Origin of the sequence: Hufsiella arboris, assembly GCF_009834875.1 — a bacterium.
GTDB lineage: Bacteria > Bacteroidota > Bacteroidia > Sphingobacteriales > Sphingobacteriaceae > Hufsiella_A > Hufsiella_A arboris.
Genome location: NZ_WVHT01000009.1, coordinates 57672 through 115342, shown reverse-complemented (window position 1 = coordinate 115342; position 57671 = coordinate 57672). Strand labels below are relative to the sequence as shown.

The following is a 57671-nucleotide window of genomic DNA, read 5'->3' as shown; positions in this document are numbered from 1 at the left end:
CAGAGCCTGAAGCTGAGAAGCCTGCAAAAACGAAGGCGAAAGCTAAATAAGTAGCTGAAAACAGGAATAACAGAAGCGGTGAGAGATCATCGCTTTTTTTATGAATATATAAACGCTTTTATAGCTGGAGCAAGAGCTTTTTAATCTTATAGCTTTCTGTAGAGTTGAAGCTAAATTATTTGGAAAGCAAGGCTCTTCGATTTTCGGTTGCGATAGTCCCGCCAATGTTTCAAGCTTGAACTGAATGGTATTGCTTTAATTGTCATTACTTCAACTTCAAGACTTTCCACTTATGTCGGGTTTAAAACCGTTGATTCATTGCTGCTATGATGGGATTGCACCGGCGTCGATATCCGATGGGAAACGGGTTTTCGTTCAATAAACCCGATGGAAATGAAAGGCTTTTTTGTCGCCGATGCTTTCAGTATTTTGCAAACGTTAGCAAAAAACTTGAAATGAACAGCGGGACTAAAGTATCCAAGAGCTACCGCCGTTCATTTCAATATTTACAAAATTACTTTTAACTTATTTATTTCAGCGTTATCGGTGGGACTTTAACCACCAAAAAGTATTAGTAAACCTTTCTGTGTAGTTAAAACACGAACATAATGATCGCCGCGATGGCTAATCCGACCACAACCCATATCCAAAAATTCTTTTGCTCTTTATCAGGGTTCACTCCCTTATATCTGTAATTTCTCTTTGCGTTTAACATATAATTATAACGGTTTTATCAGTTCGTTGTTTATTCGTGATGGTAAGGTTCGCCCTTCAGAATAGTGAGAGCACGGTAAACTTGTTCGATAAAAAACAGCCTAACCATTTGGTGCGAAAAAGTCATTTTTGAAAGCGACAGTTTGTTGTTAGCCCGTTGATGCAGTGTGACATCGAAACCATACGGGCCGCCAATTACAAAAACAAGTTGCTGCACACTGGCAATCATTTTTTTGTTTAAAAATCCGGAAAACTGTACCGACGAATATTCTTCTCCGCGCTCATCTAACAGTATTAAATGGTCAGTGTTGTTAAGGTGTTTAAAAATCAATTCAGCCTCCTTAGCTTTTTGCTGGTCTTCTGACAGATTTTTAGTTTGCTTGAGTTCCGGGAGTTCAACCAGTTTAAAGTTGATATAATGCTTCAGTCTTTTGATATATTTCTCCATGCCCTCAACCAGGTACTTATCTTCCGTTTTACCAACAGTTAGCAATGTTATTTTCATTACTCAAAAGTAAGATTCCATTCTAACGAAAATTCCATAAAGAATTTATTCACGGATCAGCTGATCCACGTTGCTTTTTCCTGCTCGATGAATTTTTTAAGGGTAAGCGGTGCTTCGGCGGTTAATTGAGTAAAATCGTTGGTAACCGGTGGTGCTTTTTGAAATCGGGGGAGGTAGTGCAATACGATCATCACTATTATAAACGAGGTTTTTATGCCCTCTTTACGCTTCGTTAAAAAGAAATTTATCAAATTCGGGCTTTGATAGCTTATATTCATTCCCGTTGTTCGCGAAAGTAAATCAGCGACTTCTTGAAAGCTTTTAAGATCATTTCCGGTAATGGTGTAAGCTTTAAACTGATGTTGTTTTGGATGTTGAATTACTTTTGAAATTGCTTTTCCGATGTCGTTCACGTCAACCCATAAAAACTTTGCTTTTCCTGCCGGAATAAAAATTCTGTGCTTATTACGGATATCCTGCAAAAACATCGTAGTTAAATTCTGCATGAAATAACTCGGGCGTATAAAAGTATACGGAATTTCGCTTTCAACGATCAGCTTCTCAATTTTGGCGTGCGGAATGTACGGTGTGTTTTCGGCGCCCTGAACAGAAAGAAAAATTATGTGGCTGACACCTACTTCAATGCAGTTTTCTATAAGCGGTTTAAAATATTTTGGCACATCGGCAAGCTGCGGCGGACGCAATAAAAATAAAATATCGATCTGTTTTAACGTGTGCTTACTTCCTTCAATATCGTCGAAATTAAAATATAACTGGTCGGCTTTAGATTCTTTGATTCGTGTTGCACTGAATACCTGCAAGTCGGCCTCATTATGAGCGATGTTTGATAAAATTGCCCTGCCAACATTGCCGGTAGCACCTGTTATTAAAATTCGACGCATAGTAAATTCATTCTATGATCCATAAAGTTCACACTTATTTCATTATTAAAATATTGGAAATTTTTTAATGGCAGACCGCATTAGGCTAAACGGGTTTTTTAACCCATGCCGATTGCTTATTTTTGCAGCATTAATTGCTTTTAATGGAATCCGAAATTATCAAATCGTTAACTGGTCGTTACTGTAATTCGTTAAGCGGATATTCCCGCTGGCTTACGCGCGAAGTTGCTATCGGGGATATTCCTATGGGTGGTGTTAATCCAATCAGGATTCAAAGTATGACGACCACAGATACGATGGATACTATCGGTACGGTCGAGCAGACCATCAGGATGGTGAATGCTGGTTGTGAATATGTACGCATTACGGCTCCAAGTATTAAAGAGGCTCAAAATCTGGCTAACATAAAAGCGGAATTGTTAAAGCGGGGTTGTAAGGTTCCGCTTGTCGCAGATATTCACTTTACACCGAATGCCGCGGAAGTTGCCGCCAGAATTGTTGAAAAAGTTCGGGTGAATCCCGGCAATTACGCTGATAAAAAGAAATTCGATCAGCTTGATTATACCGATGCGGAGTACCAGGGCGAGCTCGACCGGATATTTCAGAAGTTTAGTCCGCTCGTAAAAATTTGTAAGGACTACGGAACTGCCATGCGTATCGGAACCAACCACGGTTCGCTTTCTGATCGTATTATGAGCCGTTACGGCGACACGCCAAAAGGCATGGTAGAATCGGCTATGGAATTTATCCGTATGTGCGAAGCCCTGAATTACTACAGCTTGGTGATTTCAATGAAATCAAGCAATCCGCAGGTAATGGTTCAGGCTTATCGTTTGCTGGTTGAAACCATGGTTGCAGAAGGAATGAATTACCCGCTTCATTTAGGAGTTACCGAAGCTGGTGATGGGGAAGACGGGCGTATTAAATCCGCAGTTGGAATTGGTACTTTATTGGAAGATGGCTTGGGCGATACTGTCCGTGTTTCATTAACCGAAGAGCCTGAAGCCGAAGCGCCAGTGGCAAAAGCGCTGGCAAACCGCTACGAACGGCGTGCCGTCAGCGTAGTCGAAACAACAACCCAAATTACTGTTCCCGAAATATTCAATCCTTACGAGTACAGAAAGCGTGAAACCTATGAGGCAAATACATTTATCGGCGGGCACATGGTTCCGCGAATTGTGCTTGACTTGTCGAAAGCCAATTTGAAAGATCAAGCCATTTTAGCCGATGCAGGCTACTTGTATTCACCCATCCTGGATAAATATAATATGGCCGATCGTTCTGTCGATTTTGTTTACCTGGCCGATCAATTGCCCTCGTTTAATTTTCCGGGTAACCTGAAACAAATTTATAATCAGGCTACTTGGCAAAAGCTGGAAAATAAAGCAAACTGCCATCCGCTTTTTACTTTGAATGAATACGCCGATGCATCCGGAAAGTGTACTTCTTTAAATCTTGTTTCTCTGAAGCCAGTAGATTTATCAGGCGAATTATTTTCCCGGATTCCATTTGATGAAACATTAGTTTTCGTCCTGGAAACTTCGGCTGAAAACGGCATGGCCGACCAGCGAAGTTTCTTCTTTCAATTAGAACAGTTTGATCTAAAAGTGCCGGTAATTATCAAACGTTCCTATGAATTTGCCGATCAGCCTGATGTAACCGCGCTTGAACAATTACAGCTTTACGCCGCAACAGATCTTGGTGGTTTGCTGATCGATGGCTTTGGCGACGGAATTTGGATCGATGCTCCTTCAATAAAAGCTGCAGATGTTACTTCAACTTCTTTTGGGATTTTACAGGCCACACGCTCACGTATTTCGAAAACAGAATATATATCGTGCCCAAGCTGCGGACGGACTCTTTTCGATTTACAGGAAACTACCCAGATGATTCGCAGTAGAACTTCGCATCTCAAGGGATTGAAAATCGCTATTATGGGTTGCATTGTAAACGGGCCTGGCGAAATGGCTGACGCCAATTATGGCTATGTAGGGGCTGGACCGGGAAAAATCACTCTATACCGCGGAAAAGAAGTGGTTAAGAAAAACGTTAACACAGATCAGGCTTTGGATGAATTGATCGGAATAATTTCAACAGACGGAAACTGGATTGAACCTTAATTTTCTGATTTTCGACCGGCGTTGATTTTCTCAAGTTCTTCAACGTCCAGTTTATCTTTCGTCCGGCCTGTTGCTCTTTTGTTTTCCAGCAAGTGATTATAGTGAAGGAAGCGAACTTCGTAATAATCAATTCTATCTACGGTAGACTTCGCATGATATTCATTGAATTTCTCCTTTGTCAGGCCTGGAATATCGGTCATCAGATCGGCGTACATCCCATCATCCATTAATATTTCGCAGTACCCGTATCAAACTGCCCGTATTGCATATCTGCTAAAGCGTCAATGAGATTTTTTCTGTTCTCTTTAGTGTCTTCAAGGTAGATGTCGAGATCCCCTGTACCGGTTTACCGCAAAACCACCAACAATCAAATAACGGACATTTCGCCCGGCAAAGTTTTTCAGCAGAAATAAAGAGTCGGAATTTTCCTTGTCGAAAGACATATCAGGAATTATTTCTTCGAATAATCACACCTTTGCCCTGAGGTGATTTGATTGGTTTATCGCCATTAAGCCTGACTGACATGCGGTTTAATGCAATTCCATCTTTGATGATTTGCTCTGCTGAACGACTTAAATAATGAGAATCGCATTCGCGGAGTATCTGCTCGCGAGGCGTTGCTAGGTCGTAAAGCTTCAATTTACTCATTTACCTAAAGATAATAAATAATTGCAAGGAGCAGATAAATGGTACTGGCGGCGCCCCAAAGTTCCTGACTTTTAGCCTTCCAAATTCCGATCTTGCCGTCTGGCGAATTCCCCGACTGCCGCTCCCGAAACCTTTCTGACAGCATCTCCGTACAAAACTGACCTTTCGTCGCTAAGCTGATATTAACCCGATGCCTTCCGGAGCTCTCCGTTTTAGCGCCACACTTTAATCAATGCAGGAGGGAGTTAACTGCTCTCTTAAATCATTTATTAATCCTGAACATTTAAAACAAGAACACCAATTATGGCTGTAAATTCAACGTTACACAACGCCCAGAACCCGGAGTAGCCGGCGGCGGAAACAAAAAGTATTATGCGACAACCGTCACCAGCGGAGAGAAAGACATCGTTGGCCTGACTAAATCGATTGAAAAGATCAGCACTGTAAGCGGAGCCGATATTCGCGCCGTGCTTTATGCATTGGTGGATGTAATTTTGGATGACCTTGCAAACGGTCAGATTGTCCGGATAGGCGAGTTCGGCAACTTTCGCATCAGCCTGAGCAGCGACGGTTTCGACACCGAAAAAGAGGTTGGAGCCTCGGCGGTTCGCGGTGCGAAGATCATCTTTTACCCCGGCCAAAAGCTCAAAGACACCATCAGCTTATTGAAATTTGAAAAGGCCTGAGAAACGCCTTTAAAGGCCGTTTTTTAGATCCGCGAAAAACGAAGCTTCGAAATAAAAAAACGAAGCTTCGTTTTGCTCAATTATTAGCTTCGTTTTCCGGAAAACGAAGCTTTGTTTTTTGGGAGGTTAGGGTTTTTAAAAAATTTTCCTTTTTGTGAGGAGATTGAATGACCTTGTATTTAAAGCAACATGTTACTTAAGTCGGGCCTATGAGTAATTATTATGCCCCATGACTAGTTAAATAATCGTCTTATCATGTCTTTTCAAACGGAACGACCCTTCTATATCATATAGTTTTTTATCTGTGTCTTGATATACAAGTTTAAATGTTCGGCCGAAGAAGCTTCCTTCGACAATATCAGAGTTGCTCTTTGTGATATGAATAGTTATCGACGCACCGGGCGTGTCAGGTCCTACCCAGTAAACGATCTGTGATTCAACACCGCTCTTTTCAGTGTGTAAAAAAAAGTACCAACTACGTTCATCCACAGTATAATCTCCGGGAGTAATACTATTCATTAGAAATTGAGACCAGGCTAAACCGTGCGTAGTACGATCAGCAAAACTAACTCCAGCCACGCTAATATCTGCTTGTGAAATATAAAACCAATTGGGGTAATTAATAGCGGAATCCTGTTGCCATAAAACAACAGAGTCTCGTTTTTCGAGACGGTATTTAAAGAAATAAGTTTTAGTTGGTTGCGGATCATACAATTTTTTGCGAGGCTGATCCTTATTGTCTTTTTTGCAGGCTGTTAATGCAAATACGAAAAATAGAAAAACTAGCAACCGCCCTATCGTTTTGATCATCATTATAATTGTTTTTAAAGTATTCTTAACTACCAACAATGTAAATTAAAAAAAATTATTTTTCGTAGACAACCACTACACGTTTTAGTCAACATAAGTAATTCAAAGTAAAAAAACCAATGTTAGAAAAGGGAAGTTCAGTCATGAGTAATGATGAGGGAAAGCCCCCTTGCTAGCGCACGCGTGTGAAGGCTAAATACCAATAGATCAGCATCCGCCCCGTTTCCATCCTTAACTACCTTTCTTCAAACTCCTTCTTCCGCCGAACAATCCCAAACGCAACTTGTTAGAACTACTCAAAGCAATTACCCATGGCAAAAACAGTAGCTGAGCACCTGGTTGATACACTGGTTGACGCAGGAATTAAACGAATATACGCCGTTACCGGCGACAGCTTAAATGAGATAAATGATGCCGTAAGGCGAAATGGGAAAATCCAGTGGGTGCATGTTCGCCATGAAGAAGTTGGAGCGTACGCCGCAGGTGCCGAAGCTCAGTTAAACGGACTGGCTTGCTGCGCAGGAAGCAGCGGGCCCGGGCATGTTCATCTTGTCAACGGATTGTATGATGCGCATAAATCCGGCGCCGCAGTTTTAGCTATAGCGTCAACCGTAGCAAGCCAGGAGTTTGGTACGGATTATTTCCAGGAAACCAATACCATCAAATTATTTGACGATTGCAGCGGATACAACCAGATAGCGTCGAATGCCAAACAGTTTCCGAGGATGCTCCAGGCCGCACTGCAGCATGCAAAGGCAAATGGCGAGGTAGCCGTTATCGGCATTCCCGGAGATTTAACAAGCATGGCGGTAGAGGATAATCTAAGTGCCGATCGTTTATTTGTTTCAAAGCCGCTCAGCCGGCCGGCAGACAACGAACTCGGACAGCTGGCCGATTTAATCAATTCACATAAACGAATTACAATTTTTTGTGGAATCGGGAGCAAGGACGCTCATGATGAAGTGGTGGAGCTCTCAAAAAAAATTAAGGCTCCGGTGGCATATTCGTTTAAGTCGAAAATGGATATTCAATATGATAATCCTTATGAAATTGGGATGACGGGGCTATTGGGATTACCGGCTGCCTTTCATAGCATGCACGAATCAGATTTGATTTTATTACTTGGAACGGATTTCCCTTACAACAACTTCATTCCTACGGATTGTGAGATTGTGCAACTGGATATTGATCCTTCGGTAATTGGTCGCCGTGCAAAAGTTGACCTGGGCTTGTGCGGATCAGTTAAAAATACTTTGAACGTTTTAATGCCTTTATTAAACGAAAAAACCGATGATTCATTTTTGAAAGCGCAGTTGGAAGTTTATGAAAAAGTAAAGGAAAATCAGCAAACCTATGTAGATGATCACGGAGAAAAAGACATTATCCATCCTGAATATGTGGCTGCGATGATTGACAAATACGCAACTAATGATGCGATTTTTACTGTAGATACCGGAATGTGCTGTGTTTGGGGCGCCAGGCATTTAAATGCGACAGGTAAACGTGTTATGCTTGGTTCGTTTAATCATGGCTCAATGGCCAACGCAATGCCACAAGCTATCGGTGCATGTTTGGCACGACCGCAGCAACAGGTAATTGCATTATGCGGTGACGGTGGGTTATCGATGCTTTTAGGAGACTTGTCGACCATTAAACAATATAATCTTCCGATAAAGCTGGTTGTATTTAATAACCGTGCTCTAGGTATGGTTAAGCTGGAAATGGAGGTAGCAGGATTACCTGACTGGCAAACCGATATGGTCAACCCCGACTATGCTGCGGTTGCCGAAGCCATGGGAATTAAAGGTGTCGCTGTACACGATCCTGGTAATGTAGAACAAGCAATAAAAGATGCATTCGATTTTCAAGGGCCGGTGTTAGTGGAAGTTTTTACCGATCCCAACGCTTTGGCCATGCCGCCGAAAATTGAATTAAGCCAAATGAAAGGGATGGCGTTGTCAATGACAAAGCTTATTCTAAATGGGAAAATGGATGAAGTGCTCGAGACCGTCAAATCAAATTACAAGCATTTAAAAGAGGTTTTTTAGTTAGTGGAATTGTGACGGATGATGAACTTGCGGAGTAGGATGAACATTCTGATGGTGAATAATTTATTTTGAAACGAACGGTAGTGACTCGTGGCAATTGAAGTCCTGCTGTTCGTTACAAGTTTTTTGTCAACGTTTTTTGCTAATGAAACCTATCGACTACAAAAAAGCTTCTCACTGCCATCAGGTTTATTGAACTAAAGACAATGCTATTACCGAACTTTTTTGAACGCCATATTTTGTACAGAGTCGTTCATTCTAAACCCGATTGAGCCGGATACCGGCCCTGTGGCTAATGACGGTGGAGTATGAGGCGAAAGCGGGGCAGTAGATTGATAGCAGCAAAGCCTTTCGTTTTCAAATATTAAAATAAAATTAATCAGAGGTCTTCGAGTCCGATTATTGGTTAACCCTTTTGAAAAACTCTATCGTTGCATCACAAACTTTTTGTAAATCTTGCGGAAGCTGTGTTCCCTTAAAAGGATGACTGGCGCCAAAAACGTGATCTCCGTTTTCTACCACAAGGAGTTCTGAATTACTGTGCTCATGCAACATTTTCGCGTGATTTATATTAACCGTTGGGTCAGCGTCACCGTGAACAATGAGCCATGGAACAGATATTTTCTTTGAATTTTCATTCACATTTAAACCATCGGCATTTTGTTCGTAGTCGTCGAGAAGCGTGCTGTACAGGGGCATTTGCTGTTTGGTGCGTGAATTTTCAATCGTTATTACGCCTGTTTTGCGCCATTCCTCAATATCATTATGCAGAAAAAGCGTATTAAAGTAAGCAACTGATGCCCATGTGACGAGTTTGTCTACCCGGCTGTCTCTTGATGTTAGAAGAATGGAAATTCCGCCACCCCGGCTATGGCCAAGCAGGTAAAGCTTCCTGGGAGCGGTAAATTCTTTATTGCTGAAGGTAAAATCAAGAATGGCATTCAGGTCAGATAACTCTTTCGAAAAGGTATTTCGTCCAAATGCTTCGAGGTCCGCGAAGTTGGTTGGGTCATCAATCGTTGTGCCATTATGTGAAAAATTGAATTTCAAATAGGCCAAACCATGGCTGGCAAAGTAATCGGCTACCAGGTTGTGTGTTCCCCAATCTTTAAAACCTTTAAAACCGTGAACAAAAATCACGAGTTCTTCCGTATAGCCATTAAGTGGCGTTGTTAAATCACAAAGGATTTTGTTACCTTCAGCGCTATCAATTATAAAACTATTTTTCATTTCCACTAAGTAAAGATAGTCCTTCTTTTGTGCTTTAATTTATAGCCATTCTAAATAAAGCTGTTTTACAAAGGAGTGACAGAGGGGGGAGTGCTTATTTTTTACTTTTGTTCGGTCAAAAAATTGGAACCTGTAAAGCGTTGAAGCAGTTAAAAGTTATAGCATTCACACACAAGAACATTGAGCTAAAGGATTTAGGACACTTTGTCATCTGTAACGAAACGCTCGAAGACAGGTTAAGTAATCTTAAGGCTAAATTCAATATTCCGGAAATATTTTACATAGGAACATGTAACCGTGTTGAGTTCATCTTCAGCCTGGAGCGTGATCTGGATCATACTTTTGTTAAGGATTTTATCCTGTCGCTTAATTTTTGCGTTCCTGATGAAAAGCTTGCTTGTCTTGCAGACCAGGTTTCGATATATGAAGATCAGGAAGCATTGAATCATTTGCTTCGCATTTCCTGTTCGCTTGAGAGCTTGGTAGTTGGAGAAAAAGAAATTCTTGCCCAGGTTCGTAAAGCATATGAGCATTGCCGCGAAGCAGGTTTTACAGGCGACTATTTACGCATGGTGATGAATCTTGTAGTGAAAACTGCAAAGGAGGTTTATACTCATACCAATATTTCACGTAAGCCAATTTCGGTTGTCTCACTGGCTTATCGCAAGCTTCGTGATTTGAAAATGTGTTCAAATGCCCGCATCCTGATTATCGGGGCCGGCGAAACGAACCGTAATTTTTCTAAATACCTTCAGAAACATAAGTATTCCAATTTCGCAGTGTTTAACCGAACATTGTCAAAAGCGGAAGAAATGGCTGCTGATTTACAGGGAAAAGCGTACAGTCTTGATGAACTGGCCTCGTATAATGAAGGTTTCGACGTGATTATCACCTGCACGGGATCGACAGAGCCGGTTATTACAAATGAAATTTATCAATCGCTGCTTAATGGCGAAACAGATAAAAAGGTAATTGTCGACCTGGCTATTCCAAATGATACCGCTGCTGAGGTAGTTGAGAACAACTCTCTCTATTATATCGAGGTAAGCAGTTTGCAGGAAGTTGCTAACCATAATATCCAGGAACGATATAAAGAGCTAATCCACGCCGAGCGGATCATCGAGCAGAATATAGCGGAATTTCAACCGGCTTTAAAACAACGACGCGTTGAACTGGCCATGCGTGATGTTCCTGAAAAAATTAAGCAGATTCGCAAAACAGCTATAGATTCTGTATTTGCTTCTGAGATCGAAGGCCTTGATCCAAACTCAAGAGAAGTGCTCGAAAAAGTTATCAATTACATGGAGAAAAAATATATCAGTGTTCCCATGGTGATAGCTAAACAAATCCTTGTAAATCACAATTAATTTTTCCCCGATTGCATTGCTTTCAGGCAATTTGATATTTTTACGGGCGTAAATTCTATACTTTGAACAGAACGATTATTATTGGAACACGGGGAAGCGATCTGGCTCTGTGGCAGGCGAATTTTGTAAAGTCTAAACTGGAAGAATCAGGTGTAAATGCTGAGTTAAAGATCATTAAAACGCAGGGCGATAGCATCTTAAACCTTCGTTTGGATAAACTGGAAGGGAAAGGTTTTTTTACCAAAGAGCTTGAAGAAGAATTGCTTCTGGGTAAAATTGACATTGCTGTTCATTCTCATAAGGATTTACCCACTGCACATCCAGCAGGGCTTGTTATAGCTGCCGTTTCAGATCGTGAAGATCCGGCAGAGTTACTGCTTATTCTTAAAGATTGTGTTGAAGTGAAACATAAGCTTTCGGTCAAATACGGCGGTATGGTTGGTACCTCCTCCAATCGCAGAAAGGCACAGCTGCTGGCAATGAGGCCCGATTTAGAAATTGAAGATTTACGGGGAAACGTTCCTACACGTATTCAGAAACTTCGTAATGAAGATTACGATGCCATTATGATAGCTAAAGCCGGAGTTGAACGTTTAGGTATTGATTTGAGCGAATTCCATGTCGAAGAAATCGAGCCTATGGAATTTGTCCCGGCACCTGCTCAGGGTGTTCTGGCTATCCAGATCCGTGAAAACGATAAAGAACTTGCTGAAGCTTTAAAACCTTTAAATAACCCGTCGGTTGCCGAAGAAATTGCTGTCGAGCGTAAAGTTTTAAATCTTTTTGAGGGCGGTTGCCATATGCCGCTGGGTTGTTATTGCCGAAAGGAAGACGGTAAGTTCCAGGTGTGGACTTCAAAGGCGGATGACGGCGACTCGTTTCCTGACCGTTTATTCCTGGAATCTGAAAGTTCTGAAGGTCTTGCCGAAAAAATTGTCGCAAAGTTTTCCGTGGAAGCTAAACGCCCTAAAAGCGTTTTCATAACCCGTAACCTTGGGGAAAGCAGTTATCTGAGAAAATTTCTGACAAAACATACTATTGAAATAGATGATCGTTCGCTTATCCGAACACTTCCAATGATTCATAAGCTGGATTCATTTATTTTCAGAAACATCGACTGGATATTTTTCAGCAGTAAAAATGCGATTGAGTATTTTTTTATGCTTAATCCACAGCTGGCGAAAAAGACAAAGTTTGGTGTGATAGGAAGAGCTTCCGAAGATATGCTGCGAAGCTACGGCCATATGCCTGATTTTAACGGGGAAGAAGAAGGAATCGATACGATAGAAATCGCCGCCGAATTTGCCAAAATAGCGGACGGTGAAACGATTCTGTTTCCTGGCGCTAAAGAGTCGTTGAGAACCATCCAGGGTGCTATGTCGGCCGAAACAAAAATCATTGACCTTCCGGTTTACGAAACGGTGCTCGAAGATAAAGTTTCGCCTTCTTTTGCTGAAGTGTTAATATTTACCAGCCCATCCAATGTTGACGCTTATTTTGCCAACAATTTGCTTGAGCCCGGACAAAAAGTTATTTGCATTGGTAAGTCAACCGGTAAAAAATTCGATGAAATGGGTGTTAAATATAAACTTCCGTATTCGCCGGATGAAATGGGCCTTGCAGAAGTTGTTTTTGCTCTTTAAAATCTCAAATCAAGTTATATGAATTCGCATCAGTATCAGCAGATCATTGAAAATTATATCACCGCGTATAATCAGTTTGACACGAATGGAATGCTGAAGGATATGGACGACGACATTCTATTCGAAAACAGTTTAAATGATGAGGTCAATCTTCGGATAATCGGAAAATCTGGTTTAAAACAACAAATTATTAACGCGTCGGAGTTGTTTAGTCAACGAACGCAGACAATCCAACGCATTACAATCGATGGCGATAGCGCCACAGTAGACGTCCATTACACGGGAGTGCTTGCAGTTGATTTCAATGACACACTTAAAACCGGCAGTAAACTGGAACTGACCGGTAAATCAATCTTTACATTTAAAGACGATAAGATTTCTGAATTGAGAGATATCAGTTAAATCTGGTTCGCTAATTTATTCTTTCCTTATGCCTTGTGGATAGCGAGCTAGTTAGCCGCTAACCAATCTATCTGATCACTTGACTTATACCTGACAGCCAACGTCCGAAAGAATGATAGATTTGTGCCTGATTTTAAACGCTTGATTCATGTTAGTTCGCCCGAGAAGATTAAGAAAGTCCCAGGTAGTTCGTGAAATGGTTGCCGAAACCAGGTTATCGAAAGATATGTTCATTTATCCCTATTTCGTAGTTCCGGGAAAAGGCATAACCAAGGAAATAATTTCTATGCCGGGAATCAATCACTTTTCAGCCGATAAACTTGTTGAAGATGTAGAAAAAGGGCTGAATCTTGGCCTGAATAAAATAATGCTTTTTGGCGTAGGCGAGGAGAAATCAGAAGACGCTCACACTGCCTACCATGAACATTCTCTCGTGGCCGATACCGTACGGTTGTTAAAATCCCGGTTCGGAGACGACCTGTATATTGTAACAGATGTTTGTGTTTGCTCATACACTACTCACGGCCATTGCGGAATTCTGAAAGATGACTACGTCCAAAATGATGAAACCGTTGAATTAATTTCCAAAATGGCACTTAGTCACGCTCAGGCCGGAGCTGATATGCTGGCGCCGTCAGACATGATGGACGGACGAATCGAAGCAATACGTAATAAGCTTGACAACAGCGGATTGGTAAATACAGCGATCATGTCGCATGCTACAAAATTTGCCTCGGCTTATTATGGCCCGTTTCGCGATGCTGCCGATTGTGCTCCCGGTAAAGGCGACCGTAAAGCTTATCAAATGGATTTTCGTAATGGAAATGAAGCTGTCCGCGAAGCATTGCTGGATGAAGAACAAGGCGCTGATGTGCTTATGGTTAAACCTGCATTGGCTTACATGGATATTATCCATAAACTGAAATTAAATACCGATCTGCCCATTGCATGTTATAATGTTTCGGGCGAGTATTCTATGATAAAGGCCGCCGCTAAAAATGGCTGGATAGATGAACAGAAAGTTGTTATGGAAACAATGCATGCATTCGCAAGAGCAGGTGCAAGTATCATCACTACTTATCACATTCGTGATATTTTGCAGAATAAATGGCTTTAATACACTAACAAGACTGATTTTTATAAGATAATGTTGGATTCCATAAAAAAAATATTTTCGGGACAGGAAGAGGAAACTGGAGTAACGGGTACAACTGGTAAGCCTGATATTGCACGGGAAAAATCCGGGGAGCTATATGAAAAGGCAAAGAAATATTTTCCGGGCGGTGTCAACTCACCGGTTCGGGCGTTTAAATCTGTTCATGGAACACCGTTGTTTATTGAAAAAGGTGATGGCTGTTTTTTATGGGATGCCGATGGAAATAAGTTTATTGACTTTTGCTGCTCCTGGGGGCCATTGATTTTAGGGCATAACAATGCTAAAATTCGTGAGAAGGTTACGGAAGTTATGCAGAATGGCATGAGCTTCGGCGCACCGACCGCTTTAGAAAATGAGTTAGCAGAGCTGATCCTTTCAAACAATAAATTAATTCAGAAAATACGTTTCGTCAGTTCAGGAACGGAAGCCGTCATGTCGGCGATAAGGTTGGCCCGCGGATATACGAAACGTGACAAAATTTTAAAATTCGAGGGATGCTATCATGGTCACGTAGATTCTTTGCTGGTTAAAGCAGGTTCAGGCCTGGTTACTTTCGGCGAGACATCATCGGCCGGTGTTCCGAAGTCATTTGCCGACGAAACTATCGTTGTTTCACTGAATGATCGTAAGGCGGTAGAAGAAGCATTTGAGCAGTTTAAAGACCAGATTGCTGCAATTATTATAGAAGGTGTGCCAGCAAATAATGGCCTGCTGATCCAGGACAAAGAATTCGTGCATTTCCTTCGCGACGTAAGCGCCAAAAATAATTCACTCTTGATATTTGACGAGGTAATTACAGGTTTCCGTTTAGGTTTTGAAGGTGCAGCTCGTTATTACGATGTCAAACCGGATATTATTACTTACGGTAAAATTATTGGCGGAGGCTTGCCGGTTGGAGCTTACGGCGCTTCGGTGGAAATTATGTCCAGTATATCTCCGGAAGGCCCGGTTTATCAGGCAGGCACCTTGTCCGGTAATCCGGTTGCAATGGCTGCAGGAATTGCGCAACTCACTGAATTGGCTAAATCCGGTTTTTATAAAGATTTAAATAAAAAAGCTGAAGAATTCACCGATTCGATCAGGCGCTTTACTACAGCTAAAAATTATAAGTTTAAAGTATTCAATATCGGGTCAATTTTTTGGTTCGCTTTTTCTGAAAAGGATATAAAAACTGCCGAAGAGATCGATCCGGCAAGCATGGAAAAGTTCAAGATATTTCACCGGGAACTGTTAAATCGCGGAATTTATCTTGGTCCTTCAGGATATGAAGTAGGATTCATTTCGGCAGCTCACTCGAAAATAGAGCTGGAAAAAACAAAACGTGCTATATTTGATAGTCTGGATATAGTTTTTAGAACGGCCAGATGATAAACTTCATGAAGAAATCACTGCTTATATTCTACTTCCTGACAATTTATGCGTTGGCAGAATTGTTCTGGTGGGGATATCTGCTAATCAAGATACAGCCTGAACGCAAGGCAATGATTCTCGGTGAAGGCTCTGTATTCGTTTTCATTTTCGTGGTGGGAGCCATCCAGTTATTTAAATCGCTTAAAAAGGAGCGTCGCCTAAATGAAGTTCAACGAAATTTTCTATTGTCGGTTACTCATGAGTTAAAGTCGCCGCTTGCATCAATAAAGCTTTATCTTCAAACAATTTTGAAACGTGAATTAGATCCGCAGCAGCAAAAAGGATTTATAAAAAATTCATTGAAAGATATCGAGCGATTGGACGATCTTGTTGAGAACATGCTCATCGCTACGAAGATTGATAACAAGGCCTACAGCTTTCCAAAGGAGGAATTTAACTTTTCTGAACTTGTTGAGCGTGTTGCCGACAGGCTGCAGGTACATACTTGCAGTTCGCAAACAATCAAAGCTGAAATAGAACCAGGGCTAAGTTTAACGGGTGATAGGTTTGCATTGACATCGGTTGTTACAAACCTGATCGAAAATGCCGTAAAGTATTCTCCGCCGTGTTCTGAGATAAAGGCGAAGGCTTTTAGAAACAACGGCAACATCGTTCTACAGGTCGCTGATAACGGCATAGGTATTAATGACGAAGAAAAACTTCGCATATTTGATAAATTTTATCGTGTAGGCAGTGAAGATACCCGTAAAACTAAAGGAACGGGTTTGGGTTTGTTTATTGTTAAACAGGTTTTAAATCATCACGATGCGCAAATCAAAGTGAAGAACAATAAGCCTAATGGAAGTATTTTTGAAGTAACATTTAACTCACATGTCAGCTAAACAAAGAATCTTACTGGTTGAGGACGAAGACCATCTGCTCGAAGCCATTAAATTGAACCTGGAATTGGAAGGATTCAAGGTGTCAACCGCAACAGATGGAAAAAAGGCTCTTAAAGTTTTTAAGGAAGAACGCTTCAATCTGGTCATCCTGGATGTAATGATTCCGGAAATTGACGGATTTCAGGTCGCGGAAACTATTCGACTGGAAAATTCGGAAGTTCCGATCATGTTTTTAACCGCTAAAAACACTAGCGAAGACCGTGTAACCGGATTGAAAAAAGGTGCGGACGATTATCTCACCAAACCGTTTAACCTGGAAGAATTGATTCTCCGTGTTCATAACCTGGTGAAACGCAGTTTGAAAGGCGATGAACTGAAAGAGCTTAATTCATACAAAATCGGCGACAAAACTATTTATTTCAACTCCTTTGAGCTGAAGAATGACGATGGAAGCATCACGCCGCTAACAAAGAAGGAAACAATGCTGCTCAAACTTCTGATCGAAAGACGCAATGAGGCAGTATCACGAGAGCAAATTCTTGAAACCGTTTGGAATTACGATGTTTACCCGTCGACCAGAACCATCGATAATTTTATCCTGACGTTCCGTAAATATTTCGAGCCAGATCAAAAAAATCCAATCTATTTCCATTCAATCCGTGGGGTAGGTTATAAGTTTACCGATATGCAGGGGCATGACTAAACAATACCGTTTCGCGATTTTAGGGCTGGCGATTTTTGTGTTGTTGTGGACGATTTATCGCGAAACATATGAGCTTACGGCCGTTGTCGTACTTGGAATTTTACTCCTTATATGGAGTCATTTTAAGCAAGGGACGGTTTTGGCAGCCTCAAAAGCATACCAATTAAAGGATTACAAAAGGGCCGAAAGCCTCCTTAATGAAATCGTGAATCCTGACAGACTGGCTAAAAACCGTCGCGGATTTTACGAATTTATGATGGGAAATATTGCGCTTCAAAAAGAGAACTTTAAGGCCGCCGAACGTCATTTTCAAATAGCAAGCCGCTTTCCTCTTCGTAATCAAAATGATAAAGGAATTATTTTAGTTCAGCTGGCAAATTTAAGCCTGAAGAAAAAAGAGCTGGACAGAACACGTGCTTACATCGAAGCGGCTAAAGCACTCAAGGTTAGTGCGCGTGTTCAAAATATTATAGAAAAAATAGAAAAAGAAATACCTGTTGTAACGTGAGCACTGATCAGAGAATTATTAGTAATACAATCGAAATTCAACCAGACATACAAAACTCGCTTTTTATTAAAGCGGCATTTTCGCAAAAAACAGAACGACCTCCGGTTTGGATGATGCGCCAGGCGGGCCGTTTTATGCCGCAATATTGGGAGATCAAGAACAAATATTCGTTTCTTGAAATGTGCAAAACGCCTGAAATTGCCGCAGATGTAACGATGCTTCCGGTTGATTTACTTGACATCGATGCAGCGATCCTGTTTTCTGATATTCTGGTTACCGCAGAAGCGATGGGTGGCGATCTGAGTTTCACAAACGGCATTGGCCCGCGATTTTCAAATCCGGTTCGCAGCTTAAATGATGTGAATAGCCTCGCAACGGATGTAAACGACAAATTGCAGTATGTTGCAGATGCTATAAAAGTAATTCAACAACGTTTGAATGGAAAAATTCCATTAATCGGTTTTGCCGGCGCACCGTTCACTGTTATGAGTTATCTTGTCGAGGGTGGCTCATCAAAAGACTTTAAGCTCACTAAGCTGATGCTTCATAACGAACCTGAGCTGGCACATAAGTTACTTTCTAAAATCGCTAAAGTCACTGCCGACTATCTGAATCTGCAGATAGACGCTGGTGTAAATGCAGTGCAGATATTCGATAGCTGGGCACAGGCATTAAGCTGGGACGATTATACAGAGTTTTCGCACCGTTATATTTCTGAAATTATCTCGAATTTAAATCGCAAGGACATTCCTGTGATTTCCTTTTGTAAAGGGAGCTCTGTGTTTGCTCCTTTGATGGCGGAAGCGAAGCCAGATGTTGTTTCAATTGATTGGAACGTCGATTTATTGGACATTAAAAAACGCTTGCCTCAAAATATCGCGGTGCAGGGAAACCTGGATCCGCACATTTTATACGCAGATAAGAAGGTGATCAAGGAACGCATTTATAAGCTGTTTGAACGCATGCGTGGTGAAAACGGATTTATCTTTAATCTCGGTCATGGTATTATGCCGGATATCCCTTTTGATAACGTGAAATACGCGGTTGAAGTGATTAAGGAGTTTAAGTATTGATTTCTGTTAATCATGGCAGAAATGAACCAAATTAAACCCGATTGAAGCGGTTACCACGCAACGAAGGCAGTGGATTGTGGGGATGAGTGAGGAGTAAAGCGTAAAGCGGGACTAACGGAAGCGATGAAAAAGAAGCCTGCTTTTTAAATATGTTTTATTTCTAGAAACCGGGGGTAATAGAAGTATAATTAGTTTATAATATTTTACTAAATACTTAGAGTAGGCTTAAGAAAAGCAGATGAAGTGTTTCAGTTATCGGCAGCCCCGTGTTTTGCTCATACTGTGCAGGTATTAGCCACATGGCCGGTATCCGCTTCACCCGGGTTTACAAATGTTCAGTCCCGTTATAAACTTGTTAACTTGTAAATATTTGATCTTAGCCCAAAATATATAATTCCAGCATGGCCTATCTTTACCTCAAATCCCTCCACATAATTTTTGTAGTAAGCTGGATGGCAGGACTTTTTTACATTGTTCGCCTTTTTATTTACCACACAGAGGCGAACGACAAGCCGGAACAGGAAAGGCTAATTCTTCAAAAACAGTTCGAAGTGATGGAATCCAAACTTTGGAACATCATTACAACTCCCGCCATGATTTTGGCCGTTTTAGCCGGCATCGGAATGGTCTATATCAATCCTGGATTGTTAAAGATGCCCTGGCTTCATGTAAAACTGGCTTTTGTTCTAGGATTGCTTGTTTATCATTTTATTTGTCAGCGCATAATTAAACAGCTGAAAGATGGCAACTCGACCTGGACTTCCACACAACTTCGTTTATGGAATGAACTGGCGACGATTTTCCTGGTTGCTATTGTTTTCACTGTCATCCTGAAGAGCGCGATTGACTGGATCTACGGATTAATTGGCTTGGTTTTATTTGCGATGATCATCATGTCGGCCGTGAAAATATACAAGTATTACCGAATGAAAAATAAGGGCTGACCAAATGAAGAAGATAGAAAAATTTATCGCGGAAAACCCTGATAGAACTTTCTTTTTACTCATTATCCTTGCCCTGCCGGCATTCTTTTATAATCTTGGATTGCAGCCTTTATTTGCCGACGAGCCTACGCGAGCGAACGTAGCGCTGGAAATGATACTTTCAAAAAGATTTTCAGTTCCAACGGTAGGCGGTGAATACTATTATAACAAGCCGCCGGTTTATAACTGGATATTAGCGAGTTTGTATTTACTTACAGGCAGTTTTTCGGAGTTCGTTACACGACTTCCTGCCGTAGTTCCGATGTTCTTATTCGCGGTTACTATTTACTACTCAACAGCTCATTTTTTAAAGAATAACACTACAGCATTACTTGCCGGAATATTTTTTCTTGTTAACGGCCGCATGCTTTTCTACGATTCAATGCTCGGGCATATTGATATCTTTTATTCATGGCTAACTTATATTTCATTTATGCTGATGTTTTATTTTTCGCAGCGGAATGAATGGTTTAAGCTATTTTTTTTTACCTACCTGATAACTGCCATAACTTTCTTATCAAAGGGACTGCCTTCCGTTGTTTTCCAGGGATTGTCGCTGATTGCCCTCACGACTTATACCGGAAATTTTAAAAAGCTATTTAGCTGGCAGCATATTATCGGAGGATCTGTTTTCGTACTAATTGTCGGAGGGTATTTTTACAATTACTGGCTGCACAATCCTAATGTTGTTGGATACCTGGATACCATGTGGCACCAAAGCAGCCAGAGAACAGCCACTAAATTTAGCTTTTGGAATAACGTAATGTATGTGCTTAAATTTCCGTTTGAGCACCTCGTCCATTTGTTGCCGGTAACCTTATTGATAGTCTATTGCTTTAACAGGGAATTTATAAAGCGGCTTTTTGAAACTCCATTTTTAAAATTCGTTGTGATTCTGCTTTTAGCTAATATCTGGATTTACTGGCTTTCGCCGATGACAAGGCCTCGGTATTTGCTAATGCTTTATCCACTAATTTTTGTTGTGATAAGCGATGCCTATGTTACATTTCAGGGTCGTTTGCCACGATTTAATACTATTCTGTTTTATTTCGTAGCTACAGCGTGCTCGATTGTGACTATTATTCTGCCAATAATCTTAATGCTGGAGACGCCGCAAAACGTTGATTATTTAGTTTTAAAAGCTTGCATTGTTTTTCTTTTAATGGCGGCTTTGTGTTTACTGATCTGGCAGATTCCTTCCCAAAAGATCGTTCTTTTTTTCGCCTTTCTTGTGATACTTAGGCTGGGATTCAGTTTTTTTGTCATTCCCGAACGGAACCAGGACGCGAAAAAATATCGTGCAATCGCTATCGAAATGGGAGCAATTTCCAAAGGGAAGCCTTTTTATTTCTATAGTTATCATCCCCATGTTGAAGATATTCCTTTTTATGACCGCTTGATTTTTTATATCGAACGAAGCAGAATGCAAATGCTTAAAATCGTTGATCAGGATAACATGAGCGGTTATTATCTTACCTTTGACAAAAATTTAGAAAACCCTTCGGCCGCCCTGGTTAAGGAATATGAAGACGGCTTGAAATTATTTTTTGTGAAATGAGGGAACTTTCTGTTGTAATAACTGTGTTGAACGAGCGGGAAAATATTAGTCCGCTTGTCGCTGCAATTCGTCAGGCTCTGACAGGTATCGATTACGAAGTGATCTTTGTTGATGACGGATCAAATGACGGAACACAAAATGAAATCAAAGCTAATGCCGACGAGCATATAAAACTTGTTGAACTACGCAAAAATTACGGACAAAGTACCGCTATGACTGCCGGCATCGACCATGCCGAAGGTGAATATATTGCGTTGCTTGACGGCGATCTCCAAAATGATCCTTCCGACATTCCTTTTATGCTTCAAAAGCTTAAAGATGAAGACTGGGATGTTGTTGCCGGAAACCGTGCTAACCGCAAGGATGGAATGTTTTTACGTAAAATTCCTTCTAAAATAGCCAATTCAATAATTCGCCGGATGACCGGGGTTTATATAAAAGACTATGGCTGTACGTTGAAGATTTTCAAGCGCGAAATCGCCGAAGACCTCGGAATTTATGGAGAAATGCATCGTTTTATTCCAGTACTTGCTAAGTTGCAGGGAGCCAATATCACCCAGGTTGATGTGAAGCACCACGCCCGGCAATTTGGCCATTCAAAATATGGTTTGAACCGCACTTTCAAAGTAATGGCTGATTTGATCACCATGGTCTTCTTTCGTAAATACATTCAGAAACCGATGCACCTTTTTGGTACCATGGGCTTTATATCCCTGGCATTAGGGATCCTGATCAATGCGTATTTGCTGATATTAAAGATATTGGGACATGATATCGGCGGAAAGCCATTATTGATTCTTGGATTAATATTTCTCCTCGGTGGGATTCAGCTTATTACGATTGGGATCATCGCCGAAATTAACGTAAGAACATATTTCGAGGGAACTAACCGCAAAACTTATCAGGTAAGACGAATTTTTAATGGACAAGCAGAAACTGTGGGGCATTCTTAAAGTTGTCCTTAAAATTGGTTTTACCGCGGCCCTGCTTTACCTGGTGTCGCTTAAAATCGACTTTAAAGTAGTTAAGGAATTATTCCTTAAAAGTAATCTCGGTTATATTTTTCTCGCCTTTGCGATCTACTATTTATCTCAAATTGTTTCTTCCTGGCGAAGCTTAAGTCTTCTGAAGGCAATCGGTTTGGATTTGAAATTCGGATTTAATTTCCGGCTTTACCTGCTTGGAATGTTTTACAATATCACACTTCCCGGTGGTGTTGGTGGCGACGGCTACAAAATTTATATTTTACGGAAAAAATTTAAGCTGCCCACCAAACGAATTTTCCTGGCAATGCTTTTTGACCGGATGAGCGGCCTTTGGGCAATTGGAATGATAGCCGTTTCGCTGATTATTTTTATTCCCAAAATTGATATTCCAAAAACCTGGCCTTTCATCGCTTTAGTTGCTGGTACATTGGTGTATTACCTGTTAATGAGACGCTTTTTTCCGGATTATTCAAAAAAGTTTTTTACCGTACACGCTAAAGCCGCGCTGGTTCAATCATTGCAGGTACTTGTTGTTATCATGATTTTGTTGTCGCAAAATTTTGATGGTAAATTTTCTCCTTACCTGTTCAGCTTTTTATTGTCAACTCTGGCTGCTAATGTGCCTGTAAGTTTTGCCGGAGTGGGAGCGCGGGAGTATGTTATGACCCATGCCTCAACTTATTTCGGCATGGATCAGAATTTGGCCGTCTTTCTTTCGGTGGCGTTTTTCCTGTTGTCAACACTTGCTGCTTTAAGTGGAGTTTGGTTTGTGTATTTTTCCAGGGAGTTCGAAGCAGCGCCTTCTTCAAAGGAAGCTCATGACTTCGAGGAAAAAGCAGATGAAGCAGCGGTCGGGCGATGAAAGCGCTTTTTAGAATCGGCTTAATCACGCTAATAGCACTTAAATTGCTGGAACCGAAACCGTTGTTTGCACAACTTCAGGGCAGCTACGGCGATCCGGTGATCAATATAACCTTTGGTGCAGGACCTGGTTTCGGTCAGCCTTTTGCCAACCTGTCCGGGTATACCTTCGACAATGCTGATTGTCCAAATGACGGACATTATACCATTGCGCCGTCTACCTATAATTGTTTTGGAAGTAGCTGGCATACCTTAAATAGAGACCATACCGGCGATCCGAATGGGCGGATGCTTATTGTAAACGCATCATATAGTCCAGGGATTTTTTATAAGGAAACGGTTGCCGCGCTTTGCCCAAACACTACCTATTCCTTTACTGCATGGTGTCTCAACCTGATAACAACGATGAACACTATCGAGCCGAATATCACCTTCAGTATTCAGGATACGGAGGGTAATATTCTTCGTTCGCAGGATTCTGGCAACATCCCTGTTACCGCGACGCCTCAGTGGAAGCAATACGGATTTGTTTTCAGTACGCCTGCAAATGTCTCCAACCTGGTTTTAGTAATAACAAATAACGCGCCCGGGGGGATTGGAAATGATATTGCTGTGGATGATATTGTGTTCAGGCCATGGTCGCCGGAAATCAACGTAAACTCTGCTGCAAACGATCCAAACCTTGTTGCTTGTGAAGGGCAAACCAAAACAGTACAACTGAGTGCGACGCTATCGCCAGGATTCGTTGATCCGATGTATCAGTGGCAGAATTTTGAAAATGGTGCCTGGAAAGACATACCCGGATTCACAGGTATTAGTGAAGAAGCTAAAATAACCGGCATAGCAGGCCAGGAGTATAAATACAGGTTGGCTGTTACCCAGCATGGCGCTAATTCGGCGTCATGCAGGGTTTACTCGGATTCAGTTGTAGTTCCGGTAAGCCTAATGATTAAAGCTGATGCAGGTAAGGATCGTACGGTTTTTCAGGGAACATCTTTTGAACTCGAGAGTAAAGTTTCCGGCGCAACATCTTACAATATGCATTGGGAACCGCAGCAATATCTGGCCGATGTGAACGGCAAAACTATCTGTACACCTTTGGAGGATATTACTTATACATTGATTGCAGAGTCAACAGACGGGTGCAATACTTACGCGGAAGACCAGGTTCATATCCATGTAAATAAAAAGCTGGTTGTACCAAATACCTTTACGCCTAATGGTGATGGAATCAATGACAAATGGGAAGTAGCCGGCTTAAATACTTATCTGAACTGCTCGGTTGTGGTTTTTAACCGCTACGGTCAGGCTATATTTAAAAGTAAGGGTTATGAGCATCCCTGGGACGGTAATTATAATGGCAAGCCAATTGAAACTGGAAGCTACATGTATGTTATTGATCCGGGAAATGGCGATGCTAAATTTTCAGGCTGGTTGTTTGTCGCTAAGTAAAAACATAAGCCCGGTTGTCCTGGTACCATTGATAGAACTTTTTTAAACCTGTTTTAAGATCAGTTTGCGGTTTATATCCTAGTAATTTTTCAGCTTTAGAAATGTCGGCAAAAGTTTGCGGTACGTCGCCTGGTTGTTCTGGCCGGCGATCGATAATGGCTTTTTTGCCGCAGGTATTTTCGATCTCGTCAATTAGTGTCGATAATGTAACAGTATTGTGGTTGCCGAGATTGATGATTTCAAAATCACTTTCCTGATAATTAATCGCGGCTTCAATTCCCTTCACGGTATCGTCAACAAACGTATAATCACGGCTTGTAGAACCGTCGCCAAAAACAGGTATCGGCAAATTATTCTCAATCGATTTAAAGAATTTGTGGATCGCTAAATCCGGACGCTGACCAGGGCCGTAAACTGTAAAAAACCTTAAGGCCAGAAAGCGAATTCCATAGAGGTGACTGTATACGTGTCCAAGCATTTCGGCTGATAGTTTTGACGAAGCGTAAGGACTTATCGGAAAAAGCTTTTCTTCTTCATCCCATGGAACGTTTGGATTAACGCCATAAACACTACTTGACGAAGCAAAAACAAATTGTTTGATTTCACGTCTTTTTGCAAATTCTAGCAGATTTTGAGTACCGGCAACATTAACGTCGTTATATAAAACAGGGTCTTTAATACTTGGCCGCACTCCGGCTTTCGCTGCTAAGTGAACTATTGCATCAATAGCGCCAACTTTTTCAAGATCACTCGAATTCCTGATGTCCCCTTGAATAAACTGAAAATTCTGATGAAAGGGCGCTATATTGCGTTCCTTTTGCGTTCTTGAATAGAAAGGATCAAAGTTATCTATAGAGGTTACATGATAACGGCCGCTTTTGAGCAGTTTAGCTGTAAGGTTACTGCCAATAAAACCTGCCCCACCTGTAACTAAAATCCTTTTCATAACTTTTATTTCAGAGTGCAAAATTAGAAGTTGAAGGTTTGTAATGCTACATAATTAAGTCAAAATTTGATTGAACAACACAACAACACGTTTTGAACAAATTTGTTAACCAATTTTTAACCATAACATATATAAAAATGAATTTTGTAATTACCGGAGCAAGTAGTGGAGTAGGATTTGAAGCAGTGTTAGAACTCATTTTAGATAGCAGCAATCAAGTAGTAGCTTTGGCTCGTTCGGAGGATAAATTACAGCGACTTTCAGAAATCGCACGAAGTCTTAATCCTGATTGCAGCCTATATCCGGCAAAGTTCGACATTGTTCATGATGATTATAACGACGGCTTAATCCCTTTTATTAAACAATTTCTTGGGAAGGTGGATGTCCTGATCAATAACGCCGGGCAGTTGATCAATAAACCGTTTATCGACACATCCGCTTTGGATTTTGCCGAAATGCTGCAAAGCAATTTGTTAGGGCATGTTAAGATGATTCAACAATTGCTTCCTCTCATCAATTCCGGCGGTCATATAGTTAACATTGGAAGCATGGGCGGGTTTACCGGGAGTATCAAATTTCCTGGCTTGGCCGCCTATTCAGCCAGTAAGGCTGCTTTACATACATTAACCGAATGTTTAGCTATGGAGTTGTCTGATCAGAATATTAAGGTTAACTGCTTAGCGCTAGGGTCTGCACAAACAGAAATGCTTGAGCAAGCTTTCCCGGACTATGAATCACCTATTATGGCGTTTGAAATGGGTAAGTACATCGCTGATTTTGCAAAAACCGGCGGCAAGTTTTTCAATGGAAAAATATTGCCTGTGGCAGTTACAACACCATAACTATCAAATCTGCCGCGTGGTTATGAAGCGGCAGATTTGATGTTCTAAAGATTATTAAGCAACCTGTGCTGTATCCTTCCTGTTTTTCTCCAATACAGAAATTTCATTGACTACTATTTCTGTCAGATAATGCTTATTACCTTTCTTATCTGTATAACTTCTGCTTACTAAACGCCCCTCTATACTTACCTCGGTTCCTTTGGATAAGCGTTTGTGATCAATAGCGTCGATTTTATTCCATATAACAATGTTGTGCCAATGTGTATCCTTCATCCATTCGCCTTTTAAATTTTTATACGAATGATTTGTTGCCATCGAGAATCGAACTAATTGTGATTTGCCGATTTCTTTTACCTCAGGATCTTTTCCGATAAAGCCTGTTAAACGTACGCTGTTGTTTGTTTGAGTTTCCATTTTTAAAAATTTTAAGTTTTGAGTGATTAACGACCAGCAGCCATTCTCCGGCTACCGACAGAACAAAGATGAGATGGTGGCAGAAGCTTAGTCGTATAATAAACAGGTAGATCCGTTTTTAAACGTTTATAAACGGATAGTGATAGTTAACATGTTGATTATCAACGGTTATAAAATGTTGATCAAATGTCTTTTTGTTTCGTTATGAAAATATTATGTAAATTAAAGCAGCCAATTCCTTAGCATCTTTCTGTATTGTAATCCTAATTTGAAGTTCATCAAGTTTTGTAAATCAATATTGAAATGATTCGGATTCTCATTTTTATTGCCTTCCTGGTTATTTACGTCTTATATCTTGGGATATCTTACGTGTTACTAATGAAGTATGTATCCGGATCGAACAAAGACCGGTTTATTCAAAATGAGCTGCTTGTCATTATTCCGAATCTGTTTTTGTTCGCATTAATATTTACTGTCGGACGATTCTTTAACTCCTACATGATCATAGCGAGTATCGCATTTTCTAATATTGGTTTATTTCTGTCGTTTATAATCTGGAGCCTTTTAGGAAGCCCGAAGGTGCCATATAAAAGTGTTGGCGGTTGGGCCGGATACAATTTTGGTGTTAAAAATCCGCTGTTCAATTTATTCACCCAGGGTATTTCAATTATAATTCTGCTGGCATATCCGATAGTGATTGGATTGTACTTTTTCAGAAATACGCTTGATATAGAGCAGTTCAGAACGTTTTCACTGCAATGCACAATCGTTCTTATTTTGAGCAGTTATCTTTTATTAATCCCTACAAATCTTAATATTTTGAGCGCTGATTTCATCGACGAGGATTCCCGCGCAAGATATCTTACCGCACAATTGTCCGGGTTGATACCCAACGCCCTTTTCATCAGTTTTTTCTTTTGGACGTTAAAATGGACGGGATCCGCAAATGAAATATCGGTCGGTAGTCTGAGGATCAATTTCGATCCATTAATTTTTACGGTCTTGCTCGCGTTCTTTGTCTTCTTTTTTATTTTACCTTATTTTATAGGTATCCAGAAGTCCAGGCAGCTTAAAAAGGAACACTTCGAAAATAAGACTTCCATACTCGATCATTTAATTGACGCCCTGGATTTAGCGACTCTTAATAATGTAATAGCACGAATTGATGAAAGCGGGCAATTTTTGAATGCGAAGTACAGTGAACTGGTAAATGATGATAAGGTAGTGGAAATGGGATTACGATTCGACGATCCGGCTGTTGCCGGCAATCTGAATGAAAATGAGACACTCATCTATAACTTTTACAAACATGCACGCCCGTTCGACAAGCGTTTTGTTTACTATGATTTTTTGAAGTCGACTTACCAAAGTACACTCGATTTAAGAAGCAGCTTGTTAGCCGAAACCGACCCTGCCGTAAACAAAGAGACATTGAAAAATTATGCAGTGCATTTTAAGGATTTAAAAAAAGAGATCAGCGACATTAATGATAAAAAGAGTAACACTAATCCTGCACTATGGATAGCGATCATTGGCATAGCATCGCCATTCATAAGCCAGCTGTTAACAGAAGGAGGGAAGTACCTGATCGACTATTTTAAGAAATTTATCGCTTAATTCATTTGCCATAACAGCTATTATTGACCCAGCATCATATTTGCTTTTCCGAAAATTTCCTATCTTAATAGAACCTAAATTTTGTTTAATGGAAAAGCTCTGTCTTGACTGCTCAATGCCTGTAAAGGGACGTTCGGATAAAAAGTTCTGCGATGATCAATGCCGGACAAGTTATAACAATCGTTTAAAACAGGAAGATCACAGATTGATTAAAGTTGTTAACCAGATTTTGAAGAAGAATCGCTCAATTATGGAGCAGCTTAACCCTGAAGGGAAAAGTAAAGCGGGAAAAGAGAAAATGATCAACATGGGCTTCGATTTCAATTATTTTACCAGCATTTACGAAACCCAAAAAGGAAGCAGGTACTTTTTCTGTTATGAATATGGCTACCTGCTTCTTGAAAATAATGCCGTTTTACTAGTTAAAAAGGAAGAGAATACGATTGTTTGAGATTATAAATTAAATGATCGGCGTATTCCCAGCTCCAGTCCGCGTAGTTCCGCCAGGCCGCGTAACCTTCCAATTGCAGAATAGCCAGGATTGGTTTTCTTATGGAGATCGTCCAGCATTTTATGGCCATGATCCGGGCGGAACGGCATGCGCACGTCTTCCCTGCCCGATAATTTGCGTTTTTGTTGTTCTTCAATAATCGCTTTCATAACAGCATACATGTCCACATCGCCGGCAAGATGGTCCGCTTCGTGGAAATTGCCTTCTTCATCCCGTAAGGTGCTCCGTAGATGGATGAAATGTATACGCTCGCCCAGGCGTTTAACCATTTCGGGTAAGTTGTTGTCTGGTCTAACTCCGAATGATCCTGTACAAAATGTTAATCCGTTATGGCGGCTTTCCACTGCATTGTAAATGTCCAGAATGTCTTGTTCTGTACTGACTACCCGTGGTAAACCAAGAATATGATATGGAGGATCGTCAGGGTGAATACACATCAATATTCCAGCCTGCTCGGCAACCGGAATAACCTGTTGTAAAAAGTAAAAGAGGTTTGCTTTTAACTCGGCCGGGCCGATGTTGTTGTAAGTAGCCAGCACTTGTAAAAACTCATCCAATGTATAGCCTTCTTCCGCACCGGGTAAGCCTGCTATAATGTTTTTTACAAGTTTGGTTTGCTCCTCAGACGAAAGGTCGTCAAGGTATTTGCGAGCCTTTTGTTTTATCAGGTCGGTATAACCATCTTCAGCGCCGGGTCGTTTTAATAGGTATAATTCAAACGCTGCAAAGGCAACTACGTCAAACTTCAAGGCAGTTGATCCATCAGGCATTGGATAGTCAAGGTCGGTTCTCGTCCAATCGAGCACCGGCATAAAATTATAACAAACAATGTCTATGTTACATGAACCAAGGTTTCGTAAAGTTTGCTGATAATTTTCAATATGCTGCTGATAATTTCCGCTTTTCGTTTTGATATCTTCATGAACAGGCACGCTTTCAACTACCGACCATTTCAATCCGGCATGCTCAATCAGTGTTTTTCTTTTTAAAATTTCTTCAACCGTCCATACTTCGCCATTTGCTACATGGTGTAGTGCAGTTACGATTCCCGTAGCACCTGCTTGTTTTATATCGGAAAGGGTCACCGGATCATTCGGTCCGTACCATCTCCATGTTTGTTCTAAACTCATTAATTTTTAGCTTATGGCAAAAGTAATTGCTCTAGTGAAAAAAGTGCAATTATTTTAATGTAACAGGTTGCCCGTTTTTCAGGCGATTCTTGCGCAACAAAGCCTCAAGGTAGTAATAATCAGCGTAACTGATCGGTACGTCAATTTCGCTTTTTGCAGGCTTATGACCTGTACTATGTAATAATAAAAAGCCTTTGCTGCCGCCCGGCGCCGCCTGGTAATGATTTTCCAGGCTTGTGAGAATTTTGTCAGCTGCATGTTTGTATGACTTGCCGTTTTTACTGTAAGTGCCAAGTTCAAATAATGCTGAGGCTGTAATCGCAGCAGCGGAAGCATCACGGAGTTCGCCGGGCTTATTAGCGACGTTATAATCCCAAAAAGGAACCATATCCGCGGGTAATGCTGGATTCTTTAAGATATAGGCCGCAATTTTTTCCGCCTCTTCAAGGTATTTTTTATCGCCGGTTTCGCGGTAACACATCGTATAACCATAAAGCCCCCAGGCCTGGCCCCGCGCCCACGACGACTCATCTGAAAATCCCTGGTGTGTTTGTTTGTGAAGTACTTTTCCGGTTTCCGGATCGTAGTCGATTACGTGATAAGAGCTGTTATCTGCGCGGAAATGATTTTTAAGGGTTGTGTTCGCATGGGTTACCGCAATCTTGTAGAAACTCGAATCGCCAGTAAGATTAGTCGCGGCGAACAGCAGTTCGAGGTTCATCATGTTATCTATAATTACAGGAAACTGCCATTCTTTGCGTCGGTCCCACGACTTAATGCAGCCAACAGCCGGATTAAAACGGGTGGATAATGTCTTCGCAGACTCGATAATGACCTCTTTGTAATGCTCGTCCCTTGTAAGACGATAACCATTTCCAACGCTGCAATAAATTTTAAACCCCATATCGTGAGTGCCACCATTCGTTTTTTCGCCTTCAATGTTGGTGGTGAATTTTTTCGCCTGATCAAGCCATTTCCGATCTTTGCTGTACTCGTACAGAAACCATAACTCGCCGGGAAAAAAACCACTGCACCAGTCGTTTGGAGATACGAGTATCAATTCCCCCTCAGAATTTAATGATCTTGGCGAAACCAGGCCAGGTTTTGAAGCCGATGTTTTGCTTTTTGCGACTTCCTGAAACATAAGCTCGGTTTGTTTTTCAGAGAATGAAAAGGCTTTTTTGACATCTGCCTGCGAAAAACATTTTAACGCGAACGTACTGCAAAACGACAGGATGAGGATTTTTTTCAGTTTCATTATTCTGCCACTTTTATCTTGATAACAAGTTTTTTAACAACATCAAAGCCATCTACCTTGATGCTTGGCCGGTGCGCATTTTGCGGGAAAAATAAAAAGAATGCAGCCGCGGACGCTTCGTAATACGTTCCGCCATCAGAGCTGTAATTTGCAACATCCTTGGTCTCGTCATACGGCTTTTCGACAGACGCTTTATCGACGTCAAGAACTCCGATACTTTCTTTGCCTTTAATTACATATTGCAAATCGATATACTTTTTGTGCGACTCCCATTTAGCTTGTGAGGGCTCTTTCGACGGGCCTTCTGTGATACTTGCATAAGTGTTTGTGCTGTCAACAGGATATTTACCAGCCGGAAGGCTATCAAGATTGTGGTCTTTAATAAAAGTAAAAACCTTGTCCCACACCGCTTTATTGGCGTGATATTGATAATAGAACTCGGAAGCGTTTACTGATTGGTGTGGGTTTAACTTACAACCATTGCTCCATTTACGGCTTTTTACCCATTTTTTTGCGTCGCTGACCGGAGTTTTATTGCGCATAGTTTGAGCCGAGGTTATTAAAGATGGTAGTAATAATAACAGCATATAAAGCTGAAAATGTAGTGATCTGCCTTTCATTTGAATGAGTTACTTTAATCGGTTGCTCAATATTACGAGCAATTAGAATCATATTAAAAAAGGAAACGGCTTTATTTACGCAAACGTTTTAGTTGTACGATCAATCCGAGCGGCTTAACAGACGAAATACAAACGCTTTTGTTAATTTGTCCAACATTTAATTTATATGAATTTTGAAGCGATCACGATAAGAGACATTGCGAAGGAACTGAAATTATCGGTGTCGACCGTTTCAAAAGCGTTAAGAGATAGCTACGAAATTAGTGGAAAGACAAAGGAACTTGTCACGAATTATGCCCGTGAACATAACTACCGACCTAATCCAATAGCACAAAGCTTAAAGCAAGGACGCAGTAAATCAATCGGAATAGTTGTTTCAACAATAGATAATCATTTTTTTTCGCAAGTAATTGATGGCATAGAGTCGGTTGCGCATAACAATGGGTACAATGTGATTATCACACAAACCCATGAATCGTTTGATTTGGAGGTTCAAAACGTTGAGCATTTGACATACCGGTCGATTGACGGCTTACTTATATCCTTGTCAACAGAGACTAAAAACATTGATCATTTGAAACGTCTGCATTCCCAGGGATTACCGATCGTTTTTTTTGACAGGGTGAGCAGTGAGATTGATACACACAAAGTTATTGCTGATAATTATAAAGGCGCCTATGACGCAACTGATCATCTGTTACAGTCGGGATTCAAAAATATAGCGACCATCACCAGCTCGGCTAACGTCTCTATAACTTCCGAACGGTTGGAAGGATATAAAAAGGCGCTTACAGATTCAGGCATAACAATTAACGACGATTATATTAAGTATTGTCCTCACGGTGGTAAAACTACGGAGGAAATTGAAAAGGCTTTGAACGAACTGCTTTCCTTGGATATCTGGCCCGATGCGATTTTAACGGCGTCCGACAGAATTACTACTACTACACTTGCTTTATTGCACAAATTACATATAAAAATTCCTGAAGATATCGCTTTACTCGGTTTTACAAACACCAATCTGGCCGACGTGTTATTTCCTCCGCTGAGTTCGGTTTACCAGCCAGGCTTTGATATCGGCAAAAATGCCGTTGAAATGCTGTTAAGCCTGATTCAAGCCAAGCGGCCTGTTGAAGAATTTGAAACGCGAATTTTACCTACGAAATTATATAAGAGACAATCGACAGCCAGTTCAAATTCGCGACTTGTCGATGATGCTAACAGCATAAAACCGGACGGACGAAAAAAAGATTTAAAGTAAAAAAGCTTCAAAAAATGAAGCTTTTGTTAGTGGAGAATATCGGAGTCGAACCGATGACCTTTTGCATGCCATGCTTGAAAATCGACTATTTTTGCATTTTGAGGTTTGTAAAAATATTCATAACTTGCTTATATACAACTGATTGAATAGCTTTTATTAAGTTTCGTTAATTTTAGTTAGACAAGGATTTGTTGTACCTATGTTGTACCTACGTCGGCCACTTGCATTAGCACTTGCACTATGTCAGTTTCAAACAAGATAATTTTAAGAAAAACTAAACAACTAAGCAACGGCGAATGTCCGATCATGCTTCGCATTACTATCAACCGGCAAAGCCAGTTTATTAGCGTTAAAAAGTCGGCTATCCCAGAACAATGGAATGAAAAAGCACAACAGGTATCTAAGAGCCATCCGGAGCATCACACTATTAATCCTCTGCTTCGTAACATTTCTTCAAAAGTGGATCTATACCTGCTCAACGCCGGGGAAAACGATACGGTGGTCAATTTTGACGATATCAAAAAAATAGTGCTGAAACTCACCAATACTAATAAGGAGATAAAATGCTTTTCCCTGTACTCCTATTTCGAGCGGGAAATCGAACGACTCAAGGAGGCAGACCGTTTGGGGTACGCCGCAACCTATCGGGCTACATTGCAAAGTCTACAAAGGTTCACCGACAAGAAAGATTATCCATTTGTCAATATTGGCCTCGATTTTTTAAAGAAATATGAAGCGTATCTAATCAAGCGCGGAAATGCGGTTACAACCAGGAGTGTTTTCTTTCGAACCTTTCGAACAGTTTGGAAAGGTGCCATGACTGATAAAGTCTGTCCGGAAAACCATTATCCTTTTAAGAACTTCGCTTTTTCTAAATACAACAATCCCAGGACGAAGAAAAGGGCTATAACCAAGGCGCAGATTACACAAATTACAGAGGTGCAGATTGATAAAAAAGATGATGCTAAAATCAATTCGCGGAATTATTTTTTGTTTATGTTCTACTGCCAGGGTCTTAATTTTACAGATTTGGCCAGCTTAAAATGGGAAAACATCATTGATGGTGAGTTACATTATACACGCGCAAAAACAAAAGAGGATTTTCGATTCAAAATGCACCCGGCAGCTGTTGAGATCCTGAACCATTACAGCAAACTAGATGGCAATAGTGACGCTGGCTATATCTTTCCTATCCTTTACAAACGGCATAATACCGCGAAGGCAATACGATACAGAAAGCAGAAAGTATTGAAAATGGTCAATGATAATATTAGAGCGCTAGCTTCATCAGTAGGTATCGAAAAAACAGTAACTACTTATGTGGCCAGGCACTCTTATGCGACCATCTTGCGGGTGAGCGGAGTATCCAAAGAAATTATCGGGCAGTCATTGGGACATGATAGTTTGAAAACGACACAAATTTATTTAGATGATATTGGCGATCCTGTTGTTGACGAAATGATAAACGCTGCCATTTGAGTAATATTCAGATAATGTTTATTATCCTCAATTAAAATATTTCACTGAAATATTGCAACAGAAAAATTTAAGCTTGGCACTATACGGAGTATAGCGACAATAATTTTCGCACTTATCGCAATACTATGAAAGATTAAAAATTACACGGATCTCGCGAGATATTTATAAATCGGTACAATGTTTCGGGCAATAGGCGTATTATTAAGGCATGCAATTACGGCTAAAGGACAACGCTTAACAGCCAACTCGTAATTCTTCTTAACGGCGAATCATCACCTTCCTTTCAATTCCTATAAGCAGCAGGATCACATTGCGATTTGGCATTAATTATTAATGCGATAAAAGAAAATTCGCAAATTAATTACTTCGTACTAACCTTTAATTTAACTGTCATTTTCTTTTTGTGTTATTTCCATGTTTCGGCAATAATTCAATTTAGCATCATCGTATCTTTTTAAGATCAATAAAATCAATTCCTAAGTCTTTTAGATTCTGTTGCGTTAGTTTATAAATTGGTGCTGTTTTTAACCAGTCTAGAATTCCATCGGATGTAAGCCAAATTTTGGCAGAATTGTCATCTGAAGCTGTAACAATTTTTTTTCCATCGGACGAAAAAATAGCGCTGTTAACAGCATCCGTATGTCCTGTAAGGTTAGCCATCATTTTCCCGGTAGCGGCGTCCCATATCTTAGCAGTGTTGTCAATTGAAGCCGTGATAATTTTTTTTCCATTAGGTGAAAAAGCCGCACTCCAGACAGAGCCAGTATGTCCGGTTAGGTCAGCCCTCAGTTTACTTGAAGCAACTTCCCAGATTTTAGCAGTTTTGTCAGATGAAGCCGTTACTATCTCTTTTCCATCGGGCGAGAAAGCAGCGCTACGAACAGCATCGGTATGTCCCGTAAAGTTAGCCACCAGTTTGCCGGAAGCGACGTCCCAGATTTTGGCAGTCTTGTCATTTGAAGCTGTGACGATTTTTTTTCCATCTGGTGAAAAAAAAGCGGTCAAAACAGAGCCAGTATGTCCCTTTAGGTCAGCCATTAATTTACCGGAAGACGCATCCCAAATTTTGGCTGAGTTATCCAATGAAGCCGTCACAATTTTCTTTCCGTCCGGTGAGAAAATAGCACTATGAACATCGCCAATTCCCGTTAGGTCAGCCATCAGTTTACCTGAAGCAACGTCCCAGATTTTGGCAGAATTGTCATTTGAAGCTGTAACAATTTTTTTACCATCGGGCGAGAAAACAGCACTAATAACTCCGCGCTTATGTCCTTTTAGGTTAGTCAGAAGTCTGCCAGAAGCAACATTCCAGATCTTAGCAGTTTTGTCCAATGAAGCAGTTACAATCTCTTTTCCATCGGGCGAGAAAACAGCGCTACTAACAATGTCAGTATGTCCAATAAGATCAGCTATTAGTTCACCCGAAGTAACGTTCCAGATTTTGGCACTTTTATCGTTTGAGGCCGTGACAATTTCTTTTCCACTAGGTGAGAAAACTGCACTGTTAACTTTGCGACTATGTCCAGTAATATCAGTAATCAGTTTACCGGAATTAATATCCCATATTTTCGCTGTGTTGTCCCCAGAAGTCGTGACTATTTTTCCATCAGCCGAAAAAACGGCGCTAAAAACGGCGTCAGTATGCCCTATAAGTTCTGTCATTAGTTTACCCGAAGCAGAATCCCAGATTTTGGCAGTTTTGTCAGAAGAAGTCGTCACTATCTCTTTCCCATTGGGCGAGAAAACAGCGCTAATAACAACGTCAGTATGTCCAATAAGATCAGCCACCAGTTTACCTGAAGCAACATCCCAGATTTTGGCAATTTTGTCATATGAAGCCGTCACAATTTTTTTACCATCGGGCGAGAAATCGACACTGTTAATGTAGCTGGCGTGACCTATAAGACTAACTATAATTTTACCCGAGGCAGCATCCCAAATTTTTATAGTCTTGTCAAATGAAACTGTTACAATCTCTTTCCCATCGGGCGAGAAAACGGCATTACTAACATTGCTAGTGTGTCCTTTCAGGTCAGCCATTAGTTTACCTGAACCAGCATCCCAGATTTTGGCTGTTCTGTCCCATGAAGCCGTTACAATTTGTTTTCCATTAGGCGAGAAAACAGCGCTATGAACAGATTCAGTATGACCTTTAAGGTCGGCCAACAGCTTGCCGGAAGCCGAATCCCAGATCTTCGCAGTTTTATCCGCAGATGCCGTGACAACTAGTTTTCCGTTTGGCGAAAAAACGGCACTATTAACATAATCTTTATGCCCGATTAAGTTGACAATTAGTTTAGCGGTACTAGCATCCCAAATTTTGGCAGTGCTGTCCTTTGAAGCCGTGACAATTTTTTTTCCGTCGGATGAGAAAACACCGCTATTAATACCGTTGTTATGTCCATTAAGATAAGCCTTTAATTTACCGGAATCATTCCAGATTATGGCACTTTTGCCATCTGAAGTCGTGACAATTTCTTTTCCACTAGGCGAGAAAACTGCACTATTAACAGGGCTATCGTGAGGAAGACTATTTAGGTAAAACGCCCTCATTTTTTTAGCCTGTAGATAACGTCCGTTAAAGATTAAAGTTTGGGCTAAAAATTTATCAGCGCTGCCAGAAGATGCTTTCCAGGCCAGTTCTGCAAGCCGTAAAGCGAATGTTGGATTTTTGTCCAATTGTTCATTAGCTATTGCAGTAAATGTAAGGCTCTGCGCTTTTTGCTTTTCTAAAATTGCATCCTCCCTTAATTTATCAATTTTTCGAAAAATCTGTACAATTTTTTCTTGCGTGAACTTCGCGTTATCGGCACAGGCGATCATCGCTGCAGAATAGCTTTTAACAGCTAATTCGTAGTTATTTTCGACGGCAAATTTGTCACCTGCTTTAATCAACTTTTTAAAGTTAACAACATCACATTGCGCATTGACATTTCCTGTCAAAATGAAAAAAAGAAATGCAAAAATTAAGTATTTCATACCCACCCGTTCTTTATTACCTTTTTATTGGTATTTGCTTTTTAATTTTTGTAAATATGTGTTTACGTCGACATTTTTTGAATCTATCTTCAGCGCTTCTTCCAGAGTAGTTATTGCCAGTTTTTTTTCATCTAGTGATTCATAGCTTTTTGCTTTTTGCAGCAAGCTATTTATTTGTATTGCTTTACGATTTTTGTCTGCTTCTTCAAATTTCATGTTTGCTACCGAAACCGAGTCTAAAGCTTTATGTAGCTTTTGGGTTTGCAATTTCGCCTTTGCAGCCTCCAGTATTGCCCTTTCAGCCTCCACTTGAGCCTTTTGCCACATAAATAAACCAAATAAAGCAAAGACCACTGCTACAACTGCTGCGACTGAAACAATACTAATAATTGCACGTTGTCTCTTTCTTTCTTTATCCCTTTTCTTTTTTATCATATCAATACTTTCGTCTATCCTTTTCTGTAAGTCGGGTGGGAAAGAAAGATTTTGTTCAAAGGGCCGTAGGTAATCAATGTCATCCTGCGTAAATAAGCCCTGCCGTTCGCCATACACTTTGTAAATATCGTCGGCCTTCTCACGCATCTTCATTTCTTCGGTAAGGTTCTGTCCCACTACCAGCGCCAGTAGATCATGACTTATTTCGTATTGGGCCTCATCACCTATTTTCAGGGTGCGTATGATACGATGATATTCGAGGTCTTTCAGCAGGTCAGCGACAGGTTTTATAGCGATTACTTTTTTATGCGCCAGGTCCGCCGCTATGGCTGCTTCACTTAATTGAAGTTTGGTAAACTTGTCTGTGATCATTGCAGCGAGTAATTCCAGCGGTACGTTTTCACCAAAACTTTCGTTGAGATCGCCCATTTGTTTTCTCAAAAAGCTTTCCAGGATAGTCTCAAGATCGTCACCATTATGCACCAGATCCACACTCAACAGCGGCAATCTATCGTCGTTCTTTTTTTCATTTAAGGCTCGCCCCCACAATTCTCCCAAAAACACCTGGACGTGCGCCAGTTCTATTTCCATCTTTTTATCAGGCAATTTTGATAAAATACTTTCGGCTAGTTTCCTGCTGTCTTTAACATTAAAATAAGCCCGGTATTTTGGGGCTTCTAGTATTTGATAAATAACCTCTTCAACATTTTTTCGTCCCATTTTCTCCACTCTAAACCGGTACTGGAAAATACTGGGACAAAGCGCTTCAAATTCTGACAGATGCCCGATGAACTCTTCCCGCATAATAAGGAGGATTCGACAGGGAAGTTTATTACGAATCAACTTGTTGAGTGAGATAAAGAATTTACTCTTTTCATTTGATAGTCCTGATATCAACAATTCCTCAAACTGATCAAACAGCAGGTAAACCGGCTGATAACGTTCAGTGAATAATTTTTCGACGGCATGTCCAAATTCCATTTCAGGATCCACCGGCATTCTGGTAATGGGATCCAATGCTATTTGATCTTTCAATGCTTTGTTGATACTGGCAAAAACAGAAGCATTAATATCGGCACTCCTTCGGATACTAAGTGCATACCAATCCGCATCCGAAAACTGGTTGCGAAGTCCGCACTCAACCAGACTTGTTTTTCCTGAACCAGAAGGGCCGTAAACGAGCAGGTGCTTCACACCACTCAACGCTCCATACAAATCAATAGTTTCTTTTTCACGACCAAAGAAGACATCCGCGTCGGCCTGCTGATAAGAATCCAGGAATTTAAATGGTGAATTTACCTGGTTCATGTTGTTTTATTTGAAAGGGTTCAGCAAATCTTCCAGTTGTTCAAACAAATTATCCAGTGGCGGCTGATGGTTGTTTTGCTCTGATACAGTTAGTGATTTATTGGAGCTGATATCTCCTGACTCACCAAAAGACAGTTCATTTTTATATTGTGAATAATTATACTGTCGTTTAGATTTTTCATAACCTGTGTAATAACCTATCTCCGGTGTTTGTGTTGCCTTGGCTGCAAAAACACTTTGATCTATTACGAAAGGTGAAAGTGAAAGAAAGGAGCGTTGGTCTTGGATGTTGTCCATCGCTGAGGATACATCAGTTCCTTTGAACAATAAAATGCTTTTGTTGAAAGTGTAGGAACCTTCAAGCGACTTTTTATTATAATCCTCATCTATAGCGTCTCCGGCACTATAAATCCCATGCAATTCTCCGAACAGGTGAACAAAATTTACTGCGGTTCCTAAACTGTAATTGAGGTTGATGTCTTTAATGGAAACCAGCCTATATTTTGCAATAAAAGAAACTTTTCGTAACCAGTACACCAAGGCTGTTAGGTATTCATCAAGCAGCCTTGGGAGGGCCTCATCCTCCGGAATTTTATTGTCTCTCAAATCCTGGCGTTTGTTATTCAAGAAAAGCGCAGTTCCGTACAATGCTGAACCAGTATCTTTCAATTCGTTGGTAAATTTCGGTATCTCCTTCATATACCCATTCTGTGCCAGTGCATCTGTGGCGATTAGTAACAGGCTCATATAATGGAAGCTGAGGTATTGGTTTCCTTCCATTTGGATGAACTCTGACATGATGGGCATCTTGGGTTTGTTTCCCATTTGCAGTATCTGCGCGATTTGGACATAACATAGATACCGAAGGGAGGCTTGGTATGCTTCCGCCATAAACGAAAGGCGGCGCAATGTTTTCTCCTGACCGGGCGCTGTGCAAAGTTTTGATAAAAAAGTTTCTACCAGCCAACCGTAATTTTGAAAAATATTCCATGGCTGGTTGCCAACTGCTATACCTTGTTTCACCAGTTCCTGTTGCAGGCTTTTTATCCACCCATTACCTTCCCCTACAAGATTCTGCGCCAATTCTGAAGGCAATGATTTATCATGTCCTGCCTGCCCCATTACAAAGCCGAAATTGGCGTTGGTAATGGAGCCGATATTATAAATCTTATTGGCAGATTGAACAGATTTTGTGGCCATCTGCTCCATTAATGTCTGCAGCACATCCAGCCTTTTATCTATCTCCTGTGCCTTGCCGTCGACAAGCAGCGTGATCTTATCATCTGTTACACCTTGGATAATCAGATTATTAGCGGCGACATTGCTTGGACCTGCCATAATTTATCACGAAAAATTTGCTTTATCGATCTTATCAATATTGTAGATCTTTTCAGCGGTTTGATTGATCGTTTTAGTTCCGGCGTTATAATCAGGCCTTTTGTTTTCGGTGAAGCCGTCTGCTTCTAATCTTTCCAGCTCTTTGTTGAATTGGTTCCAGAGATCATTAAAGTCAGCGAAGTTGGCATAAAAATGTTTCAATTGATTCAGCTTCTTTTTGAATTCCCCAAGGCTGGGATCTGCATTATCTGGTGGTGGAATCTTGAAATAAGTATAGATAAACGGCTTTTTTGTTGAGCTGAACTGTCCGATCGCATTTTCAAACTCCTCTTCAGTGTAGCTACCAACTTTGGAATAAGCAAGAAATACGAAAAGGTCGGCCTCTTTTACAAATTTATCATATTCACTTTGGGAACCGGCTATCGACATTCGGGCGGTCATGTCTTCCCAAATGTCAAGATAAAGAAATATGTCTTTATCAAACCAGCCTTTTGTTTTACGATAAATTTCAATTTCAAATTGGTCACGTTCTGGTTTTAGCTCATTAGATGAGGCCAGGAAGATCTTTATTTTTCGCATCGCTTGTAGTTAATGGATAAAAAATAAATTCGTGATATAAACAACCCAAGCATAATAAAGGAAATCTTTAAATCTTTTTATTGATAAGGTAAAAAGGTCATAATTCTGCTAATCAAAATAATAAATAAATATACAAATTAGCTACCATGACATAAAAGGTATTGTTCTTGAAATGACTAACCAGGAAATTAAAAGCCAACATCTATTCGATTATTCGATCCGTGATAAACAGGCTTCGAGATCTAGACCGATTAGGATATGCAGAAACAATTATTTCAACGAAAAGCTATTAAACGTTTTGCAGAAGATTGAAGCCAGCCGCTTTTTAATATTCAAATAAGTTTAAAAATTTGAAGCACCGTAGACACATTGGAAATGGCAATTAAAGTTTATGACCTAAGTAAGTTGCGATTTCATCAAAGTATTGCGACAAAAAATTTAAAACTTGTCGTGATACCGAGTATCGCGACAAAATCTATTCAAGGTGTCGCAGCTTCGTCAAGGGATGCTGGTCATTTATGATGAAAAATATTGCGAGTTTAAGATACTTTATTGCCTGGGGAATAATATAGCTGCTAATCTTGCATACGCTTGCTGGTGTTTGGCAGCCGACATTTTTTCTAGGTTGATCATGCGCCACCGAACTGACGGTAAAGCGGCAACTGCATCAGGATCAGCGACACCCAGCAGCGACCATTCTGGCTTTTTATTTTTAAACGATAACAGAAAATTGCGTTCATCATCGGTCATACTCTGGTTAAGGTCGGCTATCAGCCTTTCGCGTACCTGGAGCAGTTCTTCCAATGTAACCTCAACAGTTGTCATCTGTCGAAATTCTGTTTCATATATCTGAGCGATGTCCTTACGATTAGGGTTCAATAATTCGGATATCGGCCGGAAATGGCTAATCAAAACACGATTACTGTTTTACGCAAGTCGTCTGTCAGTCCTTCGTTTTCATATAACTGTTTCACATCAAACAGGTCTCTTGGATGTTGACGGTCCAGAGCCGCACAAATCTTACCTGCGTAAAGATCAGCATGCGAGGCGACCAGTATCTCAGTATAACCAAAGTCTTTTTCAACTTCTTCTCGTACCGACATCCGCTGCGGTGCGAAAACCGTTCCTCTGATCACCGGTGACAACTCAATTTTAATACGCACGTCACCCAGGCTCACAATGATCCGAAGTGAGTCTTCTTGTTGGAGCGTTGTATTTTGGATCTTGGCAGCAGGCATGACTTTTTTGATGCCACCTGCTATACGCACGAAGGCTTCTTTGATATTCTGCCAAGCGGTTTCCCGATCGTCCATGGGCAGGTAGAGCAGGTCAATATCAACTGATAGCCGTGGAAATGGCCGGTAAAACAGATTGATAGCCGTACCGCCTTTGAGTGCAAAAATTTTTTCCTTGTCAATGATAGGTAGTATGCTGACAAGTAGGCGTACCTGCTGCTCGTATTCTTCTTTCTTACTCATAATTTTCCGGCACGGTGATCAAATATTTTTTATCCAGTTTACCGCCTTTGACGATAACCCGGTTGCCGCTGCCCAAATCAATTTTGGAACGATCTATCCGGTTCAGCCAACTGTAGTTTAACCTTTCGGCGAACCAAAAGAACAGTCTTCTTACCTTGAAGTTATGGCATAATTCCAATAGTTGCTGTAAAGCACGAGGCGATAAACTGGTCAGTCCCTGCATCAGTTCATACGCATGTTCAAATCCAATCTTGTTGGGCACTCCGTTCAGTACCTCCAAGATGGCACGTTCTGGTGTCGACATGACCAGTCCTTCGTGAGCGCCGTTCCAGTTTAATGTTTTAGTAAATTTGGCCAGCTGCTTTCGTATAAAGTCATCTGGCTGATAACCTAAAAGATCGGTGACACTATGTTTCTTGAAGCGGACATCCGGCACAATGAGTTTCGCCCATTGGGGCAGGCTGTCTGACCCGTACAAATGGATTGCCAGCTGCTCATTTAAAGGGATATAATGGCCAAGCTTCTGTAATTCCAATGCAGTCAGGCCACCTATGGTAAGATCGCTTGCCTTTTGGTGTTGTAAAAAATAAACAACAGCTGGCCATTGGATTTCAGATCCATCTCTTTTATAAATCCCACCTTTAATGGTTTCTAATTGCCGGCTTTTCACAAGGTTGTCGATAGCATTTACACTGAACTGCTGATTTTGCAACCAGGAACGCGAAACCAGGCTTCCTTCAGGAACTAGTCGGAGCAGTTCTTTCCTTCTGTTTACATCTAGCGGCATAGTTTATCTATTGATATAATATACGGCGACTATCGCCGTATATTATATACTAAGGTAAATAAGATATTTACTAAAAGCAAGAGTTGACGGCGATGATCGCCGATAATAAGCATTTACAATAAATTACCATTATCTTTAATAAGCATAACAGAGTCCAGCGTACTTAGTTGTTTAAACCAAATACACATATTCATTTTTGAAAAAGAAATTGAACATGTCCCTTACTTAATTATAGCTGACTAAATAATATATTTAGCTTAAAATAACTATAGCCAATTTTCATCTGTCACGTTTGTTTTTAAGCTGCCTATGTATTTCTTAGACCTAAAATCATTTCACCCAACCACTGGTATTAATACGGATAACCACGGCAAATACCCTTTTCTGGAATCAACTCACGGGTTGTTTGAGCCTGACGATTTTGAATTCAACTTCAATCGCAGCTTTCCTTTTGAGGAGATCGAACTGAATGAGGGGCGTTCGTTTTACGTGAGTGAATCCAATCTGTTGAAGCTCTTTAAGAACGCACGGTCAAGGGATTGCAAAATACTGGTTAATAACATTAAGCCAATCGAAGAAACTTATACAAAAGAATTGGCAGGGTTGTTTTACGATGGTTATTCTGAGGGCTTGACACACTTTTACAAAGAGATCGGTCAGACTTTTTTGTCACTGGATCTGAAGCAAAAAAGACAGGCCCTCCGGGATTTTATTATTTATTGCCACACTAACCTGTACTTTGAAGGCTTTGCCATTCCTGAAGTGTTATATGCATTGGGCTACATCCAGGGATCACTGGTCAAAGGTTTCCAGGAATACAGCAACCTCAAAGACCTAAATGAAAAAGAACAGGTGCCGCCGGTCTTTAACATTTCTGAGCCGGAATCGAAATCTAAAGTACCTGTAGAACGCGAGTACGAGCCGGAATCCGTACCATCGGAAACAGAACCTATTGATTCCCCGGTACGTATTCCTTTAAGATACCCAGCACCCGAGATATTCGATCTTTGGTGCGCTTTGCTGGATCAAGAGCTTTGTCAGTTAATGCAAGTTCCACAGATTTTTGGTAGTGAAGATGAGATCAAAGATCTGCTGGGCGGGCTTTTCAAATCGGAGGGTCGGGCGCAAATTTGGTCTGGCAATGAATCATATTATTATGAAATGGCACCAGGTTATCAGAATCTCTTATGCTTGCTGATGCATGCCACCTATAAACTGAACAGGATATATTTGAAAGTACAGCTGGCAAGATACTGCGAATTGCTCAAATCAAATTTCTCGCCTTTTGACACCATCGAATCTGTTGGCGATATTCAAAGCAATATTACCAAGAAGAAAGATTCCGCTATTGACTTTGTACGTAAAAGTAGCGGAACGTATGCCAAAAAAGCCTATGAGGTCTTAAGGAAAGTCCCCACCTATATACTCAGACCCTAACGACGTTGAACTTCGTTCACTAACGTTGAGTTATTTTCATACTCTTTTGTGTTCATCAATTTTTTTATTTATGAACGCAACGTTTGTTACCACACTATCGACACAAGAGCTCCAGGAGCTGATTGAGTCTTCTATTAAAGAAGCTATAAAAGGCAAAACTTCAGCAGCGGATGAAGGCGATACGTTACTGGATACCAAAGAAGCTGCAGTCTTGATAAAGTATGAGATCACTTCCTTATACGGGCTGGTGAAAAGAAGAAAGATCCCGTTTTGTAAAGTAGAAGGTAAGCTCCTTTTCTCACGTAAAAAATTATTGGATTGGATAAGTAGTGGTCACCAGGCTGTTGATAAATAAACCTATTCAAACTCACCCGATCCAATGAAAATCTTGAATTGCAATGAAGCAAAGCAGATCCCAATAAATGAATACCTGAGCCAAATGGGTATTAACCCGGTCTACTCAAAAGGTACTGACCTTTGGTATCTGTCGCCCTTGCGGGACGAAAAGCACCCCTCCTTCAAAGTAAGCACGAAGTTAAATGCCTGGTATGATCATGGTACCGGTGAAGGCGGATCGATAATAGATCTGGGAATACGCCTGCACAATTGTTCGGTTTCGGAACTGTTGCAAAAATTAACTTCTGGAAACGCCGGCCTTTCTTTTTACCGGCCCCACACGGATATAGGTCAAAATAAACCTGCAGAGTCGAAGATTATTATCAAGGAGGTTGGTCCAATCCATAGCCTTGCTTTGACCGGCTACCTTTGTGAAAGAGAAATTAGCTTGCAAACAGCAAATAGATATTGTAAGCAGATAGGTTTTAGCATGGCTAATAAAAATTATTATGCCATCGGCTTTCTCAATCGTTCGGGCGGTTATGAACTGCGCAATCGCTGGTTCAAAGGCTCCTCTTCACCAAAGGATGTAACTTTCCTGGATAACGATTCGCAATCCGTTTGCCTTTTTGAGGGTTTTGTCGATTTCCTGTCTCTGTTAGAACTTAAGGAACACAGGCAACCCCAAGCAAATTTCCTGGTCCTGAATTCTGTGAGTTTGCTTCAACGAAGCGTAGATCTGTTAAAGAATCATCAGAATGTATTCCTGTATTTAAATAATGATCAGGCAGGAGTAAATGCTGCTGCCAAGCTAAAGGAATCAGGAATAAATGGAATAAGCAAAGGAGAATTCTATAAGGAGTTTAACGATATCAATGAGTACTTGAAAGCTACTTTGACCAGTCAAAGCCGACGCTTAGGACTATGATAAAGGCATGTTTTCTTCGCAAACGCTAAACGCACGATTTTTTTGCGCTTGTGAGGAGCAAGTTAATGTTTTTGCTATACAAAAACCCGGATACTCCCTTACGAGCGATCCGGAACTCGCTCCCGTTGGTCAATTTTAAGAATCAAAAGGATGAATGCATGACTGCCAATGAAAATAACAATTTACGGAAAAGACGGACGCCTGGCAGACCGAAGAAAAAGATTAGCCGGAGTACTATTTTGATGGTGCGTTTAACGCCGACAGAAAGATTGTTGATCGAGAGCCGTGCAAAAAATGCAGGACTGAAACCAAGTGAGTGGTTCCGCAGAGCTGCTAAAAGTGCCAGGGTTTTCCCGCGTTTCACCAGCGAGGAAAGCGGTTGGTTCAGGATGTTGGCTGGGTTGGCTAATAATCTTAACCAATTAACGCACCAGGCACATGTTGCAGGTCTATTTACGCTTGCTTTGAAATGCCGCTCCATTCTTAAACAGGTAGAAGAACTATTAACTAAGCTCAGCGATTATGATGGGTAAGCCGATTACCGGTAGGAGCTTTGGGGGCTGTGTCCGATACGTGGTCAATAAACCGGAGGCAAAGATTTTGTCCGTCAAGGGCGTACGTATGCAAAACGCCGGAGCTATTATCCAGGATTTTAATCTTCAACGGAGGATGAGGCCGGAACTTGGCAAGGCGGTTGGGCACCTGGTATTAAGCTGGAGCAAAGAAGATTTGCTCAAATTAAGCGATGAGATCATGGTGGAACGAGCAAAAGAGTACATGGAAAAGGTGGGCATTCATAACACCCAGTACATAGTGGTTCGTCACAGCGACCGCGCTCATCCGCACCTCCACTTGATCTACAATCGGGTTGACAATAATGGAAAGACTATTAGCGACAAAAGTAACTTTGTCAGGAATGTCAAAGCTTGTAAGGAGATTACCCTGCAGTATGGCTATCATTTGAGCCAGGGTAAAGATCTGGTGAACCGCCAGGCACTGAAAGGAAAAGACAAAATCAGGTATGAATTGCATGATGCCATCAAAGCGGGAATGAAAACAGCCGCCAATTGGAAAGAGCTGGAAGCCGGACTTGCCAGGAAGGGAATTACCATTGCTTATAAATTTCGTAGCGGTACCAGCGAAGTACAGGGCATTTCTTTTGAAAGAAGTGATTTCAAAATGAAAGGATCTGCTATTGACCGGAGTTTAAGCTTTGCCAACATAGATGCGAGATTAAACCGGAATCAGCAGGTTCAGCAGTACCATGCAGCAAGGGAAGCAAACCAGCCGACACTAGCCAGCCAATTAAGAGAAGTCATCCGGCAGAGCGTTCAGACTGATTACCAGCACAGTCCTGACGGCGGTAAAGGCATATTGGAAATATTGCTGGAGCCGCAATTTGCAGCGGGATCGCCCGATCCAGTAGGTGATGCAGTTATCGCTCGTAGGAAACGAAAGAAACACCAAGAAGAGCAGTCTCATTCACAAAGCATAAGCAGATAGATTAAATAATTAATACATGCAATCTTAAAATTACACGTCATGCAAAATGAAGAATTAGAAGAGAAAGTAACGATAATGGAAGAGCTGATCCAAGGTATTGCCGGTAGGATCAATGTGATTGAAACTGGTTTAGCTGAGTTTCTGAAGAATTTCTTGAACCAGTACTGCGGTACATTGGAAACTATTGCCGCCCAGATTGAAACGGCTAATAAACGATATGATGATCAGAAGATCCGGCAGCAAATTGATGAACTAAAAGGCGTTGTGGCGGCGGTTCCGAAAGTTATCGGCGTAAGAAACAGTCATCATTTCGGCACCTGGTCGAAAAGTTTAATCATTGGTATAGTGGTTTGTTTTGTATTAACCGCAGTAGCTATGGGAACTTCCTTGTACCTCAATCATCAAAATAATCGTTTGAATAGTGAAGCCTATAACTTTTGGCTGGTTAGAGCGCTGTACCCTAAAGTGTCTAAAACCATTGAAATGAGGTTAGCGGAAAACCCGAACGCGTTTATTGAAAAAGCTGAAAAAGCAATGATTAAACAGCAAGCCATTATTGCAGCAGAAGTGGTAGCAGCGCAGCCAGAACAGGATCAAAAGGAAGCTAAACGTAAGTTGGAAAAGGTGAAGGCAAATAAGTGATACTTTCGTGATAGACGGGCCACACCGCTGCGGCAAGCTGCTGCATTGCACCACGCGCTACGCGCCGGGTTCCATTTCGCAACCAGCCTCGCCGCTGCACACAGGCAAGTATTCGTTCCTCATACACACCTGTCTTCCAGCCGCACCAAAAAAACAACGTATTCACAAAGTTAGCGACACAGGAAAACAGTCATGGGTATAATAAACCGCTGCTATCGCCGCGACCCTTGACAATTTTCCTGTTTTGAGCTTCGGTTGTTTAAGCGGTAATGTGGTAGGTGTATGCAGGGAGACAAATTACACCGAGAAAGTTGATGTATAAAATTTTTTAATATCAATCGGTGTTATTAAATATATCTTAGACAAAAACGCAGGAACTACCTATCAATCCGCGTTAGGGCGTGGAAAATGCAGCCATTTATTACCCGGTGGGATATAATTCACCTCGAAATTCCAAAACGTCAGACCTTCCGCACCATCTACTTGGAAGATGCGGCGCAGCGTCGAGTTGTCATAGGTAAAATAAAAATGATAACGGTCCGCCTTAATATTCCGCTGCCCGTTGCGCAGGATCCTGGCTATACTTTCCTTAGACGGCAAATAGTGGCGGTTCTCACCATCAACACTGATCACATAATGTCTGCAATCGATTAGGCTATATAATGCATCACTGTTATTACCCTTGCTGCCGTGATGCGTCACCTTTACATAGTCGCAGCGCAATCGTTTCAGCGGAGTATGACCCATATCTTTCAGCGCTTTGACCAGCACACGGGGATGTGCATCCGCCAGCCACAGCACCCGAAAGCCATTCAAGTCTGTTAAAAATGCCATCGAACTGCCGTTGTCAATATTCGTATCTTGCTTCCAGCCGGAAAGGTCAAAGTCTTCAATCTTAAGATAGTAATCATTTCCCGAAGCCGCATTCGCCGCGCTAACCTTCGACCACTCGTCTTTTTCCAATGGCACGGAAGCATCTGTATATTTATTCCGAAGCTTTTTCAGTTTGCGCGGCGAAGGTGAAAGCCAATGAAACTGTAGCCCATATAGGTTCATAGCCTTCAGCGTATTGACCACATCCGCCTGTGGTAACTTTTTACGGCTCGACAAGAAGGCCGTCAGTTCATCGCCCTGCCCGATACTCGTCGCCTTGCTCACCTCAGGCCCACCCTCCCCAGTCAATGCCAACACCCCCGGGCGCGGATGATTATAGCACCATTGTCCGACCTTGTCCGCAAGTTCGCCGCGCAGAACGGCCCGCGCGTATGCAATCGCGCCGCCGATATGGTCATCGTGGATATGCGAGACTACCCAAAGGTCGATCGTCGGCGCCGCGTCGATGACGTCCGAAAGCACATGCCGGTAAGTCCGCTCGTAACCCGAATCGACCAACACGTGGTGCATCTTGCCGTCATTGCCCTGGTAAACTAAATACGCTGCATCCCCGCATTCGGCTTGTAAAAAACAAAGTTCCATCTTACCTCCGGTCCATTAAATGAAAATCTCCTGTTACTGCTCCCTGTGCGTCCAGCGTATACACCCCACTTAACACCTTCTGGTAGATATCCTCCGCTTTGCTATTGCTGCCCCAGACATTTTTTTCTCCTAGCAGCGTCCAGACCAGCTCCAGCCCGCTTTTCTCCAAAAACGCCATCAGTTCCATTTTACGCACTAGTACGCCACGGGGATTCGCGTTGGTCACAACCAGCTCCCTGGCCGCATTCGTAAAGTCCCCATCCTGTGGGGCATAAGCCAGCTCCATGCCTTCAAAGATCGTTTGGCAAGGCATCTGGTAACTAAAATGCGCTCCCGACTTGTCATCGGCCAATTCCCCAACCGCATCCACCGTTGCTACAATCACATGGTGCCGGGAACCATCCAGCCGTTGCCATACCCGCTGTTCCTCTTGATAATATTTCGAGGCTGGCGACCAGTAATTCTCCCGATTGAAAAGACCGGAATGCGAATGGCTTTCCGGCATCCATCGGCCGAAGAAATTCTGTCCATCCAGCCAGCCCAGAATTTTAGATTTGGTGTTCTTTTTAACCAGATAAGCCTGAAAACCATACCAGATATCCTTTTTCAACCGGTAATATTTTTCCGCACCGACCGGCTTGGGTTCTTTATAATAACAATTCAGGTGCAGGTACAGCCAGTCCTGCCCGAACTCATCCCGGCGAGCGATGATTTGCTTAGGATCAGGCAGATCCAGCTTATTGACCGCCCAGTCCGCATTTGGCTGGTCCCAGTACGTATAAGGTTCAGGCGTCCACCATTGCTGTTCAGGTTGCACAATACCTAGCGGATCTTCTTCCTCGTCATCTTCAGCCGGGTTCTTTGTTGTAAAAGCAGGATCCACATCCCGCAGGTATTTCTGCCAAGGGCCCTGGTAGAACGAATAGCACTCATCATCCCCATAACCTTCGCGGAGCTGGTAATTATCTGTCGTATATGCCAATATCTCGTATAAAGCGATCCATTGGTATTTCTTTCCGATGCGCTCGATCTTATTCTCCGAACGGCTGTTAAAGTCTCCCACCCGCGAATCATACGGCCCATGCAATTCAGCCGTATAACCCAGGCTAAAGGCTCGCTTTACGATCCAGCGTTTGACCGGCTGCGTATCAAAAGCATAACGCCTGTGATGCTTGCTCCGTACTTTATTATCCAAATGCGGGGTCAGCTGTTCGAGTACATGTTTTCGTTCGCCTTCGTCCAGTTTGATCTCCATCCATTGGTTGGCTGCCACTAGTTGTTCCTCATAAAACTCACGCAGCGTCTTATCATCGGCCAGCTTTGTAAAGATGCGCCCGTCTGCTTCCTTTTGCTTTACTAACTCCAGCCCTTCATACAACATGATATAGAGACGCACTAAGTCGCGTTTTTTAGGCTTCAACGCCTTCATAAACTGCTTTTTCGCTTCCTCGACGCGGAAACTGAAAGGACTAAAATCTCTAAAAGCATGACTGATGGTATAGCGGCTAAAATCCCATTCCATCACCGAATGATGAATCCGGTTATAGGCATGCCCGTATTTTTCCCTGTAGCCTTCTGCCTTGTAATCCATCTCGTAGACCGCGATATCTTCTTCGCTCGGCCAGATCTCCGGCATTGGGCTGTGATAAGGCGGGCGGATCCGATCGATGTCTCCGCGAATGGTTACACCCTTGTATAGTGCATACTCTACGATATTCCTGGCATAATCCCGCAATAGCAAATGTGGCGGCGGATCGCCGGTCGCAAAACAAACATCAAACACATGTTGCGCGATTCTTTGCAGCCCATTGGAAGCGCCCGTCCGCAAAGCGCAGCCGTAGGCTACGGCATACAAACGCTCGGAGATATACGCATCATCCACTTTTTCAAAAGCTTTGAGCACCGCAATCAACGCTCCGGGCTGCTCCTCTAATAAATTCACGATTGCCTTTGTCGCTTGGTCACGCAGTTTCCGGTGTGTTGACGAGAGCGCCCAGGCTAGGCACTGTCCGGTCAGCCGAGCCGTTTCTCCATCGATCCGGGCAGATATCCCCGGTTGCCAAGCCCATTCGATCAGGCCACGTATCGGGAAAGGATTCTTATATTCATCGTAACCCTGATAATAATAAAGAAACTGCTGCAAGAAACTATCCCTTTCGGCCATGTCTTTATGCATAAAAAAACGCTGCAAACGATCACCGTTATAAGGGTGCCCCACCACCGGCACTAGTTCTAACATCGCGTTGAGAAAGCGGTCGAAATCGACCGTGAACTGTTCGGAATTGAACCAATCCGCAAGCTTGGGATCTTGGATACTTTGCGAGGTGCGCCACTTTAGGCTGCCCAGCAGCCAATGGTTGATCCATTCCGACGCCTTCCAGCGGATATTCTCGTCCTCGGAAGTAAAGGCCCAATCATAGACTTCAAAGATTTCCAACCCGAACTTTTCCGGCAAGATTACCGCCAGCGCCTCCAGGATACCATGGTTCGCGTGGTAGTGATCAGCTATCAGATCTCCAAGGCGTTGCCCATCTTGGAAAGATGCGCGTAACTGTTCCGCCGTTTCAAAGTCCTTCAGCAACTCCCGGGCGATAAAGAAATCGCCGAAGCGCTCATAGGAAAAATAAACGATGTCTTCATCTGCCTTGGTATCATAATTGTGCCAGAGCGACTGGATGAATACATTCTCCTGAATCAGGTCATTCAACAGGTTTAAGTGCTTCGGGAAACGTTCATCGAACAGAGCCACCGCCGCTTCCAGCGACAGCGAACGAGAACTTTTAGCAAAGGATGCATCGGCTAGCTCTATGATCGCTTCTTCCGCCAACTTTGTCCGCAACGCATACTCTTCTCGTTTGGCACTCAGCTTCTCGTTGACCGCCTGGAGGTAGAACCCGAACAGGCGGCTGAAACCCTGGAAACCTTGCGGGAATTGTTTGTCTGGCGATGCTTTTACGCCCTCGCAAACCAACTGCAAAAACAGCGGGTTGGCATATTCTGGCGCCAGGATAGGGAAGTTAGGTTGCTGTAAACCGTAATAGGCGCAAAACAGACGCAGAGCCGCATACTCATTCCCCTTAAACCCTTCATAAGTAATTTTTGTGAACTTCGGATCGGACTGAACCGTTTTCGGCACCACCGCATTCCAGTATACCGAACGTACCGTCAGCACAACCCCGATATAAGGGTAATTTCCTATCTCTTCCAAAAAGCCCGCTTGCTCCGCCGACCATATTACTTTGCCGTCGCCCTCATTCAGCGCATCGATTAGGATCAGCACGCGCGAGCCGATCTGCCGGCCAATATCATTCAGCGTAAATAGTAATTCCTCCTTTGTGCAGGAAAGTGACAACTGGCTAAGGATATTTGGCCAGACTCCCTGTTCTTTTTTAAAGAGCTGGCCCAACAACAGCAAGGAAGGCTTTCCCTCTTTGGAACGCGCTGTCGCAATATCGCCCAGCAGGTGCGACTTACCGCAGCCTGCCTCTCCCTTGATGAGCAGGAAGGGCGCGTCCGTCAGCGCAAAATTCGCTGATTCGATTCCGTGGATCAGGTTATCGTTGTCCGAACCGATGGCATAGAGACGGTCGATTTCCCCCTCAAAAGGTGCACGGTAACTATAATCCCGCTCTTTGCGAGGCTCCTCCTTTTGTTTCTCCCGTTGTAGTTGATAAAGCTCACTTTTCTTATCCGTGATTATTTCATTCAACATTTTCAGCGATTGCAGCGGAACCTCAAAATCCATGACCCCACCTGGGTGCCAGTCCGCCCGGTCCAGCCATGTTTTGAGCTGCTTCCGTGTCTCGCGGTATGTCTCACTCACAAATTTTATAATTTCGTTCTTTTCATCGTAGGTCGAACGGTCGGTCGCACTTAGGTAAGTATCAAAACTCGTCAGTACGCTCTTGCGGAAGCGCTCGTCCTTCGCGATCACATTAAACAGTCTGGAGACCGGCATTTGCAGGTTCAGTTTTTCATTGAAACGTGGCCCTAGGTTCTTAATTGCCGTATCTACATGCTGCCTGAAAAAAGCCGAGTTCAGACCATGCTGCCCAAAAAACGTCAAACTGATTAACGGCAGGTAAGCTGCTGCCAGCACCTCGTTGACCGTTTCCAGGTATTGGGCATAGACCACTTTACCCATTTCTTCCTCGCGGAAGCGCGCAAACAAACCGAACAGGTAAAGATGGTTATGGGTATGCAGAAAAACTCCGCTGCCCGAAAACCCCGCTGTTGCCCAGGCCGAATAGCTTTCTTCCAACTGGAGCTGGAATTTGCGGACAGCCGTCATTTCCTGTTTCCAGGTTGGTTGGATCAAATCCAGCTCCCTGCCTTGTGTCGCATTTGGAAACCCCTTTATCACGAAGGTCGTTGCCGACTGCCTTTCGGCTACCGCTGCCACTGTCGGAAGCGGGCCCGTGACTGCCTCCACCACTGTCTTATTTAGCAACAGCACCGCAACATCCCGGTCCGTATGCGCACTCACCAACTCGTGATCCACTGCATGGTCGAACTCGACATAAGCATTAGCCGAAGGGTCATAAATATCGATCTTGACCGCATTTAGGGGCTGCGTAAAAGCGTCCTTATCCGCGAACAGGCAATGCGCCGCCGTGAGGATATAAACCCGGTCCTTTAACCGGGGATGATAATAGATCACGCCGCTGCCGATCGGCTGTAAAGTATTCGCATGGCGAAAGCGAACCGTGAGCAGTGAAAGGGTAGCGTCGTTATAAGGTAACATGATATGCGAAGGTCAGGTGAATAATCGGAAAAGGTTAAAATTAGCGAAAATCCCAGCAGATAATCTACCGGCCCCCTTGTTATTAACATTATCACAATTGGACGGATTATAAAACGCGTTGATATGGACCAATAAGAGATCGGTGTCATGGGTTTGGCTTTTCAGGACGGCCTGGTACAATTTCTCGAACTGCGGCCAGAGCGTATGGTATTTCTCGTCTAAAATTTCTTTAAATAACATCTTTTGTTGAATTGAATGACAAATTATAAGCCCTGCTGCGCAGCCTATCTGCGTAGTTGAAATTCAGTTTATCCATCATGCGAAAAGCGGGCGACCGGTCCGATCGCCGCTTCAAGATAGCAATTTACTTATGGATGGGGCGGAAACACTTTGTCGCTGTTCTCGGGCCGCAGTACTTTCGAATCTCCGGTGGCGATGGCCTGTGGCAAAAGGAGCCAGCGGGCCGGGAATGCGGTCGGCCACAACCCATTCTTTTAACACCGCGAGGCAGACGGCCAGCGTGTTTTTATTGCCTCCCCAGGGCGTGCTCCCATCTTTGAAAAGTGATTCGCTCTCACCGTCATGCCGGGCGATGGCATCGGCGTCTACCGGAAAGACCTTGCCATTCTTCCTAGCCCATAGCGGGCGGTAGTCGCGGTTGACCAGAAGTTCGGTACCATCGGGGTACCTATACCTGACATAGGGCAGCCAGAGACGCATGGGTTTAAAGGCCGCTAAGGCTGACTGGTCTTTCGTCAGGATGACCTCGTCTCGGGCGGCGGTCATCGGGCCACCGTCTCCGTAACAATGCACCACTCCCTTCCTCGTTTCGTGCCTGATAAGCATTACGGGCTTACGGTTACTTTTAATGACACCAGCGAGCCAGGTGTGATCTGGCCGCGCGAGCTGTAGCCTTTGGGTTTGCGTCCTTCGGGCCAGAGTTTGATCCATTTGACGGTAGCATCCAATTTTTGATAAAGTCCGCGTAAGGGACGGCAGTCATGGTAATGCTGGCCAAGGATGGTTTTGGCTTTTTGGCAAAGTGCAATGAGTTCGTTTTTACGCTTGTCAGAAGGTGAATAATCAGTCGGGGTACCCGTATCACCGTAATATATATTAAAAAACACCTCATTCGGTAATTCGGTATGGTGTGGATATTCACCGGCCACCCAGTCGTCCAGTCGAGATCGTACGTTGCCTATTGCATTTTTGACCCGTTTATAGTCGTCGGCCGCGTCGCGGACCTCTTTCAGTATCGTACCCAGTTCGATATGTGTAACCAATGGCATCTTTGCGTTCGGTCGCTCGACGGGTTTCCGGGAGCCGAAGGTATTTAAACTAATGACCAGCGGTGAGGGCGCATCGGGAGCCGGTTTGATCCGGATGCGTTTCCGTTTAACCGAGGTTTTACTTTGATTTTGGAAATGCTGGTAATTGGTGAACCCGGCTGCGATCGCTGCCTGTTCGAGTGCTTTACGGTAAGGTATCCCTAGTTCTCTTTTGATATTTTTGGCCTGCCTTTTTAAATAGGCTTCAGTATGGCCATTGGTTGTTTGATCCATCGTTATCCAAACTCCTGCCGGAAAAACGTCACTTGCCTACCGCCTTTCGAAACAGGAAATTGGTTTCGATAGTCGAATTGATTTGGAGGCGGCGCTGATACAGCTTGGCTAAGACAAGTAGCAAGCTCCCGCTTTGAGCTCTGATCAAATATATAGAAATTAAAGCAATTTTCCAAAGGTCGGTTTTAAAGATTATCGGTAGCTTAGGGACTTAAACAACCGACAAAATTGACAATACAAGCTTCTATTCCCGGCCCTGTATTGGAGGCTATCTGTGATATAATTGCGGATACAAACAATGGTTTGACCGGTAGTGAGATCGGCCATATTTTAGTTAATTCCGGGATAAACGATGTTGATCCGCTGAACAGCAAAAGGCGGCGCCTGTTCAATGCTTTTGCCGGCTGGCAAAATCAACACCAATGCTCTAACCATATCTTAAAATTTATTCAGTATGCGTTGCAACCTGCCCGTTATATCGGCAACAAGGAATTGCACCGCTCACGTTTGTTTGAAGTCAATAAAAGACTGTCTTTTCTGGGTATGGAATTATTAGAAACCGGCAAATACCGGATGGTTGAAAAGACGCAGACAATCTCTGAGGACGAACAGCGGGCAGGCCGGTTCAAAGAAAAACTGGAGCTTAGGAATTCGCATGCATTTATCTTTAAGTATTGTTTACCGGAGCTCCTGGTGGATAATTATTTTCATGCCGTATTCGAGGCGACCAAAAGTGTAGCGGATCGGCTTAGGGCGATGACAGGTCTGTATGCGGATGGCAACGCCTTGGCCGAAACCATATTTTCGACCGACAAGCCGTTGATTAGGATCAACCTCATGCAGAATGCGACGGACCGGAGTGAACATATCGGTCTTTGTAATTTGATCAAAGGGATGTTTGGTGTGATCAGGAACGCTACGGCACACGAACCCAAACTTACCTTTGTCATCGATGAAGAAGCCGCGTTGGATATGATGAATGTCGTATCATTTATCCATAAAAGATTAGATCAGGCTATTTGAGCGGGACGAAGTTGGTCGCTGAAATGGTGGCGATCGAAAGGAATACAGAATCTTATACCGGCGTAAATAAAATGGGTTATGTATACTAATTGTTAAATTTAGACTTTCAAATTTTAGTCAATGCATTATCCGCTTGAAGCGCTGAATGACGAAGAATTAGAGGAACTTTCCAAAGACCTACTGGATCTGGAATTGAGTTTTTTACAGAAAAATTAAATGCGGACGGTAAATTTGCCAAGAGATCAGTGGAAAGCTTTTACTTATAATTGACCGCCTGGATGAAACGGAAAAAGCGAAGATCTTAGCGAATATCTTTTAGTTATATGTTTACGGTATCATTGAACAGCAGATGTACCTCCGGCTGACGCTGGTCGTAGAGCGCGGCATTTTGAACGATCTGCAGATCCTGCATGTAAACAACGTGATAAGAA

50 protein-coding genes and 1 pseudogene (1 of these 51 only partly in view) are annotated in these 57671 nt (G+C 42.2%); 30 read left to right on the top strand and 21 right to left on the bottom strand.

Annotated elements, in window-relative coordinates; all coding sequences use genetic code 11:
* Positions 1-50, top strand: partial view of a DUF5606 family protein gene (locus GS399_RS17220; RefSeq protein WP_160845894.1) — the 3' end only. 439 nt of this gene lie to the left of the window's left edge; the window shows 50 of its 489 coding nt (coding positions 440-489); the start codon falls outside the window, past its left edge; it ends in the stop codon at positions 48-50.
* Positions 51-745: 695 nt separating this feature from the next.
* On the opposite strand, the gene rlmH is transcribed toward GS399_RS17220, so the two are convergent.
* Entirely contained in the window at positions 746-1219 is a 474-nt protein-coding gene (gene rlmH, locus GS399_RS17215; protein ID WP_160845893.1) for a 23S rRNA (pseudouridine(1915)-N(3))-methyltransferase RlmH, read from the bottom strand.
* A gap of 56 nt (positions 1220-1275) precedes the next feature.
* Positions 1276-2121 carry an NmrA family NAD(P)-binding protein gene (locus tag GS399_RS17210; protein WP_160845892.1) on the bottom strand — a complete coding sequence of 282 codons (846 nt, stop codon included), beginning with the start codon at positions 2119-2121 and terminating at the stop codon, positions 1276-1278.
* Between the two features lie 143 nt (positions 2122-2264).
* Between GS399_RS17210 and ispG the strand changes: the two genes are divergently transcribed.
* Positions 2265-4241 (top strand): (E)-4-hydroxy-3-methylbut-2-enyl-diphosphate synthase, encoded by a 1977-nt coding sequence (gene ispG / locus GS399_RS17205; protein WP_202409494.1) that lies wholly within the window; start codon positions 2265-2267, stop codon positions 4239-4241.
* On the opposite strand, the gene GS399_RS17200 is transcribed toward ispG, so the two are convergent.
* Together GS399_RS17200 and GS399_RS17195 are read right to left on the bottom strand one after the other, a co-directional pair.
* Positions 4238-4468, bottom strand: a complete 231-nt coding sequence (locus tag GS399_RS17200; RefSeq protein ID WP_160845890.1) for a hypothetical protein — start codon at positions 4466-4468, stop codon at positions 4238-4240. The genes ispG and GS399_RS17200 overlap by 4 nt on opposite strands.
* Positions 4469-4685: 217 nt before the next feature.
* Positions 4686-4889, bottom strand: a complete 204-nt coding sequence (locus GS399_RS17195; protein ID WP_160845889.1) for a hypothetical protein — start codon at positions 4887-4889, stop codon at positions 4686-4688.
* A gap of 371 nt (positions 4890-5260) precedes the next feature.
* Here GS399_RS17195 and GS399_RS21120 point away from each other — a divergent pair.
* Positions 5261-5575, top strand: a pseudogene (locus tag GS399_RS21120) (HU family DNA-binding protein); the annotation flags it as partial.
* A gap of 237 nt (positions 5576-5812) precedes the next feature.
* On the opposite strand, the gene GS399_RS17185 reads toward GS399_RS21120, so the two are convergent.
* Positions 5813-6388: a hypothetical protein gene (locus GS399_RS17185; RefSeq protein ID WP_160845888.1), complete on the bottom strand. Its 576-nt coding sequence runs from the start codon at positions 6386-6388 to the stop codon at positions 5813-5815.
* 308 nt (positions 6389-6696) lie between these two features.
* Between GS399_RS17185 and GS399_RS17180 the strand changes: the two genes are divergently transcribed.
* Positions 6697-8433: a thiamine pyrophosphate-dependent enzyme gene (locus GS399_RS17180; protein WP_160845887.1), complete on the top strand. Its 1737-nt coding sequence runs from the start codon at positions 6697-6699 to the stop codon at positions 8431-8433.
* 399 nt (positions 8434-8832) lie between these two features.
* Here the strand turns inward: GS399_RS17180 and GS399_RS17175 are convergent, their stop codons facing one another.
* On the bottom strand, positions 8833-9663 hold the full coding sequence (locus tag GS399_RS17175; RefSeq protein WP_160845886.1) for an alpha/beta hydrolase family protein: 831 nt from the start codon (positions 9661-9663) through the stop codon (positions 8833-8835).
* 140 nt (positions 9664-9803) lie between these two features.
* Here GS399_RS17175 and hemA point away from each other — a divergent pair, with 140 nt between their 5' ends.
* The 14 genes from hemA to GS399_RS17105 all read left to right on the top strand — a co-directional run bounded on the left by hemA (position 9804) and on the right by GS399_RS17105 (position 24607).
* Positions 9804-11030, top strand: a complete 1227-nt coding sequence (gene hemA / locus GS399_RS17170) for a glutamyl-tRNA reductase (protein ID WP_160845885.1) — start codon at positions 9804-9806, stop codon at positions 11028-11030.
* 62 nt (positions 11031-11092) lie between these two features.
* Positions 11093-12673, top strand: coding sequence for a hydroxymethylbilane synthase (gene hemC / locus GS399_RS17165; protein ID WP_160845884.1), 1581 nt, complete (start codon positions 11093-11095; stop codon positions 12671-12673).
* Between the two features lie 18 nt (positions 12674-12691).
* Positions 12692-13075 carry a nuclear transport factor 2 family protein gene (locus GS399_RS17160; RefSeq protein ID WP_160845883.1) on the top strand — a complete coding sequence of 128 codons (384 nt, stop codon included), beginning with the start codon at positions 12692-12694 and terminating at the stop codon, positions 13073-13075.
* A 148-nt stretch (positions 13076-13223) separates the two neighbouring features.
* Positions 13224-14192, top strand: a complete 969-nt coding sequence (gene hemB / locus GS399_RS17155) for a porphobilinogen synthase (RefSeq protein ID WP_160845882.1) — start codon at positions 13224-13226, stop codon at positions 14190-14192.
* 30 nt (positions 14193-14222) lie between these two features.
* Positions 14223-15599: a glutamate-1-semialdehyde 2,1-aminomutase gene (hemL, locus tag GS399_RS17150; protein WP_160845881.1), complete on the top strand. Its 1377-nt coding sequence runs from the start codon at positions 14223-14225 to the stop codon at positions 15597-15599.
* 8 nt (positions 15600-15607) lie between these two features.
* Positions 15608-16483, top strand: a complete 876-nt coding sequence (locus GS399_RS17145; RefSeq protein ID WP_160845880.1) for a sensor histidine kinase — start codon at positions 15608-15610, stop codon at positions 16481-16483.
* Positions 16473-17186: a response regulator transcription factor gene (locus GS399_RS17140; protein WP_160845879.1), complete on the top strand. Its 714-nt coding sequence runs from the start codon at positions 16473-16475 to the stop codon at positions 17184-17186. The genes GS399_RS17145 and GS399_RS17140 overlap by 11 nt, the downstream gene beginning before the upstream one ends.
* Entirely contained in the window at positions 17179-17694 is a 516-nt protein-coding gene (locus GS399_RS17135; protein WP_160845878.1) for a hypothetical protein, read from the top strand. Before GS399_RS17140 ends, GS399_RS17135 begins: the two co-directional genes overlap by 8 nt.
* Positions 17695-17741: 47 nt before the next feature.
* Positions 17742-18767, top strand: coding sequence for a uroporphyrinogen decarboxylase (gene hemE, locus GS399_RS17130; protein WP_160845935.1), 1026 nt, complete (start codon positions 17742-17744; stop codon positions 18765-18767).
* A 401-nt stretch (positions 18768-19168) separates the two neighbouring features.
* The gene (gene hemJ, locus GS399_RS17125; protein WP_160845877.1) at positions 19169-19711 is read left to right on the top strand and encodes a protoporphyrinogen oxidase HemJ; all 543 of its coding nucleotides are present in this window, start codon (positions 19169-19171) and stop codon (positions 19709-19711) included.
* A gap of 4 nt (positions 19712-19715) precedes the next feature.
* Positions 19716-21308, top strand: a complete 1593-nt coding sequence (locus tag GS399_RS17120) for an ArnT family glycosyltransferase (RefSeq protein ID WP_160845876.1) — start codon at positions 19716-19718, stop codon at positions 21306-21308.
* Positions 21305-22261 (top strand): glycosyltransferase family 2 protein, encoded by a 957-nt coding sequence (locus tag GS399_RS17115; protein ID WP_160845875.1) that lies wholly within the window; start codon positions 21305-21307, stop codon positions 22259-22261. Before GS399_RS17120 ends, GS399_RS17115 begins: the two co-directional genes overlap by 4 nt.
* A complete protein-coding gene (locus tag GS399_RS17110) occupies positions 22230-23156 on the top strand; it encodes a lysylphosphatidylglycerol synthase transmembrane domain-containing protein (protein WP_160845874.1) in 927 nt (308 codons plus the stop codon). Before GS399_RS17115 ends, GS399_RS17110 begins: the two co-directional genes overlap by 32 nt.
* Complete coding sequence (locus tag GS399_RS17105) at positions 23153-24607, top strand: T9SS type B sorting domain-containing protein (RefSeq protein WP_160845873.1); 1455 nt, start codon at positions 23153-23155, stop codon at positions 24605-24607. Before GS399_RS17110 ends, GS399_RS17105 begins: the two co-directional genes overlap by 4 nt.
* Here GS399_RS17105 and GS399_RS17100 read toward each other — a convergent pair.
* Positions 24600-25553 (bottom strand): GDP-mannose 4,6-dehydratase, encoded by a 954-nt coding sequence (locus tag GS399_RS17100; RefSeq protein ID WP_160845872.1) that lies wholly within the window; start codon positions 25551-25553, stop codon positions 24600-24602. The genes GS399_RS17105 and GS399_RS17100 overlap by 8 nt on opposite strands.
* A gap of 137 nt (positions 25554-25690) precedes the next feature.
* Here GS399_RS17100 and GS399_RS17095 point away from each other — a divergent pair, with 137 nt between their 5' ends.
* Positions 25691-26395: an SDR family NAD(P)-dependent oxidoreductase gene (locus GS399_RS17095; protein ID WP_160845871.1), complete on the top strand. Its 705-nt coding sequence runs from the start codon at positions 25691-25693 to the stop codon at positions 26393-26395.
* A 54-nt stretch (positions 26396-26449) separates the two neighbouring features.
* Here GS399_RS17095 and GS399_RS17090 read toward each other — a convergent pair whose 3' ends face one another.
* Positions 26450-26809 carry a single-stranded DNA-binding protein gene (locus GS399_RS17090; RefSeq protein ID WP_160845870.1) on the bottom strand — a complete coding sequence of 120 codons (360 nt, stop codon included), beginning with the start codon at positions 26807-26809 and terminating at the stop codon, positions 26450-26452.
* 303 nt (positions 26810-27112) lie between these two features.
* Between GS399_RS17090 and GS399_RS17085 the strand changes: the two genes are divergently transcribed.
* On the top strand, positions 27113-28426 hold the full coding sequence (locus GS399_RS17085; protein WP_160845869.1) for a hypothetical protein: 1314 nt from the start codon (positions 27113-27115) through the stop codon (positions 28424-28426).
* Positions 28427-28514: 88 nt separating this feature from the next.
* Positions 28515-28877, top strand: a complete 363-nt coding sequence (locus GS399_RS17080; RefSeq protein WP_160845868.1) for a hypothetical protein — start codon at positions 28515-28517, stop codon at positions 28875-28877.
* Positions 28878-28879: 2 nt separating this feature from the next.
* Here the strand turns inward: GS399_RS17080 and uxuA are convergent, their stop codons facing one another.
* Genes uxuA through GS399_RS17065 form a run of 3 tightly spaced genes read right to left on the bottom strand, consistent with a single transcriptional unit; the run spans position 28880 to position 31867 of the window.
* Positions 28880-30067: a mannonate dehydratase gene (gene uxuA, locus GS399_RS17075; RefSeq protein ID WP_160845867.1), complete on the bottom strand. Its 1188-nt coding sequence runs from the start codon at positions 30065-30067 to the stop codon at positions 28880-28882.
* Positions 30068-30116: 49 nt separating this feature from the next.
* Complete coding sequence (locus tag GS399_RS17070; RefSeq protein WP_160845866.1) at positions 30117-31325, bottom strand: glycoside hydrolase family 88 protein; 1209 nt, start codon at positions 31323-31325, stop codon at positions 30117-30119.
* Positions 31325-31867, bottom strand: a complete 543-nt coding sequence (locus GS399_RS17065; RefSeq protein ID WP_160845865.1) for a NanQ anomerase/TabA/YiaL family protein — start codon at positions 31865-31867, stop codon at positions 31325-31327. The genes GS399_RS17070 and GS399_RS17065 overlap by 1 nt, the downstream gene beginning before the upstream one ends.
* A gap of 244 nt (positions 31868-32111) precedes the next feature.
* On the opposite strand from GS399_RS17065, the gene GS399_RS17060 reads away from it, so the two are divergent.
* Complete coding sequence (locus GS399_RS17060) at positions 32112-33206, top strand: LacI family DNA-binding transcriptional regulator (RefSeq protein ID WP_160845864.1); 1095 nt, start codon at positions 32112-32114, stop codon at positions 33204-33206.
* Between the two features lie 240 nt (positions 33207-33446).
* On the top strand, positions 33447-34685 hold the full coding sequence (locus GS399_RS17055) for a site-specific integrase (protein ID WP_160845863.1): 1239 nt from the start codon (positions 33447-33449) through the stop codon (positions 34683-34685).
* A gap of 441 nt (positions 34686-35126) precedes the next feature.
* Here GS399_RS17055 and GS399_RS17050 read toward each other — a convergent pair whose 3' ends face one another.
* The 7 genes from GS399_RS17050 to GS399_RS17025 form a co-directional block, all read right to left on the bottom strand.
* The gene (locus tag GS399_RS17050) at positions 35127-37664 is read right to left on the bottom strand and encodes a WD40 repeat domain-containing protein (protein WP_160845862.1); all 2538 of its coding nucleotides are present in this window, start codon (positions 37662-37664) and stop codon (positions 35127-35129) included.
* A gap of 24 nt (positions 37665-37688) precedes the next feature.
* Positions 37689-39407: an ATP-binding protein gene (locus tag GS399_RS17045; protein ID WP_160845861.1), complete on the bottom strand. Its 1719-nt coding sequence runs from the start codon at positions 39405-39407 to the stop codon at positions 37689-37691.
* 6 nt (positions 39408-39413) lie between these two features.
* Entirely contained in the window at positions 39414-40745 is a 1332-nt protein-coding gene (locus GS399_RS17040; RefSeq protein WP_160845860.1) for a hypothetical protein, read from the bottom strand.
* 6 nt (positions 40746-40751) lie between these two features.
* The gene (locus tag GS399_RS17035) at positions 40752-41324 is read right to left on the bottom strand and encodes a hypothetical protein (RefSeq protein ID WP_160845859.1); all 573 of its coding nucleotides are present in this window, start codon (positions 41322-41324) and stop codon (positions 40752-40754) included.
* Positions 41325-41873: 549 nt separating this feature from the next.
* Positions 41874-42149, bottom strand: a complete 276-nt coding sequence (locus GS399_RS20715; protein WP_202409493.1) for a hypothetical protein — start codon at positions 42147-42149, stop codon at positions 41874-41876.
* 83 nt (positions 42150-42232) lie between these two features.
* Complete coding sequence (locus GS399_RS20710) at positions 42233-42802, bottom strand: nucleotidyl transferase AbiEii/AbiGii toxin family protein (protein WP_202409492.1); 570 nt, start codon at positions 42800-42802, stop codon at positions 42233-42235.
* Entirely contained in the window at positions 42795-43589 is a 795-nt protein-coding gene (locus GS399_RS17025; protein WP_160845858.1) for a type IV toxin-antitoxin system AbiEi family antitoxin, read from the bottom strand. The genes GS399_RS20710 and GS399_RS17025 overlap by 8 nt, the downstream gene beginning before the upstream one ends.
* Before the next feature lie 309 nt (positions 43590-43898).
* Between GS399_RS17025 and GS399_RS17020 the strand changes: the two genes are divergently transcribed.
* The 6 genes from GS399_RS17020 (at position 43899) to GS399_RS16995 (ending at position 48435) form a co-directional block, all read left to right on the top strand.
* Positions 43899-45026, top strand: a complete 1128-nt coding sequence (locus tag GS399_RS17020) for a hypothetical protein (protein WP_160845857.1) — start codon at positions 43899-43901, stop codon at positions 45024-45026.
* Positions 45027-45096: 70 nt separating this feature from the next.
* A complete protein-coding gene (locus GS399_RS17015) occupies positions 45097-45381 on the top strand; it encodes a helix-turn-helix domain-containing protein (RefSeq protein ID WP_160845856.1) in 285 nt (94 codons plus the stop codon).
* 24 nt (positions 45382-45405) lie between these two features.
* A complete protein-coding gene (locus GS399_RS17010) occupies positions 45406-46290 on the top strand; it encodes a DUF8464 domain-containing protein (protein ID WP_160845855.1) in 885 nt (294 codons plus the stop codon).
* 65 nt (positions 46291-46355) lie between these two features.
* Positions 46356-46823, top strand: a complete 468-nt coding sequence (locus GS399_RS17005; RefSeq protein ID WP_160845854.1) for a plasmid mobilization protein — start codon at positions 46356-46358, stop codon at positions 46821-46823.
* Positions 46813-47793 (top strand): relaxase/mobilization nuclease domain-containing protein, encoded by a 981-nt coding sequence (locus GS399_RS17000; protein WP_160845853.1) that lies wholly within the window; start codon positions 46813-46815, stop codon positions 47791-47793. Before GS399_RS17005 ends, GS399_RS17000 begins: the two co-directional genes overlap by 11 nt.
* Positions 47794-47832: 39 nt before the next feature.
* On the top strand, positions 47833-48435 hold the full coding sequence (locus GS399_RS16995; protein ID WP_160845852.1) for a hypothetical protein: 603 nt from the start codon (positions 47833-47835) through the stop codon (positions 48433-48435).
* Positions 48436-48819: 384 nt separating this feature from the next.
* Here the strand turns inward: GS399_RS16995 and GS399_RS16990 are convergent, their stop codons facing one another.
* From GS399_RS16990 to GS399_RS16980, 3 genes are all read right to left on the bottom strand, one after another.
* The gene (locus GS399_RS16990; RefSeq protein ID WP_160845851.1) at positions 48820-49911 is read right to left on the bottom strand and encodes an MBL fold metallo-hydrolase; all 1092 of its coding nucleotides are present in this window, start codon (positions 49909-49911) and stop codon (positions 48820-48822) included.
* Between the two features lies 1 nt (position 49912).
* Positions 49913-54655 carry an AVAST type 2 anti-phage system protein Avs2 gene (gene avs2 / locus GS399_RS16985; protein WP_160845850.1) on the bottom strand — a complete coding sequence of 1581 codons (4743 nt, stop codon included), beginning with the start codon at positions 54653-54655 and terminating at the stop codon, positions 49913-49915.
* 845 nt (positions 54656-55500) lie between these two features.
* The gene (locus tag GS399_RS16980; protein WP_160845849.1) at positions 55501-56217 is read right to left on the bottom strand and encodes a DUF5623 domain-containing protein; all 717 of its coding nucleotides are present in this window, start codon (positions 56215-56217) and stop codon (positions 55501-55503) included.
* Positions 56218-56445: 228 nt separating this feature from the next.
* Between GS399_RS16980 and GS399_RS16975 the strand changes: the two genes are divergently transcribed.
* A complete protein-coding gene (locus tag GS399_RS16975) occupies positions 56446-57240 on the top strand; it encodes a TIGR02391 family protein (RefSeq protein ID WP_160845848.1) in 795 nt (264 codons plus the stop codon).
* Positions 57241-57671: the final 431 nt, after the last annotated feature.

Coding starts and splice junctions, on each gene's coding strand:
- rlmH (WP_160845893.1), bottom strand. CDS start 1,219: ATGAAAATAACATTGCTAACTGTTGGTAAAACGGAAGATAAGTACCTG.
- GS399_RS17210 (WP_160845892.1), bottom strand. CDS start 2,121: ATGCGTCGAATTTTAATAACAGGTGCTACCGGCAATGTTGGCAGGGCA.
- ispG (WP_202409494.1), top strand. CDS start 2,265: ATGGAATCCGAAATTATCAAATCGTTAACTGGTCGTTACTGTAATTCG.
- GS399_RS17200 (WP_160845890.1), bottom strand. CDS start 4,468: ATGGATGATGGGATGTACGCCGATCTGATGACCGATATTCCAGGCCTG.
- GS399_RS17195 (WP_160845889.1), bottom strand. CDS start 4,889: ATGAGTAAATTGAAGCTTTACGACCTAGCAACGCCTCGCGAGCAGATA.
- GS399_RS17185 (WP_160845888.1), bottom strand. CDS start 6,388: ATGATGATCAAAACGATAGGGCGGTTGCTAGTTTTTCTATTTTTCGTA.
- GS399_RS17180 (WP_160845887.1), top strand. CDS start 6,697: ATGGCAAAAACAGTAGCTGAGCACCTGGTTGATACACTGGTTGACGCA.
- GS399_RS17175 (WP_160845886.1), bottom strand. CDS start 9,663: ATGAAAAATAGTTTTATAATTGATAGCGCTGAAGGTAACAAAATCCTT.
- GS399_RS17160 (WP_160845883.1), top strand. CDS start 12,692: ATGAATTCGCATCAGTATCAGCAGATCATTGAAAATTATATCACCGCG.
- hemB (WP_160845882.1), top strand. CDS start 13,224: ATGTTAGTTCGCCCGAGAAGATTAAGAAAGTCCCAGGTAGTTCGTGAA.
- hemL (WP_160845881.1), top strand. CDS start 14,223: ATGTTGGATTCCATAAAAAAAATATTTTCGGGACAGGAAGAGGAAACT.
- GS399_RS17145 (WP_160845880.1), top strand. CDS start 15,608: ATGAAGAAATCACTGCTTATATTCTACTTCCTGACAATTTATGCGTTG.
- GS399_RS17140 (WP_160845879.1), top strand. CDS start 16,473: ATGTCAGCTAAACAAAGAATCTTACTGGTTGAGGACGAAGACCATCTG.
- GS399_RS17135 (WP_160845878.1), top strand. CDS start 17,179: ATGACTAAACAATACCGTTTCGCGATTTTAGGGCTGGCGATTTTTGTG.
- hemJ (WP_160845877.1), top strand. CDS start 19,169: ATGGCCTATCTTTACCTCAAATCCCTCCACATAATTTTTGTAGTAAGC.
- GS399_RS17120 (WP_160845876.1), top strand. CDS start 19,716: ATGAAGAAGATAGAAAAATTTATCGCGGAAAACCCTGATAGAACTTTC.
- GS399_RS17115 (WP_160845875.1), top strand. CDS start 21,305: ATGAGGGAACTTTCTGTTGTAATAACTGTGTTGAACGAGCGGGAAAAT.
- GS399_RS17110 (WP_160845874.1), top strand. CDS start 22,230: ATGGACAAGCAGAAACTGTGGGGCATTCTTAAAGTTGTCCTTAAAATT.
- GS399_RS17105 (WP_160845873.1), top strand. CDS start 23,153: ATGAAAGCGCTTTTTAGAATCGGCTTAATCACGCTAATAGCACTTAAA.
- GS399_RS17100 (WP_160845872.1), bottom strand. CDS start 25,553: ATGAAAAGGATTTTAGTTACAGGTGGGGCAGGTTTTATTGGCAGTAAC.
- GS399_RS17095 (WP_160845871.1), top strand. CDS start 25,691: ATGAATTTTGTAATTACCGGAGCAAGTAGTGGAGTAGGATTTGAAGCA.
- GS399_RS17090 (WP_160845870.1), bottom strand. CDS start 26,809: ATGGAAACTCAAACAAACAACAGCGTACGTTTAACAGGCTTTATCGGA.
- GS399_RS17085 (WP_160845869.1), top strand. CDS start 27,113: ATGATTCGGATTCTCATTTTTATTGCCTTCCTGGTTATTTACGTCTTA.
- GS399_RS17080 (WP_160845868.1), top strand. CDS start 28,515: ATGGAAAAGCTCTGTCTTGACTGCTCAATGCCTGTAAAGGGACGTTCG.
- uxuA (WP_160845867.1), bottom strand. CDS start 30,067: ATGAGTTTAGAACAAACATGGAGATGGTACGGACCGAATGATCCGGTG.
- GS399_RS17070 (WP_160845866.1), bottom strand. CDS start 31,325: ATGAAACTGAAAAAAATCCTCATCCTGTCGTTTTGCAGTACGTTCGCG.
- GS399_RS17065 (WP_160845865.1), bottom strand. CDS start 31,867: ATGCGCAATAAAACTCCGGTCAGCGACGCAAAAAAATGGGTAAAAAGC.
- GS399_RS17060 (WP_160845864.1), top strand. CDS start 32,112: ATGAATTTTGAAGCGATCACGATAAGAGACATTGCGAAGGAACTGAAA.
- GS399_RS17055 (WP_160845863.1), top strand. CDS start 33,447: ATGTCAGTTTCAAACAAGATAATTTTAAGAAAAACTAAACAACTAAGC.
- GS399_RS17050 (WP_160845862.1), bottom strand. CDS start 37,664: ATGAAATACTTAATTTTTGCATTTCTTTTTTTCATTTTGACAGGAAAT.
- GS399_RS17045 (WP_160845861.1), bottom strand. CDS start 39,407: ATGAACCAGGTAAATTCACCATTTAAATTCCTGGATTCTTATCAGCAG.
- GS399_RS17040 (WP_160845860.1), bottom strand. CDS start 40,745: ATGGCAGGTCCAAGCAATGTCGCCGCTAATAATCTGATTATCCAAGGT.
- GS399_RS17035 (WP_160845859.1), bottom strand. CDS start 41,324: ATGCGAAAAATAAAGATCTTCCTGGCCTCATCTAATGAGCTAAAACCA.
- GS399_RS20715 (WP_202409493.1), bottom strand. CDS start 42,149: ATGACAACTGTTGAGGTTACATTGGAAGAACTGCTCCAGGTACGCGAA.
- GS399_RS20710 (WP_202409492.1), bottom strand. CDS start 42,802: ATGAGTAAGAAAGAAGAATACGAGCAGCAGGTACGCCTACTTGTCAGC.
- GS399_RS17025 (WP_160845858.1), bottom strand. CDS start 43,589: ATGCCGCTAGATGTAAACAGAAGGAAAGAACTGCTCCGACTAGTTCCT.
- GS399_RS17020 (WP_160845857.1), top strand. CDS start 43,899: ATGTATTTCTTAGACCTAAAATCATTTCACCCAACCACTGGTATTAAT.
- GS399_RS17015 (WP_160845856.1), top strand. CDS start 45,097: ATGAACGCAACGTTTGTTACCACACTATCGACACAAGAGCTCCAGGAG.
- GS399_RS17010 (WP_160845855.1), top strand. CDS start 45,406: ATGAAAATCTTGAATTGCAATGAAGCAAAGCAGATCCCAATAAATGAA.
- GS399_RS17005 (WP_160845854.1), top strand. CDS start 46,356: ATGTTTTTGCTATACAAAAACCCGGATACTCCCTTACGAGCGATCCGG.
- GS399_RS17000 (WP_160845853.1), top strand. CDS start 46,813: ATGATGGGTAAGCCGATTACCGGTAGGAGCTTTGGGGGCTGTGTCCGA.
- GS399_RS16995 (WP_160845852.1), top strand. CDS start 47,833: ATGCAAAATGAAGAATTAGAAGAGAAAGTAACGATAATGGAAGAGCTG.
- GS399_RS16990 (WP_160845851.1), bottom strand. CDS start 49,911: ATGGAACTTTGTTTTTTACAAGCCGAATGCGGGGATGCAGCGTATTTA.
- avs2 (WP_160845850.1), bottom strand. CDS start 54,655: ATGTTACCTTATAACGACGCTACCCTTTCACTGCTCACGGTTCGCTTT.
- GS399_RS16980 (WP_160845849.1), bottom strand. CDS start 56,217: ATGGATCAAACAACCAATGGCCATACTGAAGCCTATTTAAAAAGGCAG.